Raw genomic sequence first — 57,671 nt, 5'->3', positions numbered from 1 at the left:
CAGCGTAGTCGGCGCGGATCAGGCTCGCAGGCCGTGGGATCAGCTCGCCCGGGCCGCCAGCGCCGCCCTGCCAACTGGAGACGCACGCCGACCAGGGCCGACGACTTTGCGAGGCCCATAGCCACCGGCTCCTGTCGACGGACTTCCTCTATCAACGGGCCCTTGCCGCCGCCGCACGTGGCGAGGAGACCACCACCCAAGCTCTCACCGACGAGATGATCCTGTGGGCAACCCCCCGCCGCGTCGGGTTCTTTCTGTCGTGCGCCTCGCACGCCAAAGCCCTTGCGGCACTGGGCCAGGGCCGGTTCGAGGACGCCTACCAGCACGCGTCCGCCATCAGCCGTGCGGAAGAACTCGCCCCCTACGTCCCCACCGCCCTGTTCGTCATCATGGACCTCGTCGAGGCCGCCGTCCGCACAAGACGGCGCGCGCAGGCGGCCACAGTAGGGCGGCGGACGAGGCCGGCGTCGCTGCGATCTCGCCCCGACTCGGCATGACCATGAAGGCATCCGCCGGGTTCGCCGCTACCGGCCATCACGGGGTCGGACTGTTCGAGGAGGCACTCGCCATCCCCGGCACCGGCCACTGGCCGTTCGAGCGGGCCCGGGTTCAACTCGCCTACGGCGAAGCCCTCCGACGGGCGAAATCCACCAAGAAGGCACGCACACACCTCGGTGCCGCGAGCTCGACACCTTCCAGCGACTCGGCGCCACCCCCTGGGCGATGCGGGCCGCCCACGAGCTGCGGGCCACAGGACTCTCCAAGGGGCACCTCGGGGCAACAGGGCCAGCGCTCCTGACGCCTCAGCAGCGCGAGATTGCCCAGCTCGCAGCGGCCGGCCTCACCAACAGACAGATCGGCGAACGTCTCTTCCTCTCCCCCCGCACTGTCTCCACCCACCTGCACCAGCTCTTCCCGAAGCTGGGCGTGACCTCCCGGGCCGCACTCCGCGACGCATTGGCGCAAGCACCACCTGGGTGAGCACCACGCGGACGCCTGGGCCCACCGCAAGGCCTGGCCTGGCAGCAGGCCCTGGCCGAACTCGGCGCGGCCGGCAAGCGCACCCGCGCCTACCGACCGCAGACCAATGGCAAGGTCGAGCGCTTCAACCGCACCCTGCTCGACGAATGGGCCTACCTGCGGCCCTACACCAGCAACGCCGAACGCACCCGCCGCACTGGCCAACTTCCTGCACAGCTACAACCAACACCGGTCCCACACCGCACTCGGAGGCCAGCCACCGATCAGCCGCGTGAACAACCCTGCAGGTGCAATACACCTAGCGCGTGTCTCTTTGGTGGGTTGGTCAGTTGATCGGATACGTCTGTCTGGTTAGTAATCATTGATGCGATATGGGACCAGATCGAGCCGTTGATGCCGGCCGATCCGGTCCGTGAACGACGGTGGGCCGACCACCGCCAGACGCTGGAAGCCATCGCCTGGAAGTACCGAACCTGCTCGCACTGGCGGGACTGGCCGGAGAACTGGGGTCCTTTCAGACCGCGCGTAAACGACTGATCAGGTGGGCCGTCGACGGCTCGTGGAACCGAGCGCCCGGCCCGATGTCGGCGCATGTGCCGGGGACTGGCGGTTGTGTCAGCTCAGCTCGACGCCAGGACGCACAGCTTCAGAGGAACCCGTGTTCCTGAACGTAGCTGAGCAGCGCGGCATCGTCTCCAAGCCTTAGAGGGGCCCTCGCGGTAACCCGCGCCAGTTCGTTGCGGGCAGCGAAGTCGCCAGGTCCCGCTCGCCTACGCGAACGAGGGCTCCTCGCCGACATGATGCCGATGGGGAGCCCTCTCACTCACAGCGGGGCTTCTCCGACCCTGAGCCCGACTGTCCGCAGCCGGGCTCCGGCGGACCAGACCGAGATCTCACCCCTCCCGTCGCGCCCGGCGGAGCCAGGACATGCGCTGCGCGCGAGGGGCCTTCTGCTCGATCGTCGGGGCATCTGCGGAGCGAGCTCGTCGACGCGTCCGCCTGCGAACGCGATTGGCTTCAAGGTGGCGGCCTGCACGGTGCAGCAGCCACGTGCAGAGGGCGATGAAGATCACTGCCGCTACCTCGCCCACGAAGTGCGGCACGGCCTCAAGCAGCAGCTCCTCAACCAGGGTTCGGGCGGGCAGTGCGGACTTGCTTGCCTCGATTGCAGCGATGAGGGAATTCACGGTGTCCTCCGGGTCGTGGGAGTGCAGCTCCCGAAATCGGTGGAGAGACCGTGCTCTTGCCGAACCGAGCACTCAACGACGGTTGGGCCGGTGAGAGCCAGGGCGGGACAGCTGGGGACGGAAGCCGCTAACGTCGCAGGCCCCAGGGCAAGGCATGGTTCGGGCTGCCGCAGCGTCCCAGGGACGCGCGGGGACAGGTCGAGCCGGAGACAGGAGGGCGTAGGCAGTGCCGTTGGAGGACACAGCAGGGATCGATCCCCAGCAGGCGTACGCCACGTTCATGCGGAAGCAGGCTGAACAGGCCGGCTTGGGAGCCAGGGATCTTGGAAGGCTTTTCCAGGAAGCCGCAGAGAAGGAGGCCGAGAGCGACGACATCGGCTCACGGACAGCTGACAACGCCCCAAAGAGCGGGGTCCGTGCCATGGCTCGCTCGCGCTCCCACATCGATCGACTATTGAAAGGCGAAGCCCTTCCCTCACCGCCCTGGGAGTTCACGCTCCAGTTCCTGCGCATCACCAGCCACCGAGCCGGCCTTACCGCCCGGGAGCATCAACGGCGATGCGACGAAGCCAAGCGTCTTCTCGAAGCAATGGCCTCAGCCAGAGCCACTGCACAACCCCGCGGTCGAGAGATCGCACAAGCCCGCCTCACGGAGACTTCAGAGCAGAGTGACCAGGTGGTCGTGGCGCTGCGGTTGGAAGTAGAGCTCGAACGGGTCCGGCACAGCGAAACCCGACTCCGCTACGCGCTGCGTGACACGCAGTTCCTCGTCACCACCCTGTGGCAGATCATCGGCGCTGTTCGGGACATCCTCACCGGAAATGACGAGGTTCGGGAGGCCCTTGTCCTCCAGCTGGACCCGGATCCGGGCACGTTGTCGCGGATCGAGCACGAGACCAGACAGGCACTGGCACACAGGGAGTACGCATTGGCGGAAGCTGATCGTGCCACTCAAAGACTGCGCACCTTGGAACGACTGTGGGACCAGGCGCGCTCCGAGAAGAACCGCCTGGGTCTGCAGAACGCCGTCGAAGAGCCGGTCGAGTCGACCTCCGGACACACTACGCCGGAACCCTTGCTGCCGACCGACCTGCTCGCGCAGCCCACCCTCAACGACATCGCCGAGGCTCTGGGCAAAGCTAACGCCCGGAACTCAGAGCAGGAAGACACCACGCAACAGCTGGGTGACTCGCTCACCGAATCACCCGACCTCGACCGCTACATCGACTCCACGAACGAGATCGACCTGCTTGTAGCCGCAACTGGCCTCTCGTGGGCACCCTCACGACTGTCCGCTCTTCAGGCACTGACCGAGCGCTTCCTCGGCGCTGATCGGACTGTAGAGGTCGCCGTCCACCTTGTTGATGATGCCGATGAGTCGGTCAGAGCAGCCGCCGTTGTGAGTCTCGCAGTGTGCGGGGCCTCTGATCTCGCCTTGCGCGATCTCGCCCTCGCGCTGATAGACGACTTTTCGGATCGCGTTCGAGAAGGGGTGGCAGTGAGCCTCTCTCGCGGCTGGCGGGGCGACGACACCAGCCGCGATGCCTTGCTCACGCTCGGGGCCAACGACAGCACATGGAGCGTCAAACACGCGGCCATGCTGGGGCTCGCCGAGGGCTGGCCGCAAGACAAGAAGACGCTACCGCTTTTTGAGAAAGAGTTCGAAGAGAGTCAAACCCTGACCGCCTTGCGAGGGCTCGAAAACTGGGTGCGTGACCCACGAGTGCGCGACATGCTGCTCGATCTCGTCTGCTCCCGTGTCGATCTTGACTATGACGATGGGGACGTCCATGAACGGGCGCTAACCGTTGTGGTCAAGGCCTGGGCGGGAGACCCTAAGACGCGCGACGCACTGGTTGCCTCCACGTTCGCTCAGAACTTCGGGATGGCCGACGCACTGGTCCGAGGCCTGGCTGCTGGGTGGCCGGGCGACGTCACGGCTCGTGACGCGGTCACCGCTGTTGCTCGCGAAGCACATGACCCAAGCCCCGCGTTTCATGCCCTCGCTGAGGGCTGGCCTGGGGATTCGCTGGCTCGAGACGCGATCATCGAAGTCGTCCAAACAGGCCGTCGCCGTCTATCTCCAGAGGCTTGTCTCGACGGAGGGCGCTGCCTTGCGGGCGGGTGGGCTGGTGACGAAATGGCTCGGGTCGCCGTGGAAGCGCTACTTCACAGCGCGGTACGCAAGGGTGATCGAGAGAGGTTCACGGAGATCCTGCGGCTTGGTTGGCCAGGCGCACGGTAAGCCAGTGCATGGGACGGCCGCACGCCCCAGATCACACAACATGGTGACGGCTCTCGTCACACACGCTGGCGCTGTCCGCGTTCAGGAAACGCGTCAACGGACGGGACCTCAGAGGGCTTTTCGCTCCAATGTGCAGTCCCTTCATGTCCTGGGTCGGGCTGGTTCCAGGTGCCGCACTATGTGGGGGTGGACTCGTGAGTGAGACGGCGGGTAATGAGGTTGATCATCGCGACGCAGATCAGCAGAGCCCGGAACGGGTCGCTCGAAGCACCCGTCGACCGCTGCCAACCCGCCTGCAAAAAAGTCGGTGTTGGCGGTGACGGCGAGGCATTCGGCTACGGCGTTTCCGTAACACCGTTCCGCGACGCCTGCCGCTGGCGGCAGGCCCGTGCCCGGCAGCGGTTCGAGCAGTACACGCCGACTTCGACCGCTCCACCCCCACTGTCCGCGACTGGCCGCACACCGGGCACTCCGCCTGCTCGCCCCGCCGCATCGCGATCACCCGCTGCCGGGTAAGCCGTCGCCTGCCGTGACCTGCACCGACCCGAACAGAACGCTGCTTCCGCCGCCATCGACACCGGCAGCGGATCACCGCACTCCCGGCAGTACCGCTGAGCCGTCCCGCGAGCCGCCACGAGCCGCCACGAGCCAGATCATCCAGTCGTACGCACCTCACGGCCAGAGTTCTCGCTGGCTCATCGGGAGAGAACATCGGGGAGAGTGCGATGTCCTGGAGGCCGACTTCCTCGTTCAGCTCGCGTACTCCGGTGGCGTGGGGTCGGCGTCCTGCGGGTTCGGCGCCGCCGCCAAGCGGTGCCCAGGTTCCGGGCACCGATGCCTTCCTTTTCATCGCGCAAGTGCGTGAGGACCTCGCCGGCCTCGTTCGTGATCAGCACCAGGGTTCCGTACGGGTCGTCCTCGGCGGAGTCGCTGCGAGCCGCTTTCCTCCCCAGTCAGGTCCTGGACTCTGTCAGCAGCGACGGGTCTGGTACGGCACGGGGGCAGGTACCGGTTCGGGCAGTGTCGGGCACCGCCTCAAGGCGACGAGGAAGGTAAGCACGATTCCGCCTGCCACAACGAAGAGCGTGGTGCGGATCCCGTCGGCGGTGGCGATTCGAAGCTGTTCACCGGAGAGGCCATCGAGGCCGTCAGTCGCTACCAGGACGAGGACGGCGAGGCCGACAGCTGCGCCCGCGCCTGAGCCGGTGGAGGCAATGCCGGAGGCGATGCCTTGTTCTCGGTCGGAGATTCCGGTGGCAGCGGCGATGAACATGGTGGTGAAGACCACCCCGTCGCCGATGCTGAGCGCCACGAGGCCGGGGATGAGTTCGACGTACGTGCCGTTCGGCGAGACCGCGAGGCCGAGTGCGACCGCACCGAGCACACCGACGGCGAGGGCTGCGGCCAACGTGCGCCTGAGACCGAACCGTGTCACGAGCTGGCCTGCGGTTGTCGAACCGGCCACCACCACTGCCGTGGGGATGAGGAAGCCGGCGCCGGTCTGCAAAGCGTCGTAACCCAGAATCTCCTGGAAGTAAACGGACAGGAAGTAGAGCACGGAGCCAAAGGTCGCCATGAACATGAACGCGATGACGACGCCGGTGATCAGGTTGGGATTGGAGAGCAGCCTGGGTGGCATGAGCGGGTCGGAGGTGCGCCGCTCGATGACGACGAAAGCTCCGATCAGCAGGAGGCCCGCCACTGCGCTCACCAGGATACCCGGCGAAAGCCAGCCCAATCCCGGGCCCTGCACGAGGACGAACACGATGAGTGTGACACCGAGAGTGACGCTGAGCGCACCGGGTAGGTCGAACTTGCGGCCCTTTTCGCGTTCACCGTCCCGGGGGATCAATACGAAGGCAAGCAGCAGCGCAGGGCCGGCCAGCGCGACGTTAACGAGGAAGACCGCTTCCCAGCCGAACACCTGCGTCAGAAGACCGCCGAGCAGCACACCGATGACAAGTCCTGCCGCGCCCGCCCCTCCCCAGATACCCAATGCGCGGTTGCGGGCGCGGCCTTCGACAAAGGTGGTGCTGATGAGTGCCAAGGTCGTGGGGAAGACGAGGGCTCCGCCGAGACCTTGGAATGCGCGGGCGGCGAGGAGCAGCCCGGGGCTGGTTGCGAGTCCCCCGGCGAGCGCTGCCCCGGCATAGAGTGCGAGGCCGGTGGCCAGGATGCGGCGTCGTCCGAGCAAGTCGGCAGCACGTCCGCCGAACAGTAGGAAGCCGGCCGAGGCTACTGCATAGGCACTGATGACTGACTGGAGCGTCTGCGCGGAATAGCCGAGGTCGCGTGCGATGTCGGGGAGTGCCACGACCACGATGTACTGGTCGAGCGAAACGATCAGCATGGCGAAGGACAAGAGCGCCAGCATCGCTGTCTCACGGTTGCAACCGAGCCTGCCGGGCGCAGAGGATGTCTCTATGGGTCGCACGGCAGCACTCCTGATGATCGGTCAAGTCTGTGCTCACGGCCTGCCGGGAAAGCCCGCGTCTCATTGGGGGCGGGCGGGCTTCACCGAGAAGGACGGGTGGTCAAGACCCTACACAGCCCGCCCTCACCAATCCCGTCAACGACCCACGATCGTCAGACGGCGCTCGCGCGCCCCAGTTTTCGAGGCCATCTCATTTGGCAAGTCTGCGGGTAGCAGGGCAGGGCGCAAGCGATGCTGGTGAAGGCAAGGGAGAAGTCGTCTGTGTACTCGTTTAGCGTCGGTGAAGGCGGAGGCAGCCAGCCAGGACGACAGCTCGGACAACTCATCCGGCACCTTGCGCCCCACGATCCCCACCGCGAACCGCTACCGAACCCGCCACGCGACCCCGTGGCAGCAGACGGAACTGCTGCCCGACTGTCCCACTGCACCACCTGTCGAAGCGTGCCGAAGTCGGTTTTTGAGCTGTTTGCGTTCCGGTGGCGACCGCTGGCGGCAGGGACGGATCGTCGCGTCATCCAGCCGGCACAGCTGCCGCCGTCGCTTGACGCGGCCGTGGTCAGGTCTTCCTTCACCTGGTGTCCGGCGCGGGCCTGATGATCGCAGCAGCGGAACGGCTCCGCCCTCGAAGAGGGGGAGCCGTTCCGCTGGGGTGGGGCTTTGTCGCTCAGGCGTGGCTGTGGTGGCGCTTGTTGCCGGTGACCAGACGGTAGACGACAAGGAGGATGACGGAGCCGGTGATGGCGGCGATCCAGGTAGAGAGGTCGAAGAAACCGTCGATGGAGTCGACGCCGAAGATGACCTTGCCGAGCCAGCCGCCGAGCAGGCCGCCCGCGATACCGATGAGCATGGTGATGATGACGCCGCCCGGGTCCTTGCCCGGCATCAGCGCCTTGGCGATGAGGCCCGCGAACAGCCCTATGAGAATCCAAGCCAGAATGCCCATGACGCGTCTCCTACCTCGATGGATAAAGCCGGTGTTAACGATCGTCTTCACCGCGCGGAGGTTTCCAAACGCCCCAGTCCCTTGATCATTTCGCTTGCGGACGGACCGCCTAGTGTGATGCGCCAGAAAGCCAGTCTTAAGTCTGCTGCTGGTTTTCGGTGCGGGGTGGGCTGGACGACGAGCCCGCTACGGGCGCCTCGGCTATTGCCCCGGAGGACGAAACGCCGGCGGCTCCGGCCGGCGGTGCCGCGGAAGACCCCGACACCGGTGGAGCCGAGACAGCGGAGCTCCCGGACCTCGCGGGCTCCGGCCGCGGGATCGGTGTCGACGGACACAATGGTCGACTTCAGCACGGTGAAGATGGAAGAGACCTGCCTGTAGCCAGCCTCTGAAGACAGGCCCCGCCACGTCTCCCCAGGTGGTGGGGCTTCCGCATGTTCCGTATCCGCCACCCGACCGCCTCTGTAACATCCGCTCCCTCAAACGTCCTTAGGGGGGGACCGTGCGCCACCGCACCGCCGCTCTCACCGCCACCCTGCTCCTCGCACTCACTGCCTGCTCGGAAGCGGACAACCCGCCGAGCAGCGCGTCCCCCGAAGCCAGGAGAGGAAGCCGCGACCGAGAAGCGGGCCGACGCGACACTGACCGCTGGCACGCATGCGCCAGCAGCCGAGCTGGAGAAGACCGTACGCGCCTACAGCGACGCCTACTTCAAGCCCGACCCCGAAGGCCGCCCACGCCATGCTGTCCGCCCGTTGCAAGATCGAGGTTGACCCCGTCGTATACGGGGACGGCACGTGGCGATACGACGCCTGCTGATGACCGACTTCCGATGGGCCGTCATCTAGACCGTCCTCGATCCAGTGCCGGATGCCGTAGATCCGGATGACTTCGTGCTGGTCGGCGCCAGGTTCGGGGCTGTCGGCCTCCCGCGGGCCGCCGGGGCGGGGCAGGTCGGTGGCCAGGTACCAGGTGGCGTGCACGGGCAGGGTGGTTGGGTCTGCGGTCGCCACAACCAGGCGGACGTTTCCGTCGGTGCCCCACCAGCCGAGGTGGGCGTCGGCGGCCCACCACGTCTCGGTGTGTCCGTCGCGGAAGGTTCGCTGGTGGTCCACTCCCGGGATGCTCGGGGTCCGTCCAGGTCAGGGCGCGAGCGGCGTCGGCGGGGGTGTAGGCGTCCCTGCCGTCGGCGCAGGAGCCGTGGCTCGGTCTGAGGGCCATGACAAATGGCAGCCCCGCCTCGCCGAGTTGTCTGCGCAAGCTGTCCTGGTCGCCGTAGGCGCAGTCGGCGGCCACGGCTCGGAAGGCTACCCCGGTGGCCTTGGCAGTGTGGGCGAGTTCTGCGGCGATCTGCAGTTTCGTTCGGAAGTCGGGATCGCTCCGGCCCTTGGGGAAGTGATGGGCGGGACTGTAGGGCACGGCGTGCAGCGGGTGCTAGAGGTTCTCATTCGCCCAGCAGGTGGTCACCGTCACGATGCCGTTGTCTGTCTTGCCCAGCCGGCCCAGCCACTGCCGCCCGATGTGCGCCGGCGCCTTCCCGTCCTTGCGGTCCCCGCATCGTCGATCACCAGCACCCCGCCCGCGTGCGGCGCGGTCTCGGGATCCGCCAGCAACAGTTCCACCCTACGGGCGTTGACCCGCTCGTGGTCCCACGTCGACTCTGACAGGAAGAACTGCAGCCGCTGCACCGAGGGGTGCTGGGCGCCGACCACCGGCTCCGTGCCGGCCAGGCAGGTCGAGGTCTTGTTCCGCTCCCGCGGCAGCAGCAGCCCCGCAAGGTACTCGCGGAACCCGCGGCGCTGTGCCAGTGTGGAGAGCAGGCCATCGAAGCGTGCGGCGTAGGCTTCCAGCGGTCACGGAGCGGGCGGTCACGGCAGACGACGGGTCATGACAAGCTCCTGCAACGAGGCGACGTTCCCCTGCTGCCGACCTACTACGGCCCTGAGCTGCCGTCAACAAAGCACCGCTAGAATGCAAAGACGGCGCTTCGCGACGGAGGCATCGCGCGGATCCACGCCACCCCGGTGAAGCTCTTGGCCTCGCTACGGATCTCCGCGCGCTCGAAGCCATCGGCGGACAGCCCTTCGTAGCCGGTGGCGACGAGATCCTGGTAGAGCGCGTCCGAGAAGGCGACCACCAGGTGCGTGGAGAGGGTATCGGCGAGCGCGCGGCGAACGGGACCGGAATCGAGTACGCGGAACAGCGCGACCACGGCTGAGCCCGCGTAACCGCTGTCCGCCTCGTGCACGATGCCCTGGTGCAGACTGGCCCGCATGCGGATGTCGCCGGGGACGGTGGGGCCCCGGTCCCGCCCCCCGTGGGATGCGCCGGCCGCGGCGGCTGCCGAAGCGTTGGCCTCGGCCAGCCCCGCGGCCAGTCCTGCCAGCAGCGCCGGGACGACTCTGGACTCGTCGATACCGGGCTCCAACACGAGCAGATAGCCGTCTCCCTGGGCCTGCCGGCCACAGCGCTGCCACTCGACCCCCGCCTGCTCGCAGGCCGCCCGCAGGGTGCGCAGCAGGACACGCTGCAGCCGGACCATGTCGGCGTTGTCGCGGGCGCTGTACTTCTCAATGTCGACCGCGAGGCAGAGCCGCCGCAGGCCCGGGGGCAGTGCCTCGCCGGGGGTGTCGCCGTCCACCGCAGCGCCGTCCTCGTATCCGGCAAGCGCCCAGGCCCCGGGGAAGGCTCCGTCGTGCGCCACCGGTGCGGCGGCCGGCCAGGTGTCGGCGAGCCTGAGGCGGAACGGTGTGTCGTAGGGGGTTTCCGCCTCCCTGCGCAGGAAGGTACCGCCGAGCACCGGCTGCACGGTCACCGTGGTCAGGCTCAGCCTGCCGGACACTTCGGCCGCGGTCACCGGCAGACGTACGACGGCCTGGGCCCATCGGCCGTCGGGGCGGAGCGCGCCACTGCGCCCCGGGGCGCGGTAGGTCCAGCGGAGCCGGTCCTGACCGAGTCCGAACGCGGCCACCTCCGTTCCGTCGGCGGCGGTTGTGCCGGGCGCCGGATGCAGTGCCAGGGCGTGCGTTCCTTCGTCGAGCCACACGGCGAGGGTCACGTGCTGGTAGCCACGTCCGTCCGGCAATTCCTCCAGGTCGAAGGGGAAGCAGAGCAGCAGGTCACGGTACTTGGCAGCGTCTGCGTCATCACCACTGCAGCCGGGCCGCCCGAGCAGGGCTGCCCCGGGCAGGGCGTAACCGAGGGGCCTTCCCAGGGAAGCACCGGCGATCCGGTCGCGCACGGGGTGTCCGCCCTTGGGGACCACACTGTCGAGGGCGATCAGATCCGTGGTGGCCAGTACGTCGTCGTGGGCGAGGTCGTGGTCGAATTCGTGCCCTGGCTCGTGCTCGTGCTCGCGGACCCCCATGTCCCGCCTCCCTTTCATGTCCTGTGCCCTGCCGGCACTTTCGTCGGCCTCACGGTCGGGTCTGTGCGGCCCGCTCAGTCGTCCGGCTCCGACAGCCGGGCGGCGTCTCGCAATCCGGTCGAGGACAGGACCGTCACGCGGCTGTAGCCGACCTCGATGACTCCTTGTTCGGCCAGCGCCCCGAGCACGTCGTGCACCCGGCGTTCCTTCGCGCCGACCAGCCCGGCGATCTCCGCCTGGGTGAGTCGCGGCCCGATCAGGACGTGGCCGCGCAACGGCTGTCCGTAGTCCTCGACCAGGTCGACGAGCACCCTGGCGACCCGGGTCGCCACAGGGCATCCGCTGAAGTCGCCTCGGCGGCGTACCGACCACCGGTTCTTGCGCACGAGCATCCGGCTGACCGCCAGCGCGGCAGTGGGATGTCGGTCGAGGCAGCCCAGGAAGTCCTGTTGCCCGATGCGCCGGGCAGTCACGCGGCCCGCGGCGGTGACCGTGGCCGATCGGGGTCTGTTGTCGAACGCCGCGAACTCCCCGACCAGATCCCCACCGATCCGTACGGCCAGAAGCGCGGTGTCGCCGTTCTCCGTGACCTCGGTGACCTTGGTGACACCGCCCAGCAGCAACAGGACGAATGTCTCGTGCAGCCCTTCGGCCAGCAGTGTCTCGCCGGCTCCGTACGAGCGGGGGGTCCCCAGCGAGAGCAGGGTCTTCGCGGCGTCCGACGAACCTGCCAGTTCCGCCAGGAAGGTGCCGTGCGGCCAGCGGTCCGCGGAGTCCGGCCCTTCCGTGTATCTCTCAGGCATCACAGCACCTCTCCAGCTTCTCCGGCAGTTGTGCATCCGCCATGTTGGTCGCTGAGCCACGGCAGACATGCCTTGTTCTGTAGTCCGGTTGAGGCCGGGTTCGTCTTCGGGATTTCGCACTGCTGCGGGGACGTGACCGCAACCGGCGCTGCATGATGGCGGCTGCACGGGGGCAGCACCGGGGAGCCAGGTGGCCGTCGGCAGCCACCGGGCTCCCCGGTCGCCCGTTGGCCCTCGGCTCGTTCATGGGCGGCAGTCGGTCCCGCCGCTGGCGGGCCGGCCGGCCATGACTGCGGCGTCCTGCCGACAGACTGTGGCGCCCGGTCGGGGTAGGTGCGGGTGGCTGTGCGGTACAGGTCGTAGGTCTCCGTCCAGCGCTGCCGCGCGGCCAAACCGTCCCCCTGGGTTCTGCGCACCAGCGAGGGCAGCGGTATCTTGCCGAGGTCCCCTTCGGTCGCGGCTGCGACAGCACCTCCGCGTGCACGGTCCATACCCGGTAGTGGAACTCCTGGCCCACGTCGAGCATTTGGTCCCGTGTGCCCTCCCAGACCTCCTGGGAGCAGCGCGCTCACGGTGGGACCGGCCGTGGGCAGGGACCGGTCACGAGCCTCGCGCGATGCCAGACCGCCGAGGTCCAACGCGCGGTCGCCGACGAGGACGTGGATGGTCTCCGGCCCCGGACCCTGCGGGGGGACGTCGGAAGGCCAGTAGATCGTGACGCAGGGAGTGGTGCGCGTGCTGGGGTGCTCGGCGCCGTGAGCCCGGCGGGCCAGGGTGTGGAACTCCTCGTCCCGCTCGGCACCGGACAGTTCGCGGACCTCGCGCTGGGCGCGGGCCAGCGCCGAGCCGACGGAGACTGCGGGGCCGTCGACGAGATACCGGTAGGTCCTGATGACGACCAGGCAGCCCGTCCTGTCGTCGACCGGCCACAGCGAGACCACGGCGTGACGGGCCCCGGTGATCAGGGCAGCTCGGGTCAGCCCCACGACGTCGCCGCCCGCGGTGGCGGCGCCCAGGCCGGTGTCGCAGGCGGACAGCACCAGCAGCTGCGGCCCATGAGCGGCCGAGAGGAGGTCGGCCAGGCCGAGGAAGTCATCTCCGGCGAGCGGCAATCGGCTGCGGTTTGGGGCGAGTTCGTCGACGATGCCATGGGTGGCGAAGTGCAGCACCTGGCAGCGTGGGGCGGCGTCCAGCACGTGGGCACGGGTGGCCTCGGGTCCGGTCAGCAGCCGGCGGTGGGGCAGCAGGCGTGCGAGCTCGGCAGTCTCGACCCCGGTTCCCGGCAGTTCCCGCAACCCGTGGCGGGGGTCGGCAGCGGGGTCACCCACAGGAGGACGTCCATCTCCGTCCAGGGCCTGTCCGGCGTCTGGTGACGGCGGCGGGTGAGCAGGAAGGCCGAGGGCAAGTACGACACAGCGTGGGTGGCGCCGAGGACGTCGCCGTTCCAGGGCAGGGCGTGAAAGGGCAGCAGCGAGAGCGTGGCCGGGGGAACCACGAGCACCCGCCGGTGGTCCCTGAGTTGGGTGGCGAAGGGCCGCAGCAGCAGTTCGGCCAGCTCCCGTCCGTCCTCTTCGCATCCACTCCCGACGCGCTTCGCGGCGCACCGGTCGTGGAAGCGGCGTGCGACCGCCACCATGGAGTGCGCCCACCGGGTACGGCGATCGCTGCGCAGCGTCTCCCGGGTCATCGCCCAGCCGACGAGGTCGTCGTCGAAGAGTGGGCGGCTCACCCTGTTCGGTCCTTCGCAGGACCCGCTCGAGGTGGTCCTGATGCTCCAGGTCGGTGAGGACGATCCCGGCGAGGCGGTGACGGGCCCACCGATAGACGTCTGCGGCGGGGTCGGTCACCGGTGCCGCCGCCTGCGCGACCGCCGTGTCCGCGTCCGTAGCGCCGTGCCCCTGCGACGTGCCTTCGTGCCCCTCGGACAGCCGTTGAGCGAGCAGTGTGGCTCGTTTGCTCCGGACGACGTCACCGCGCGTGCCCCAGAACTCGCTGCGCTCAAGCACGAGTTGCCTCAAGGCTCGCAGCCATGACGTGCTCCCGTCCGTCGCGGCCCAGGACACGACGTTCTCGGCGGCCTCCGATTCCTCGTCGGCCCCCGGATCCGACCGTGCCCCGGCCCGGGGGCCGACCTGGATGACATCGAGCGCCTGGTGGACGCGGAGCAGTGCGGCACATGCCCCGTCACCGGACGCGATGGCCAGTTCCCTTGCCCGCACAACGGTTTCCCGGCATTCGTCCAGGCTGCCGCGGAGGCGCTGGACGTGGGCGAGGCGCAGGAGCGCTGCGGCCCGGCCACGCTGCGAATTCGCGGCCAGGTAGGCCATGTCGGCCTGCTCGTAGCGCTTCTCGGCCCGGGACAGCGCTCGCGGGTTTGACGGGGCAGCAAGGACGGCGCAATTCTCCGCCGTTCCCGGCGGGCCCAGTTCCCAGTCGCCGGCGAGCAGCGCGGCGAGTCCGGCGGTCGCGTGGCTCCGGGAGACGAACCGCAGTCCGTGCCGCAGCAGCGGTTGGGCCGCCTGCCGGTCGCCAGCGCGGACGCGGAGGTCCGCTGCGAGCAGCAGGTGACAGGCTGCGGCCTCCTCGTGCTTGGTGGCGGCGATCTCTTCGTACAGGCTGTCGAAGCACGTGAGCGACTCCCTGATGCCCGCCGAGAGGTCCGCATCCGGCCAGTTGGCGTGCACACCGTAACGGGCCGTTCGTTCCCGGGCCGCGGCCGCCCTCATGGCGTGTCCGAGCGTCACACGGGAGGAGAGGAGGGCCGGAATGACTCGTGCGGCGAGGTGTGCGCAGAGCCGCAGCCGCGGGTCGGTGCCCGGCACGACGGCGGCGTCGAGTCCCGGAGCGGCCTCGAACTGCTCCTCCGTGGCTTCGGGCCACAGCGGAACCGGCGAGCTGCCCGGCTGCCAGTTGACGTCCATCGCGACGGCGGCGGACCGCAATGCCCGGTGGAGGAACGACGAGTGACTCCCCTCCGCGACGGTGGCATCCGGCTGCCGATCCGCCAGAAGGGCCAGTGCCCTCTTGGGTTCTCCGGCGGCGAGTGCTGCCGCCGGTGCGAGCCACAGCGACGGCGACACCGTGTGCCTCAGGTCCGGCTCCTTCGGCCGTCCTGCGTCGGGATCGGTTCCCCGCAGCTCGATCAGCAGGAGTCCCGTCAATAGTGCGACGGCATCCCGGTTCGAGCCGTCCTCCGCACCATTGCCCCGCATGGCTTTGGCCATGACTTTCCCCTTCCCCAGCGTTCCCTCTCGGAGGAAACTCCAGGTTGCCGACCGTAGCCGCCATTCGGCGGATCGGGCCATGTCTGTGGATATCTCCGACCGCGCCTGCCGAATTTCGATCAATAGATTGGTCAAATAACGGCAGTTTCAGAACTGATTCCATGGCCGAACAAATGCGGTCCTGTCACTACTCGTCCCCCCCGTTACCTGCAGACTCTTCCGTCCCACCCGGCACCGACCGTCGCACGGTTGCCCACCACACTGGATATCGCGCGCCCCCTCCATCAATTCCGCAATACGACTGGTTGTCCCCCACCGATCGATGGCATATTTCAGAGCCGTGCCAGTGCCGGGGGGAGCAGCATGGGATGGCTGGATAAATGGGGTATGCAATGGGCGGGGCGCGCTCAAGGCCGCTTGTCACTGTCGGCCGACAGGAGCGTCGCGCCGAGCCCTACGTATCAGGAACCTGAGCGCCTCGCCGCCGAGTTGCGCGACCTGGTCGGCAACCCCCGCTGCGCGGTGCACGCACGGGCCCTGCGCCAGCTCGCGGACGCGGTGGAGAGCGGTCGCGAGGACGAACTGCGTGTGTGGGCGGGCGGCGGGCTGATCGCCGCATACTGCGGACCTGACACGCTCACCGCCGCGCCCTCCGCCGCGACCGGCCGGGGTCGCCGGCTCGTGTCCGCGCTGCCCTCGGTGCTCGTCTTCGCTCCCCTTCTGTTCACCTGGGCCGGGCTGGGAGCAGCGGCCTACGCCTACCAGCAGATGCGGGACGCCGAAAGGAACGACCCCGGTGGCACCGGCCCGTCCGGGTCGTTCCTGAGCCTGTGGCAGCAGGGCTTCGACGGGCATCTCTGGCCGGTTCTGCACTTCGACATGATGGTCGTGTACACCGTGGTCGCCCTGCTGGGGCTCATGGGCACCACCGTTCTGAGCCGGCTCAGGGACACGGCGGAGGAGAGCGAGCGGCGGCAGATCCTGCCCCGCCTCTCGGGGGCCCTGGCCCAGGTGGAGGCTCTGGCGGCCCGCGCCGCCCACGCCTCCCCGGCCCGCTTCGCCACCGAACTCCAGGGGGCGGCCACGGGCCTGAGGGATCTTCTGTTCGAGGCGGCCCGCGTCCAGGAACGCGCACATGATCTGTTGAGCGAGGCCGGTACGGCCACGGAGCAGCATCTCGCCGCGGCCAAGGCCCTGGAGTCGGCCGTCGCCGCACTGCAGGCCGGCACCACGGACCTCCGGGCGTCCGTGGGCTCGGCCACTCAGGCAGCCGGCGAGGTCGCGGCGGGCACCCGCCTGCTCACCGAAGAGCTGGCCAGGTCGGGCTCCGCGATGGCGGAAGGCGTGGACAAGGCAGGCCGACTCGCCGCCGAACGGCTGGGGGCTGCGGGGGAGATGACAGCCGAACGGATCGACCGGGCCGCGCACGATGCACGGGAGCGCGACAAGGCGGCGGGGGACCGTACCGCGGAGTGGATGCGCCAGGCCGTACAGGAAGTGACCGGCTCCCTCACCGCGGTGCGCGCTTCGACGGCGGAGGCCACGCAGGTCCTGGCCTCAACCCTGGACGGTCTCGACCGTACGCTGGCGAGACTGCCGGCCGCTCTCGAAGGGGCGGCGGCCGAGGGCGCCGACCGGATCGGCACCGCCTACGACCTCGCGGTCGCGGCTATGGCCGTCTCCCTGCGCGACGAGGTGCGCACCGTGACGGCCGAGCTGGGCGCCCGTATCACGGACCTGCGCGAAGCGGCCCTCCTCCATCGGGACGGTCAGACGGAGACGCACACGCGGTTGCTGGACACCCTGGAGCAGTTGCACGGCGCACTGCGGTCCCTGGCGAAGGCGCTCCCCCAGCATCCGCCGACGCCGCCCGCGACCTCCGCCCCATCAGCGACGCCCGGGCTCTCCGCGCCATCGGCGACACCCGCAGCCTCCGCGGGGCCCGCCCCCTCCGCGACGCCCACAGCCTCCGCGCCATGGGCGACGCGGCCCCGGCCTTCCGCGCCGCCGAGCCGACCCCACCGCTCCGACAACGCCGGGACGCCCCGGCCTGTCGCCGAGGAGGGGCTGTGAAGAGGCGCCAGATGTCAGGAGCGCAGCTGGCAGGATGGCTCTTCGCCGATCTGCTGCTGGTCATGGTGGTCGTTGTGCTGGGCGGCGAGGCGATGGGCGATGGTGCCGCTCCGCTCTGCCCCGACGACACGAACTGCCTCACCGGCACACCGACGCCGTCCACGCCCCCGTCGCCCGAGCCATTCACCCCGGCGCCGATCAGTCCCGCACCGCCGACCGGCGGGCTGGACCCGACCACCCGATCGATCACGGTGCGCACCGACCCTGAAGCACTCATCGGCGGGTCCGACCGGGCCGCCGCCAGCATTCGGGATCAAATCGCCCGGCAGACGAAAAAGTTCGCGGGTGAGCGGGCGGCCTTCGTCATGGTCTTCGGCAACGCCGGCCGGCTCGCGGGCGGCGCGGTCGACACCAGGACCAGTACGGCCTACGCCGAAGCCGTAGCCAAGCAGTTGCCCTCCGCGGCGCCGCGGTTCTTCCCGCCGTACAACAAAGAGATCATCCGCGGCTACCACAACACCGACCCCCGTGTCCCGTCCGGCACTGCCGAGATCGAGTTGTTCTTCCTGTTCCACTGACCCGCCGACCCGCCGCATCAACGACCCGCTGAGTCACCGGTCAACCGGATCACCGGTCCACCAACGGCCGCCTGCCTCCAGACGCACCGCCTCACCGACAGACCACCGTCCTCACCGCACTCACCGCGGAGTCGCCGTGCTCAACACATCCGCCTCAGCCGCCACAAGCCCCACAGTGGCCTCGCCCACCGCTCTCGCCGATCTGAGGCGGTACGCCAAGGACGCCCAGGCCATGCTGGAGGAACAGGAGATACCCGACACTCCCGAGTGCCACGCAGCCCAGGCACGGGTCGGGGAGAGCGCCCAGGAACTGCTCGACCGGGTCGACTCGCCGGTCACCATCGGTGTCGTCGGGGAGTACAGCGTCGGCAAGTCCCTGCTCCTGGGCACACTCCTCGGCTGTCCCGATCTGTTGCCGGTCGAGGAACGCCCCACCACCGGCAACATAACTGTGCTCTCCCTGGCCGCGGGCGAGCCCGGCAGTTCCACCCGGGCGGCGGAAACCACCGAGATCCGCTACCTGAACGAAACCCAGCTCAGCCGCTGTGTCGCAGACATCCTGTCCACCCTGATCACCAAACTCGACCGCAGACATCCTGAGCTGGGGGCCGGTGCCGGGCTGTCGGGTTACGACCCTGTGACCGATCCGCGCGGCTGGGCGCCCTTCGACAGCTGGTACGCCTGCCTGTGGCCCGCGCCTGACGGCGGCGCTCCCCGCGCCGTACCTCCCGAGCTCATCGACGACGCCCACCGGGACACCGTGGTCGAACTGTGCCGGATCCGGGACGCCTTCCTCAGCCAGCGCGGCAGTTACAGCGTGCTGGGGCACCGGGCCTACGTCGACCGGAAGATCGTCAACGAGGCGCTGAAACTCCCGGCGGCCAAGGTCACGCCCAAGGCCCCGCCGAAATTCAGCCTCCAGCCTTTCAACAGTGAAAACATCGAAACCGACAAGGACGCTCTCAGCCGGAGCTTCCCGCTGATCGAGCGCGTGGTGCAGAAGGTCACCGTCTCCCCGGACCACTGGGCGCTCGGTGGTCTGCTGGCCGATCATCCCGTGCAGCTCCTCGACTTCCCCGGCATCGGGGCGGCGGGCTCGTACGGAAGGGACAAGTCCCTGAGCCGGCACGCCCTGGTCGACGTGCACACGATTCTGCTGGTCGTGCTCTCCTCCCGCCCCGAGTCCAAGGGAGCCTCCGAGTTCTGGGACATGCTTCTGGAGGACGGTCGCACCCCGGAGGCCCTCGGTCAGGCCGCTCTGGTTGCCGCCAATGTCTTCGACCGGACGCACCTTCCGTCCCTCGCGGCCGTCCCGGGCCCGGCGCTTGCCGTACCCGAACTGCTGCGGCACGCCGACGAACTCAACGGAATCCATGTCTACGGGAGCAAGTTCGTCCGGGATCGCCAGGACGGCATCGTAGTGACCTCGGCGGTTCCCGCGATCCGCGCCTACGAGCTGTCGTACACCCATCTCTCCGGCGAGACCCGAGAGCGCGTCCGCACCGCCATGGACAAGCTTCCTCCGGCCGGTGAACGGCGCTGGGAGCCCATCGCGTCGCGCCTGGAGGCCACAGACCCCGGCAACCCATGGTCGCCGCGGTTGCGCGCCTACGACGAGGACGGCGGCGTCGGCCGTCTTCGCCACCTGATCGAGGAGCACGTACGCAGGAACGGCGTGGCGCAGAAGCTGGAACGCGCCGAACGCTCACGGCGGAAGCTGGACGCGGCCCTGCTCACACTCCAGCGCCAGGTGCACCGCTCCGCGGCCGGCGCGCACGCTGCCTACCGCGAGATCTCTGAGAACTTCGCCGAGCTGCGCTACCTGCTGGACAAGCGGATACGGCCGGCCCTGCACGCACTGCGCAGCCCCCATGGGCTCGATATAAACGATCAGGCAGGGTACTGCGAGACGGAAAGGTCGACGGATCCGGCCCGGCCACCGGGGCTGGCGGCGACTGCGGCCGCCGTGCACCAGGCCGTGTTCCAGTGGACGGAGTGGCACCATCTCCTGGAACGGGCCGATCGGGACCAGCAGCATCTGGTGACCAAGAGCGCGGCGCCAGCCGCCGATTCGGACGCTACGTGGACCCCGTACCCCGGGTTCGAGGACGAGGCCGGTCCGGATTCCGGGAACGGCATCTACGGGGACGATCCGGCCGAGGACTCCTCCAATGCCTTCATCGAGCACTTCCAGCACACGGTCCAGGAATGGAGCCGGAACGGCAACGACCGGCTGCGTGAGTGGTGCCAGGACTGGGCCGCGCACTGGCAGCAGGAGTTCGCACCGTTGCGCGAGTGGTTCGGCGACCCAGCTACAAGTGCGCTGCTGATCGAGCTGTACACCCGGCGCCGCGGCGGAACGGCCAAGGCCCGACGTCAGCTGGGCGACCTGTGGACCTGTCTCAACCCCGGCAAAGCCACCGCCAAGATCATTCCGACGCTCGGCCACCATGAGTGGGGCAAGGGAGAGCTGGAGCGGCGCTTCCCCACCCGTCCGCACCATGCTCTGCCCTGGCACCATCTGATGCGCGACCTCGAGGAGCACATCGAGGAGCGGGAACGGCATCCCCTGCGGGTGGTGGAACTACGCCAGCACACGGCGGTCGCCGCGGCGCGGACCGTCACGGATCTGCTGGACGAGCTGCTCGGTGTGGTCACCGGCAAGCTCATTCCGCTGTACGACCAGGCGTCGGCAGCCCTTCTCAACGACATCGACATCGTGCCGCCCCGTCAGGACCCACCGGGTGACGGCTTCTCCGGCAGCCCGTCCGGCGCCTCACCGGACGGCGAGGACAGCGAGGGCGAGTCCCGCGAGCACGTCGAGCAGCCGATCGACTATCTCATCAGGACCTGGAGCGTCGACTGACCATGAGCAGCGCACTGGAAATCACCTTCCGCGTCCCCGGTCCCGCCGGGTCCGACCCCGGCGCCTCGGCCCACCCCGGTGTCGTCGCGCTCGGCCGTCGGCACTTCCGTGTCTACGCCGACGCGAACGGCTTCCCCCTCCCCGAAGTGCTGGTGGAGCGCGAGCCCGGAAGCGCCGGATACGTCACCGTCCATCTGCCGCCACGAGTCGAGGTCCGCGTCCAACCGGGCGTGCTCATCCCCGCGCAGCTGGCCCATGCCCTCGAGACCGTCTGGGTTCCGCAGAACTACACCGCGGCCAGTGTCGACGGGCTCCGCATACTCTCGGTGGACTCCCGACTGCCGGCGAGTGTGGTGTACGGCGATCCGCGCATTACTGACGCCTTCGGCTCCGGACACCCCACGGAGCTGCGCGTCGATGTCCACTGGTCCCTTGAGTACACGGGTTCGGCGGGCACCGACACCGCGCCTGGCAGTATCACCCTGGAGTTCGCCCCGCTCGGCGAGCAGCCGCCGACTTCGGCCGGCCCCGCGGACTGGTCCGGCTCCGGCCTTGCGTCCGAGGAGGACAACGAGTTCCTGAGGCTGCGCCCGCAGCAGTCGACCGGGGAGAACCTCCAGCAGTTCGTCGCTATCGACCTGGGTTCCACCGCGTCCACGGCAACGCTGTGGGACCTCGGCGCGATCACCCAGCGGCTGGTGGATCCCGACCAGACGGCGGCCTTGGCGAAGCTGCTGAGCGACCTGCTGAGCCCTCCCCCCGACTCCCCGCCCGAGTGGCGGAAGGCCGTCGAGTCCATCATGGCCGGAGATCTCGTGCTGGGCCGCCGCGGCGGGCTGCGGATCAGCGGTCGGCAGGCCCTGTCCCGGCTGGACGACTCCGACGTCGTCGACGCCCTGACGGTGAAAGTGGAGCAAAACCTTCAGCACGACGGCCGGCCCGCACTGCGGGACTGGCTGGTGCCCCGCCTCTTCGAGGGCTATGCGCGCGTCATGAACACTCCCGCGCTCGACCGGCAGAAACTGCGGCCCGTGGACTATCCGGATGTCAACGGCAAGCGGACGAGGGCGCCGGCCAGCGCACTGATCGAGCGGGCGCCAAAAGGCGAGGAAGGCCTTCCTCCCGGGCATCTGCCCGGCCCGCCGGGGCCGGACGGGCGAGTCGTCCCCCGTCCGGAGGACCGGCGATTCGAACTGCCCAGTGAATCCCAGGAGGCGAGCCCCGCCCCCGTCACCACCATCACCGGCATCAAGCGCGCCGTGCTCCAGCAGCGGCCGCCCGCCGTGAACGGCACGGACATGAGCACCGTCCACCTCGCTCAGCACCTGTATCTGCGGCTGGTGAAACGGGCCGAGGAACTGATGCACCGCCAGGTCGGACAAGAGCGGCCCACTGTACGCACGGCCGTCATCACCTATCCCACGACCATCCTGCCGGAGGTCAAACAGCGCCTGGAGAAGCTCGTCCGCTCCGGCCTCGGCATTCCACAGGTGGTCATGGACTACGACGAGGGCCTGGCCGCCTGCCTCTTCTTCGTCATGCGTGAGCTCTCGGACAACCAGAACCTCGGCCTGGAGGCCTTGCGTTCGCGGTCCCGGCACGTCAGTGACGACCCGCCGACCTGGCACCGCATTCTGCTGGCCATCGACGTCGGCGGCTGTACGACGGACATCGCGCTGCTGCGGCTCGCCATGGTGGACGAAACACCGCCCCTGACGGAGGAGCAGGAGTTCGTCTCCGGCCGCGACTACCGGGTCGAACCGCAGCTCCTCGGCTCGACCGGACACGGACAGCTGGGCGGCGATCTGCTGACCCTGCAGGTCTTCTACTGGATCAAGGCGTGTCTGGTGGACCAGTTGCGGCCGAGTGCCGCCTCGCCTGCCACAGGTTTCGGGGCAGCACGTGAGTACGAGGAACGCAGCCTGTCCACCAGGGTCGCCGAGCAGGCGTCCGAGATGCTCAAGACCATCGTCGCCCCGGACGTCCGGCAGACCCTCGACGAATGCCTTCCGACCTGCTGGGAGGGCATCCAGGACGAGGCGGAGCGCGCCAGCCGCCGGTACCGCTTCGATCTGCTCTGGAAGCAGGCCGAGTCGAAGAAACGCAAGCTGGGCGGTGGTGGAGATGAGAGCGAAGTGTCCGGGTTCCCGGCCGCCACGATCAAGCAGGACGATGTGCAGCAGATCCTCGACGCCGGCTCGCACCTGCTCGGCCCCGCCAAGGAAGTCGCTCTAGACCCGGCCGACTTCCGCACCCTGATGGAGCCAGTGCTCAGGCGGGCCGCGGAGATGGGCGCGGATCTCGTCCGTACAGTCTTCACCCGGATCCACGAGGACAACGCCAAGCGGATCGCCAAGGGCTTGCAGCCGCATCCGGTGCCCGTCCTCGACCAGGTGGTGCTCTCCGGGCGCAGCAGTGCCCTGGAGCAGGTGAGTGAGACCGTGGTGGGCGTCCTAACCCAGGCCGACGCCGGCTCCCAGGTGCGGCTGGGCTGGAATCCGACCGCACTGTCCGTCGAGAAGGGCTCCATTGCCAAACAGGCGACCTCGATCGGTGCCGCCTGGGCCCACTCCATCCAGGCGCTCGCGGGCCAAATGGCGATGCGGAACGAGCTGTCCGCCACGGATCCGGTGATCCGGCTGAGCGAGCTCGACATCCGGACGCGAGGCCTCTTCTCCAGCCTGCCCGGCGATTTCGGCGCAGTGGCGGCCGGCGAGGCCAGGGTGCTGACGGTGCTCCGGGCAGGGACGCCGTTCGCCGAGCTCGATGCCCGGGGCCGCCGAGGTGTCCGTACGGGCTGGAAGCCGCTGACGGAAGTGGTGATGCTGCACCGGGCCACGTCCTCGAGGGACCACATCCAGTGGGGCAGTTTCAACCTCGTGCTGTCCGCCCATGCTGAGTCGCTGCCGCAGCCACTCGACGACGTGTGGCGGAGGAAGGACGGCACCGGCGTCAATTACCAGCTGGAGATGGACCAGGAGCTCTTCCCGTACATCCTGCTGTGCCGGGGCATGCCTCATCTGCTGGTGAACGGCCAGCCGCTGGAGCTTGACGGTTCCCGGCAGGGCCTGGTCTTCGACGCCGGGCTCAACACCTTCTCACTGCCGGGCAGTATCTGCGTGTCGCTGAACGAGCCGCACGCGGGCAAGCCGAAACTGATGGAGGTGTTCCCGGCACCGCAGCCCGACGAGCTGTACCTGGGTGAGCTCTTCCACGACACCACCGATTCCGAGCAACAGCCGGTGCCGGGCCGTGCGGCTGTTCTCGACGCGCCGCCGGTCAACGGCCATTACCACTTCTACCTGGTACGCGACGGAGGGGGTGAGCCGGAGAACCTCGGCCGGCTCCCCGCCCCCGGACTCGCCGACCACTGGGCGACCCTGGACGCCCACGGAACACTGCGCGTCCATCGCGGATCCGTTCCCTATCTGCCCGCCGAAACACTTCGCGAGGTCGAACAGCGTCCCGGCCGGGTGCTGCGCCGGCCGATGAGCAGCGGCCTCACGGAGTCCAACGAGTACTGGGACCCCTCGACCGGGAGGCACTGATGCAGGACAACACCGTCACGCCTGCCGACCCGCCCCCCGAGCTGTCGGCAGCCGTCGTGCGCTGGAACGAATTCGCGAAGGCCGTGGCTCACGTCCTGGACTCGGGGCCCTCGGAGTGCCGGAACACCTTGCTGGAGGCTCTCAAGGCCTGCTACCAGGATCTGAACAAGGTGGCTCGTCACCTTCCTCCGTACAAAGAGGACGCGACAGAGGTCGTCACCTGGGTCGAGGAGGCAAAGGCGGCGCTCAGTCACGCAATTCTCGAAGGCGAAACCGCCCTTGAGCTCGCACCGGCCGGGCTGGTGGAATCGGCGCCCGCCACCGTGACGGAACCTGAACCGGTCCCGGCCACCCAGCCCGCTCCGGCCGCAGCGCCCGAGCCGAATCGGAACACGGAGACGGACGCCGCACGGGCCACGGGAGCGGAAACCGCTCCAGCCGTCGAGAACGAACCCGCACCCGCACCCGATCCGGCCCCCACTCCCCTGGATCAATTGATGGTCCGGATGGACGAGTTGTGTTCGGGACTCATCCGGACGCACAGCAGGTATCTCGGCGCATGGCGCCCCGCCCGGACCAAGATCCGCGCCGGGGCAGCGGACCCGCAGGAGGCCGCAGCGGTCTGGACGGCGCTGCACATGGCGCTGCTGCGACTGCCCGATCAGGACCGTCGTAGCTGGCGGGACCGCGCGGCAAAAGCCGCACAGGAGTGCCTCGGTGCGATGCCGGCCTGCGAGGACTTGGCCGTGATCGTGCCCGCGTTGCACGGCGCTGAGGACCGGGGCGGGCCGGACGGCATCGCCCGGAAGGTCGCCGTTCCACTGGATCTCGGCGACGCCGAGGCCCTGATGCAGGCCACGGCAGACGCGCCCCCCGACGTCCTCGAGGCGGTCGGTATCGTCGACGTCGGGGACCTCGATGCCGATGACCCCCGGCTCTTCTGGGCCGCGAGGGCGGGGCAGGCGCTGCTGCTGACCAAGCTCGACCCCGACCTGCACGCCATCATCTACCCCCGCACCAGCCGCGTCCCCCTGACGGATGCGCGCAATCAGAACGTCTACCGGACCACGCTTCTCACCAACCTGACGGGCGCCGCCCGGGCTCACCGCGACGAGCAGACGTGGGACACACGGCTCGGCTCCGCCCGGAAACTCGACGGCGTACTGGGCGGGTTGCTGCACGGGCCGACGGCTGCCCCCGGCAGTTGGTGGTGGGAGTGGCGCCGGAATGTGTCGCTCATTCTGGATCCGCTGGCCCGTGAGGTGGGCCACGAGGTCGTCTTCGACCAGGTGTCGGAGTGGCGGAAGACCGATCTCGAAAGCTACACCGAGCCCGACTGCAATCTGGCCGGCGCCGCAGGGTCGAACGAGCGGCTGGTGCAATGGGTGTTTCTGACACCGTTGCGCCGGATCGGCGTGGCCGGGCCACAGACGGCCTTCCCGGGCAGGGTAATCCGGCGCCCCGACCCGGCGGCCGCGCCATGACAGCGATGAACGCGGCTGGGGGCGGTACCGGGAATGGCCCCTGGTGGGTACGGGCGAGCGCCGTGCTCGGCGCGTCCGGCGTGGGCCGTGCCTGCGGGCTCTCTCCGCAGCTCGCCGCCGATGTCGCAATGCTCGGCACGGGCGGCGAGGGGCGGCGGGTTCCGCTGCGGGTCGTGGTGGCCCGCACGGGCGAGGGCCCCGGCCCGGTCCCGCTGCTGACCGGGCTGCGCATCGCCGATCCGCCGTTCGTCACGGACCTGCTGCCGGTCGCCGTCGTCCATGGCGGCGTCGACCGGCCGGAGCTGAGGCTGTCGCCCTGCCAGGCGGCGGCGCTCGACCGGCTCGCCCGACTACTGACGGATCGTCGTCAGGCACAGCTGCCGCAGGAGGTGCTCAGTGCCGCGCCGCGTACGGCGGCCTGGCTCCGTGTCCGCGCGCCCGAGGTCGCGAGAGGTTCCTTCTTCAGTACCGGCTGCGCGGGCACCGACGAGGTCGCTCGTACCCTGCGCCGCTGCCAGGACCTCACCGCCGCCGCTCCTGCCTCGTCGGCGCTGGACGCGGCGGTGGCCTCGGTACTGTCCGCGCCCGCGGTGATCCGCGCACACTTCCGCGCCTCTCCCCTGCCCTGGGCCGCGCCCACTTCCGGAGCAAGTAATGTGAAGCGCCCACCCCTTCGCGAGTCGGCAGCCGACGCCGTCGCCCGCGCTCCGGCCGACAGGGACCACCTGTACCCCGAGGTCGTCGACCTTCCCGTCGTACCTCCGGACAGGACCGGCACGGAGAGCGGGCGCGCACTGCGCAGGGAAGCCTTGGAGCTCCTCCACGCCGCGCATCTCGTCCTCGCTGTCGTACCGGCGGCCGAGCTCGGCGGAGACGTTGCGCCTTCTCCGGCGATCGCTGCGCTCGGTGGGCTGCTGGAACGGGTACGGGGGGCAACGCATCCGCCCGCCGTGGTGCTCGTCGCGACGGTGGCCGCACCGCTCGGGGCGACCGCCATGGCCGATCTGGGCAGCTGGCTGCGCAGCCATGGACGGCGTACCGTCGGACCGGCGGCAGACGGGGTCCCGGTGTTCCCCCTGGCCCTGTCACAGGCGGGCCGCGCGGTGTGGCTGCTCGACAGTGCGGCACGGCGGCCCGAGTACGCCGTGCGCCAGGCGGAAGCGGACTGTGCGGCCTCCGGGCTGGCAGCACTGTGCGACCTCGTACTTCGTCCGCTGATCGACCAGGCACCCATGAAGGTCCCCGAGCTGACCGTGCAGCGCCTTCGGGCCGCGTGCCGGGACACCCGGCTCGCCGGCCACGATCTGATGGCCCGCCACGAATGGGCCGCTGCCACGACGCCGCGTTCCGCCACCGGGGAACCGCCCCGAGACACTGAAGTGCCCTCACACCACGAACTCTTCGGGGAAGGCGACGCACGCCGGCTGTGGGACCGTCTCGAAGCTCTCACCGCATCCGCGCTCGCGGAGCGCGCCGTACGACAGCTGGCCACAAAGGGAGTTCAGCCACGTGGACATTGAACCGCTCGCTCTGGTCGCGCTGCTCGTCGTGCTGCTGGCGTCCCTCGCTGTGTGCGCAGTGCTGGGCGTCGCGGTCCGCCGCGGCTCGCACCGTGCCCTCACAGCGGCATCGCCGCCGCCGAGGGAGCTGATCGCGGCGGAGGTGGACCGGACTCGCAGGGAGTACGAGGTCCAGCTCACCAGAGTCTGTGGAGAGCGGGACCAAATACTTTCGGACAGCCGGTTCCTGCACACGCGGCTCACCCAGCTCGAGGCCGGGGTGGAGGCCCGCGTCGCGGCGCAGGTGGACGCGCGGCTGGACGCCGCCCTTGAGGCGAAGGTGGAGGCCGGGATCGAGGCAAGGGTGGCCGCCGTGCTGGAGGCGAGGGTCGAGGCGGGTGTGGCGGCCAGTCTCGCCGAGGCGCTGGCGGCGGCCGCGGCGCGGTTCGGCGGCCGTAACGCCGAAGACGCCCCAGAACCGCCCGGCGAGCCGTCGCTCTCTCCCGCGGTACCGCATCAACTGCCCCTGGGACGCGACTCGGCGGCCGACACCACCGTCGACGGGGCCGATCTGGGCCCGATGGTCGTACGGGCGGCATCGGTCCGTGGCGACCGGCAGCGCGAGGACGGTGAGCACCGCCGGGACGCGGTCTTGCTCTGGCTGGTGGAGGAAATCCCTTCGCCGACCCTGCTCAGCGCGGTGGCCGCCGGCGCACCGCGTGGCCTGTGGTCGCAGTCGGCCGCGCAGCGCGCCTGCCGGAGCCTCGCCGCACAGCTCGGCCGCTACGGCGAGCGCCTCGGAAGCGAGCTCTACACGGCTCCGCTTCCGGGTGCGGATCCGGATGCGGATCGGACGTGGGCGTCGACGCCGACCTCGTACGGCACGAGCCGCGAGGGGGGCGACGACGGCACACTGGGCGAACTGCTGCGTCTCGCCCTCCAGGGCGTGGGCCGATCCGTGGGCCTGGTGGCGCGCAACGAGGCGGGTGGTGCAGGCGTCGGCTCCCATGGCACCGGCAAGGAGGCCGATGCCGCGGTCGAGGTCGCGCTCACCGGACTGCTTTCCCAGCTGGGTGATCATCAGCGGCGTCAGCACGTGGCTTTCGGCGTCGGCGACGGTTCCGTCCTGCGGCTCAGGGACGGTACCTGGCAGGTGGTCTTCACCGGCGCTCGGGAGGCGCGGCTTCCGGCCGCCGCGCCCGAGCTCCGCTGGGCGCGTTTCGATACCCGTCCGGACGACCTCGTGGCCGTGTGCAGCGCGCCCGTGGTGGAACTGCTTCTCCGCGCAGATCTCGGCGGCTGGTTCGCACAGCGATGGGCGGGCCGGGGTCCATATCTGACTGACTTCTTCTCCGACGTGAACGTCCGCGTGAGGTCGACGGGAGGTGACCGGTCGGTGGTCTGTCTGTGGGACTTCGGCGAGGCCCGCCGCGTCCCGGACGATACCTGAGCCCTGGCTCGCCGGTGGTCTCCCGCGGCACACGCACCGAGGCGGTCCAACCGGCGGGCTGTGACGCCGCGGTCGTCTCTGGCGCCGACCAGGAACGTCAGAGTTGGCTGACCAAGGCTGCCCACAGCTGACTGGACCTGGGAATGTAGGTCGTCACCCACGGGGCTGTCGGAAGCCACGACGCCCTGCCCGCCGCAGCAAGCGCGGGACGGGACCTACATGGCCCGGGACACAGGCTGGTGGTCGTCGTCCGCCGCTCGACGAACGCCATGTGCTGTGCTCAGTAGCCCTGCTGAACGCGTCTCAGTACCCCTGGCCACCCAGGTGGCAGGGCTCGCTCATGATGCGGCGGCGCTCCTCGCCTTTGCCCGGCTCTACGGATCATGAATCACGATTCTCTTATATATCGTCCCAACCAGGGCTATATTTTGAAGGCCGCATTTCACTTCGTGCTGTCACGGTTCGGGGGATTCACAGGTGATGCCGTTGCCAGGCAGGCTGCCCCTGCCGTGGGAAAGCGGGACTGCGGACTTCGATGTGCCGTCCTTGCTGGGCCTTCTTGAATCGATGGCGGGCGACGACCCCTCGGCCCGGGACTTGGCCCGGACTCTCAAGTACGCCTCCGCACGGGTGCAGAGCTTCGGGCCAGCTGTGGAGGAGGACGCGCCGTCGTATCTCCGGTACGCGCAGGCCGCCTTGGAGATCGCCGTCGAATGGAAGATGCCGATGGTCGAGCGCTGGATCGTGGCTTGGCTCACGGCTTCACGCCTGCCGTACCTCCGGATGCGTTGGTCTTCGCGCTCACGCGATGGCAGGGCCCGGCTGGACGGACGTGCCTCCGGCGCGGTGCACGCGATGGCAAGCAGTAACACTGGAATCTGCTTAGGAACCGGATCCGGGTACGTGGAGACATGGGCTCCGGACAGGGGCACCACACGCGTCGGCGATCTCCCCCCAGCGGTGTGGACTGTGGCGGCCAACGGGGGCTGGATCTTCGCAGCCGGCCCGAACGCACGTTTCCTGGGCCGCGGCCCGACCAGCAGCGCGCCCTGGCCGAGACTTCCCCATACAGCGGGTATCTCCGCCGCCGCGGTCACCGACGACGGCTATGTAGTCTCCGGGGACGAGCATGGCGTAGTCCAAGTGTGCGCGCCGGGCAGCCAGTGGAGCGAGCTGCCGACGCGCAGACAATCCAAGGTGATCGCCGTCGCCATCGACGAAGGACGGATCAGCGCGGCCTGGCGGGACGGCCAGGTGACCGTTCTGGGCCGCGTCCTCGAAGACGGACGAGTGCGTGCCGATCACCATCTCGGCGGGACGGTTGTCTGCGCCGCCTGGGCGGCCGACGGCCAACTTGCCTTTGCTCTCGACAGCGACTCATCGGTACGTGTTCTCCATGAGGGGACGGTGCGGACGGTTTGGCGGCACCAAGGTGTTCGCATGCTGGCTTGGTCACCCGGCGGCCGGCTCGCCAGTGCTGGTGCGGATCAGAAGATCCGCACCGCGCTGCCGGAACCGGGCGCGGAACCAGATGAGTTAGGCGTTGAGAGCCGGATCACGGCCATGACCTTCGTGAGCGACGGTTCCCTCGTGACCGCCCACGGCCAGGAGCTGATGCAATGGGATCTGGCCCGGTCCGGCAGCGACGATCCCACCTTCGAGGCCGACGACGAGATCACTGCCGTTGGCCTGGCTCCGGATGACCGTGGTCGCTCTGCCGTGGGCACCCGGCTCGGCCTACTGCGGGAGTACGACGGCAGGGGGACTGCGATGCAGTCGGCCCCTCCACGCGTAACAGGTGCGGTCCACCAGCTGGTCCGGCACCGTCGGGGCTGGCTGGTCGCCAGCCAGGGCGGAGCCTACTGGTGGAGCGCGGAAACCGGGGATCCTCGCCGTCTGTCCAACCGGCTGTCTCTGGCGGTGGCGACATGGAGGGGCTGTCCTGTGTACGGGCACTACACCAAGGTCATGTACCAAAAGGACGTTCTTGGCAACAGGCCCGCCGCACTGCTGGAGTTCGAGGTGCCTGTCCGGGACATCGCAGTCGGTGCGGACGGCTCCCTGGCAGCTCTGGACCGCAACGGGACGCTCCAGGTGATCTGCCACGACGGTCGGCGTTGGCAGCGGGAGAGAGTGGGGGACCGGCTGCTGGCCTGCCTGCCGGATGGGCCACTCGTCCTGTCCACAGCGGATGCCGTCGTTTCTGTGCTGTCGCGTCGCGGCAATCGGCACTATGCGCGGCTCCGCCCCGGTGCGCTGTCGGTTGCCGCAGGCGACAGCGGCGAGTTGGTAGCGGCGTATCCTGACGGCGGGGTGGTGCTATTCGGCCGCGCCAGCACTGGAGCACCCGCAAATTCCCCCGTTATCGCTGAGACCCCGGGCCATTTCACCGTGGTCGCCGCTGCGTCGGGTCGGACAGTCGCCGCAGGCCGCGGACGGATGGCTGGGTATGACCGGGGCGGCACTGAGGCGTGCGAACCTACGACGGCCGGAACAGTGAACCTGCGGGTCGTTCAGGATGGGGTCGGCTGCCGGATCCGGTTCCCGGGCGGAGGGAGCACGGTGCTTCCGGACACCGAGCTCGCCAGGTTTCAGGAATGTGCCAACAGTGATCACGTGGGTGGGCTTTCGGAGGCCGTTCATCTCGGCGGACGGCTGGGCGACCAACTGTGGTTCGCCGGGCTCGACTGGGAGCTCGACAGGGCTCGCGGAACGGATCCCGGCCAGCCCGTCCGGCTCAGCTGGCTGATCGAAGACAGTCACCTCGTCAACCATCCCTGGGAGCTCCTCCATCCTGCCGCGGCTCCGCTGTGTTGGTTCGACACCCCTCCCGTCACCATGGTCCGTGTGGCCGCAGCAAGCACCAGCCACATAGCCGGTGTTGCCTCCAGGCCCCGTGCCAGCCGACCACGGATGCTGGTGGTACGGACAAAAGACGTTCTGTTGATCGGGGTGGACGAAGCCTACGACCGGATGCGCCGCCGGACCCGGCGCAGCAATGTTCGGCTGGTCAGCAGCATGCCGGAAATCGTGAGCACGGTAGAGGACCTCGACCGTTCCCTCCAGGCTGCGGACGTCCTGCACCTGTGGGCGCACTCCGGGCCTGGCGGGGTGGTCCTCCCTTCCGGAGGCCATGTCCCCGTGCCCGACATGGCACGGCGGATCTCCGGTACCGGGGCGCGCCTAGTCGTTCTGGTGGGGTGCACGTCCGCAGCCCTCGGCCGGGAGCTTGTGCAATACGGCGTGGAGGCGGTGGTCGGGATGCGTACCGCCGTGTACAACCACACCATTCAGTCACTGGTCGAGGAGCTGACCGCACAGGTTCTGGCCGGAGTCCCGGTGGACCTTGCTTTCGTCGAAGCGCTGCGGCACTACGTTCTCACCGGGCAGCCTGGCGCCCCCGCTGTACCACTGTTGCATCTGCGCGCCGGCTCGACAGGCGCGCTCTTCCAGTGGGCCGACACTCCTTAGGTACCCCTTAGATATCCCCACCGCACGGAGGTGCCCATGCCGGACAGGCTGGTGTTCCATGAATCCTTCGACTCCACCCGAGCCACTGCCGCATACCCCGACGACCACCCCAATCTGGCACAGGCTCAGGCCGAGGCTGTGGTGAGCCTGCTGCTGGGCCGGTCCTTGTCCGTCAATCACACCTACGCCTTCGACTCCCGGGGCATGCTCGATCTGGCCGATGTCGTCCTGGAAACCTGGGAACAGACCAAGCAGGAGGCGGCGAAGCAGAACGCGGCGCAGCTGGCCAGGGCACGTCCGTTCGTTCTGCACCGGTTCCGCCAGCCCACGTTCTTCGCGGCCTGCTCTGACCAACTCCGCCGGTCCGACCCGCAGGCCAGGAATTATTTCAAGCTCTCGGCGTGGGAGCCCATCGACCATCTGGTTCCGGTCCGGCACGCCTTGGCCGACGTACTGGAGCAGCGCGCCGGTGGCGGTACGGCGCGGTCCGTGCCGGCGGAGATCCGGGAGAATCCCCAGCTGGCTCGCTACTTCGACATGCTCCTCAGATTGAACAAGTACTTCGAGGAGTTCGCAGAGTACGACCGCAGCCGGGAGGCCTGTGCCCCGCAGACTTCCCTTCGAAGCTATGTCGAGCACCTGATCGATATGCCTCTGGGGAGAGTCGTTGAACTGGCGGCCGGGCACGATTGTCCTGAAGAAACCGCCCTGCGCTTGCAGACAGCGGTGCGGAAGAAGGCAGAGGAGAGCGCGGGCTCTGATCGTGAGAAGGGCCCTGATGCGGTGAACCGAGGCTGGGTGCACAGCGGGGCGGACCTGGCCGGACAGGACCCACTGCTCGGCGACCAACTGCGGGAGCTGGTCGACACCCTGTACAACGCCGTGATGGCGGAATCGGCGTTTGCGCGGTTCGAGTACATGTCGTCAGTTCCGCGCGTGGACGGCCGGGACGAACTGAAGCACGTCAACGCCTTCTCGATGGCGCTCATCCAGGACACCCGGCTGGCCAAGGGCGAGCACGCGGGAGGGAATCAGCGTTCCCTTCGTATGGCAGGGATGTTCGCTGCGGCTGAGGCGGTGCCCAACCTGTCGGTCGCTCCCCTACGCAAGGTCTTCGAGGCGTACTGGGCACTGGTGGCCGACGATGAGCGTCGGCTCGCATGGCAGGATTCCTGTACAGAGCTCAACCGGCTGGTACGCCTCAACAAGCCGGTCGACCAGGAGTTGCGGGATGCCTGGGAGTCCCATCTGGCCCAGTTGCAGGCGTCCCTGCCGCACGTGGTTACGGTCGAGCGCGGCCGGTTGGCGATCCCCGTGGGATCGGGCCCCGATGGACACGTGCAGACCATGGCCCTTGGCAAGCTGTCCGAAGAGGATCTGGACCGCTCATTCGCGGCAGGCGAGTACCTGGGCGACCTGGCTCGCTCGCTCGGCTCCGCGGGAAGGCAGGGCGGGTGACGGACAGCCTGGAGCTGCTCCTCGCAGCGGACCGGCCGGAACCATCGGTGCTGGGCTGGCTTGCCGCCCACTGCTCCGTCACCGATCTGCCAGTGGTCGCCCAGGTGGCGGCGTCGGCCGGAGAGATGGCACCCCACACCGGATGGCCGGTGATCAGCGAGGCCGTACACGAGGTGTCCGCCGCCCGGCGGGCAGGCAGAGAGAATTGGTTTTTCGGCCTGCCCGAAGCCCCTGTATCGCTGGCGACCGGGCTGCACCGGCTGGGGGCGCCGCCTGGCGCCCCGCTATACGACCTGACCGATCAGGAAATCGCGTATCTGCTTCCCTTTCTGCCCGAACCCGATTCCGCCGACGCGCGGTGGCGATCGGTCATGGCCGTCGAGGAGGCGGCGCGCGCCGAGGCCGGCTGGTACGCGACCGCCCTGGCGGCCAGGGTGGTGCCCTACCTGGACGACGGGAGCCGGTCGCAGATCGCCGCGCTTGCCGGACGGCTAGATACCCGCTGGGGGACTCGGCTGGCCGAACTCGCACAGGTGCGTACTCCCTGGCCGTCGGTGGCGGCGGAGCTGGAGGCATCGCACCCGAGCTTCCCGCGGGCGAGCGACATCGCCGCAGCCCTCGACGACTCGGCTGTAGCGGAGGTCTGCCAAAGGACGATCGCACGCCTCCTCGAGCGCTACCAAACGCCGCCGGAAGCAGACTGGCTGCCCGCTTTACCGCTCCAGCCCGAGAATGTGGACACCACGCAACCCGAGGCAGATCAACCCAGTAGAGACGCCGAACGGCCGGGCGTGCTCGGTGACAACGCCCCCAGCCGCCGGAGCCGCTATGCCAGTACGGGGGTGTCGCAGGTCGCACGGCCGGAGACTCCCCTGGCCCCCGAGCGGTGCCTTGAGCCCGACACCCCGCACCTGTTCTGGTTCGAGGTCGCCGAAAGGGTCGTCAACAGGAGCATCGAACTGAACCCAGAGCCGGTGGAACTGCCCACCGGAATCCTGACGGTGGCACTGTTCAGTTTTCCCGGCCACATCGAGATTCTCGACGGGCAGGACACCGGCCAGCTTGAACTAAAGCCGGACGGACGGATCGAAGTTCTCAGCAGGCCCGCCAGCAGCCCTATCGCCGGCACACGCCTGTTCTTCCCGATCCGCACACCCGCACGACCCGGCAGGTACCGGTTGCGCTGCCATCTCTACTACCGCCAGACGCTGCTCCAATCCCGGCTTGTCGAGATACAGGTCGAGCCGGGCGCCCCAATCCGGGCTCACGCGCTCACGGCACAGATCGACTACACGTCCGGGATTGCGCCCGATCCCCGCGATCTCGCGGACGTCCGGCCTCTGACCTTGTCGGTCTTCGTCAACGACAATGGTGACGGCACGCACGGCTTCCGCTTCCTGGGAGAGGGGGGAGTCAAGACACAGGCCGTTCTCGATGAACGCCAGGTCGAGAACATCATCGAGGAGACACGGGGTGCGTTGCGCAAGGCCTCATGGGGATGCACCGACCCGGAGAGTTCCGGCCCCCCCTTCCGGTACGAAGGCAATGCGCCATCGGACTACGAGCAGGACCTGATCGACCTGGCGTGCAAGGGATACCGGCTGTGGACGGCGATCGGCGGGGAGTTCGCCGAAACTGCTTTTGCCGGGGCGGAAGCCACGTCTCCGATCTTGCAACTGGCGGCCCGGTTGCGACGACCTGGCGTGATCGAGGTCGCCAGCAAGGACCATGCGGGGATAGTCGTCCCGGCAGCGCTGATCTACGACCACCCCCTCGACTGGGGTAACAGCAGGGGAGTGCGCCTGTGTGAAGAGTCCAAGTACGCACTCCAGGCAGGCAGCGACCTGGCAGACAGTCCGTGTTTCCAGGGCGACTGCCCCTCGTACGACGATGACTCGGTCGTGTGCCCCAGCGGCTTCTGGGGCTACCGTCACGAGATCGGACTTCCGCAGTCGACGGCACCAGTCTTCGAGGAAACGCCCTTGGCTCCCCCGCGCGGCGGCCACTGCATCCAGTACACCGACCGACCTCAATGTGTCGTCGGAATCTCCGAGGATCTCGCGGGTGCACACACGGAACACGTCCGGTCCCTATACCGCGGAACAATCCTCGCCCGCCGGGAAGAGCTGTTGACCCGGCTGCGTGGGAGCAGCATCCCGCAGCTGCTGTACTTCTTCTGCCACGGCGAGGTGATCAACGGTAATCCCATGCTCCGCGTCGGCGACAGGTCCACCGCGCCGATCTCCTGGGATCACATCGCCGACGGCCGGATGCACTGGCCGGACAGCCGGCCGCTGGTCTTCCTGAACGGGTGCCGCACCGCCGCCGTCGAGCCTCACCACGCGATGACGTTCGTGAAAGCCTTCGTCCACCGTGCCCGCGCTTCAGGACTGATCGGCACCGAGATCATCACCTACGAGTCACTAGCCTCCGAGTTCGCCGACTGCGTGCTCCACCACTTCATGGAGAACCACTCGTCGATCGCCTACGCCATGCGCGCGGCCAGGCTGGCCCTGCTGTCCCAGCAGAATCCGCTGGGCCTGATCTACGTGGCATACGCCCCGCCTCACCTGCGGATGAGACAGGCGTGACCCCTGCCGCATGGTCCACCTCAGTGCACTGGTGTGGTCCCTCCGCCCCCCATGGCGCGGCTGGCACGGCTGCCGTCTGAGGAAATCTGCCCCGGCTTCAACGCCGGGCGCCTCCCATCCAGGAACCACTCCATGGTCCACTCCTTGCTCCGCAGCACGAGCACCACCAGCACCAGGAAATAGCCGAAGAACCCGATCGCCAGACCGATTCCGTACGCCGCGAACAATGGCGTCTCCTCCGGGAAGAGGGTCAGGATGGTGCCTCCACCCAGTGCTCCCACAATCACCAGCACATCGGCGAGAGCGACCGTGGTCCGATGCCGGTTCACGAAATAGGTAAACCAACCGATAACCACGCCGAAGGACATCGATCCAACTTCTACGTATGTCACCTATCCCCCTCGAATGTGCCCGCCGATACCATGACCGAGCGCACGAGAAAACGGAAGAGCATGTGCAGACCGGCGCCGGAGGCCAGGCCGACAGCAGCCGGTACCACTCCGGCCGGTCCAGCAGCGATGAAGACGGTTCCAGCTCCCGCTCCGACTACAGCCGCCTGCGCCAGCCACAGCATCAGCCCGGATCCGCGTCTGGTCACCAACGTCCACCCGACAACCATGCCGAAGCTGATCGCCCCGCCCACCAACACCCGCTTCTCCTCCCGGCCCCCACCTAAAGCGTACTCAGCCTACCGTCGTGACCGCTGCCAACTACTGTGATCCGGAAGGTGAGTTGAAAGAGCAGCGACGCCGAGACCAACTGGCCGCCTACCAGGATCTAGTGGCCAAACAAGCCCCACCTCTTCACCAATCCACCGGACTCCACCTACGAACTTCTGTTCGACGAGGTGGATCAGTAAAAGACCCTGATCAGCGATGTCGCCGATATCCAGAGCAAGAACTGCCAGAAGGAAACTCGGACATCGGGATTGTGGACAGACCCCCACAGCGCTCGTGGAACCAGCCCTGCAGAAAAAGGCCTTGCACGAGCATCTGACGCTTGTGCAAGGGATGTTGCCCGAAACGGTCATCGAGGGTCCCGCTGGACGACGATTAAGATCATGCTGGCCCACCGCGACCGTTCCGACCGAAGGGACCCGATATGCGGCCCGACAAGATCTCCCGCGCGGCTGAGCCCGCATTCATGCATGCCCCGTGGCTGTCGGTGTACCTGGACGACGTGGAGTTCGCCGGCCACACGTTCAAGTACCTGCGACTGGTGGAGTCCGACGGCACCCCCGGGACAGTGGTGCTGCCCCTGTGGGGCGAATCGGTGGGGATGGTACGGCAGTACCGGGTCGCGCTGGACGCGGATGTGTGGGAACTCCCCCGGGGATTCGGCGAGTGCCCGGACGACCCGGTCAAGGACGCCGTGCGGGAGCTGCGCGAGGAGACGGGGCTGGCGGCGGACGAATGGACGGACCTGGGCACCGTGATGCCCAACAGCGGGCTGACGGTCGGCTCGGTGCGGCTGTGGCTAGCGACAGTCACCAGTGAGCGGGATCTGGCCGCTCTCGACGATGAGATCGACCAGTTCGAGTGGTGGCCGGTGTCCCGACTCCGGGCGGCGATCGCGGCGGACGAGATCCGCGACGGCTTCACCATGGCGGCATTCCTCCGCGCCGAACTGCGCGGCCTGCTGCCCGGCGGGGACCGGTAGCGATGGGCGGGCCCGCCTCCGCGCCCAGCACACATACGGAACCGTGATACCGACCGGCAGCAAACTGTCCTGGCTATTGCGGCGACAGGGATACGCCCGCCCGGCACACGAGCTGCAGCCACCACGCCCATGACCGCTATCGGGCAGCGCTGCATTCACCTGGCCGCCGCGCCGGATGCGCCCGCCCGGGCCCGACAGATAACCACCGGCTTTCTGACGGAAGCCGAACGAATCCGCGGTCAGTCGGCCAGCCCGGGCGGCCACCGACGCGGTGCTGATCGTGGCCAGTGAACTGGTGACCAACGCCGTCCGTCACGCACCGGGACCGTGCACGCTGTTCCCGGTCCTGCACGACAAGGGTGTGCTGGTCGAGGTCAGTGACATCAGCACCGCCCCTACGCGACCGCGCGCCCCGGACATCACGGGCAGGCACGGAGGGTGGGGGTGGGCGCTGATCGCCCTGCCGGCCGACGAGGTCCGCATTCTACCGCGCGAAGGCGGCGGGAAGACGGTGCGTACCCGCCTGCCCTGGCGACCTGGCGCGGCAGTCAGAAAGACCGGTTCATCGGATGGCGCAGGTGATCGTGCCAGGTGGCAACCAGGCTCCGCCACCGCTTGCGGGTCGGCTGTTCTCCATCGAAAAACCGTGCTGGTGATGGGCTGTTGAGGAAGATCGGGCTGAGCAGCTAGGCAATTCGCTGCCCCCGGTGTCCCATCTGCAGCGCCGTCGCGATGCCCATCGGTGAGATCCGGTGCCATTGCTAACGTCGGCCTTCTGGTGGCAGTCGGTTTGGGCATGGTGCCGGTCCCGCACCAATGGTTGCGCAAAGCCTGTGCTTCGGAGAGGCCCGCGGCACCAACTCAGGCCGTGCAGGAGGAGTGCTGGTTCATGTCGCCTTCGGACGGAGTGAACGCGTTCCACGTGGTGGGAAACGCCTGGACTACGCTCCCCATCTGGGACCGGAAATCCGCCTCCCACCGGCCTCGTACGTACTCCTGCAGGGCACGGAACACTTTCTTGCACGAGTCATCGGGCGTCCCCTTGGGCAGCGCGATTGCGTAGAGGCCGGCCTCCTGCCCATCCGTCGCCGTCGGCGGCACCTCGACGTCGTCGTACTTCTGGGTGTAGCCGTAGAGGGCCGCTTGATTGTCGATGACCGCGTCCACCGCGTGGGCGCGGAGGGCCGCGACGCACCGACTGGTGTCGGGCCGGGTCACGATCAGCGCGTTGTTGTCCGTGAGCAGGCTTCCCTGCTCAGTGGAGTTCGGGTTGGCGCGTCGGTCCGACTGCCTATCGCCTCGCCGCGGCGACGGATGATCCGGAGCTTCACGAGCATCTGACGCGGGCCCTGGGCGGATGGCCACAGGACATCTAACTACGAGAGTCCCCGCTATGCCTCGTCGAACCTGTCGCAGTTCGGCAGCACCTCGCACGGGTTCGCCGGAGCATGTGCGCTTTGCCGAACGACTCGTTGGAGGCGATGGCGACGCTGTTCTTCTCCTCGCGTTCGGGTGGACCCCTCCCAGGCGTGCCCATGCGCGGGCTTTCTGAGCGGGGAGGGGGGCCGACGTCGGCGAAGGCTCGGGCGATACCTCCACGTCGGATCGGTCATCTCAGCGGTCGACGAGCATGCGAAGGAGTTCCCGGCCTGCCCGCCAGTCGCCGAGGCCGCTGCCGGAGTTGATGTGGCCGTGGCTTCCGATGAGATGCCCTTGCGCCTGCCACTCGTGCGCGAATGAGGCGGACGTCGTCGAGTCGCAGTACGGGTCGTCGTTGCTGGCCACCATCAGGCTCCGGCACGGCAAGGGGCGAGCGGACAGGCCCAGGAACGTTGATGCGGCCTGACGTGGGAACGCCGGTCCTCGGGGATTGGGCGGCGCGACCAGGAACGCCGCAACCCCATCGGGTCGCGCCCGGTCCAACCACTGTGCAGCGGCCCAGCAGCCAAGGCTGTGAGCCACCAACGCCACCTGGCTGTCACGCCGGGAAGCGATGTCGTAGGCAACCTGGACTGCGGCAACCCAGTCCGGCAGGTGCGGCATGCTCCACGAGGCCGGTGCAATCCGTACCGCTGAGGCTCCCCACTGGCTCTCCCACAAGCTCTGCCAGTGCCTCTCGTCCGAACCGTGGATCCCGGGGATGATGACGTACGCGACCATCGCCCACCGCCCTTCCAATCATGTCCCTCACACTTCGTGGGGTCACCCTGGGGTGATTCTCGATGAATCAACCGCAGCGACCAGGCTCAGCAAGTGATGACAAAGAAAGTGGGGGTGACAACGATGGAATCAATCGACGAGATCGACCGTGCCATCTTGGAACTGCTCCAGACCGACGGCCGGCTTACCGGAGCCGAGGTCGGACGCCGAGTCGGGCTGTCCCAGCCAGCAGCCAGCGCCCGCATCCAACGCCTGGAGAAGAACAGGATCATCACCGGCTACCGCGCCGTCGTCGCCCCAACCGCAGTCGGCTTGAATATCCATGCCATCATCCGGCTTCGCACCACCCACACGCATTTGTCCCAAGCACTCACCCTCGCCGCCCAGACCCCCGAGGTCGTCTCGACCCTCCGCGTGACCGGCGAGGACTGCCTGCAGTTCGACGTGCACTGTTCTCACGCCGAACGCCTTGAGCAAGTCGTGGACACCCTTGCCCGCTACGGACCGGTCACCACGTCCCTCGTCCTGCGCAGCTACCCGCCCAAGTCGCTGCCAACGGCACCGTCAACAACGTCATGACCCGCAACATCTAGGCCGGGGTGCCGATCAGGATGCCGGTAGTGGTGATGTCATGCCGTTCGTCGGCGCCCTTGCGGACATCGCGGTGCTCGCCCGTACGTGTTCTGCCAACACGGCCGGTGGGGACGTATCTGTGTCCTTACCAACGGACACGACGCCGACTTCCCTCACTGGGGCAGCACTCCCGACGGCCCCTCGCCTGGATCAGCAACGCACGCGACGTCTAGGCGGTGTCCGGTGGGTCAGTCGCCCTTCGTGTGGAGCGGAGTGATTCGCACCTCGCGATGGGCGTTGCGACTCACGCCCTGGGACGGTTTCCCTCGGCCTGTCGGGCCGTTGCTTGCGTTCAGGTGTGCGACGATCATGAAGAGCACCTGCTCCTGGTCGGCGGTGATCCTGAGATCCAGGGTTCGACGGTAGGTCGATACGGGGTGCGGCGCCCCGGGGGATAACCTGCACCGCCCGTGATCGTTTACGACACATGAGCCTCTTCAGGAAGTCACAACTGGCGGCCAGCGCCGCCCTCGCAGCAATCCTCATCGGAGGCGTTGCTGCGCCCGCCCATGCTGACCCCGACCCCTTCCAGACTAAAGACGCCCAATTCGAGGTTAAATACGGCGTCGGTTTGAACGACGGGTCCAGCGTCTTCTGGAACACCGGTGACCAGAGCACCAACGGGCAGAACGGAATGAACCAAGCGAGCTTCAACGACGACAACGTGGGCGGCATCGGCGGCATCGGCGGCTTTGGCGGCTTCCTTCCGTACGCGGCCATTCCGTTCGGGGGAGGCGGAGGACACGGCAAGCTGCCCAAGAGCATCAAGAACGGTGCCCTCAACGGCGACCTCGAAGTGATCGATGGACTGGTCCGTACGAGCAGGCCACCCCAGCCGGAGTCGTTGTGATCAACGAGCCCATCCAGCAGCAGTTCGCCCCTCAGGAGGTCCCTCAGGAGGCCGCTCAGCCGGGCTTTGAGCAGGGCAATTCCGACGTCTCTAATTAGCCCTTCAGGGGCAGCAATCGACGAGAAAGAGGAACTCCCGACACGGCCTTAACCGCGCATTCTCCGTGCCTGGCCCGTACAGCGTGGTGCGGGAACAAGGAGCGGGCTGCGTCGATGGTTCGGATGAACTGGGCGGCATAGGCGTCGAGCAGCGGCTTCACCCGCTGGTAGGAAGGTCGTTGCGGCCGGTCCCAGCGCTGATCAGTTTGCCTGCGTGGATGATCGAGCTGAGCATTGCGTGAGCGTCTTGGAGTTGTTCGATGGAGCGGTTCAGGCGCTCGCGTTCGTGCTTGAGGTCCTGGGCCATTTCCTCGCAGGTCGGCGCCAGGATGGCTCCCTCGTCAGCCATGCAGGGCAGCACCTCTCGGATCAGGTCGGTGTTCAGCCCGGCCGCGAGCAGGATCCGGACCCGGCGCACGGCGGCCACATCGGGCTCGTCGAACTCGCGGTAGCCGCTGGCCCGCCGCTGCGGTCGCAGCAACCCTTGCTGCTCGTAGTACCGCAGGCTCCTGGCGCTGACGCCGGTCCGCCTTGCCAGCTCGCCGATGAACATGTGACTCCCGTCACAGACATTTGACTCTGACATTGACGTCAAAGTTTAGCTTGGCCGTTATGACAACGAACCACAGCACGCAGCAACGCTCAACCATCGATCGGAAGTCCCTGGCAGGCGAAAAGGCTGTCGTCACCGGCGGCACCATCGGCATAGGCCGGGCCATCGTCCAAGCCCTGACCGACCGCGGCGCCCAAGTGATGTACACCGGGCGCAGCGACCAGCGACTCGCCGAGGCCCAGGCGGCGCTCGACACCCCGCTGGCCCACCCGGTGCGCTCCGATGCCACTGACACCCATGCCATCGCCGCCCTCCGCGATCAGGTCGCCGACCGCCTCGGCGGCATCGACTACCTGTTCATCAATCAGGGCATCGCCGAGTTCCAGACGCTCGAAGAGGTCACGGAAGAATCGTGGGACCGCATCTTCGACGTGAACGCCAAGGGTGCCTTCTTCACCGTCCAGCGACTGGCGCCGCTGATGTCCGAGGGTGGTTCGATCGTGTTCACCACCGTCTCGAACGACCAGATCTTCCCCGGTCTCAGCGCCTACTCCGGGGCGAAGGAGGCCGTCGCCGCCTTCGCGAAGGTGCTCGCCGCCGAACTGCTCCCCCGCAAGATCCGCGTCAACGCGATCGCCCCCGGCTTCATCCTCACCCCCACCATGGGCGTCGCCGATCTGACCGACGAACAGCACGCCGAGTTCATCGAACAGGGCAACGCCTCCACGCCGATGGGCCGAGGAGGCACCGTGGAAGAGGTCGCGGCCGCCGCGCTCTACCTGGCTGCCGAAGCCACCTTCACCACCGGCCTTGAACTGCCCGTGGACGGCGGGTTTGGCCAAGGCCTCGGCGCATGACCTTCTTCGCCCGGTAGGCGGCGTTCTCCTGCGGCTGACTGAGTTGGTCGCAGGAGAACATGCATGCTGTGAGCGAGTGATCTCTGCCCGCCAACTGAAACGCTCAGCCGGCCAGCTGAAGCGCTGACCCGCCAGCTGAAGCGCTCGGCCGCATGACGCTGTGACTGCCGGAGCTGGGCGTTCGGCACGTCTCGTAGGGTCGGTTGCTGCGACGGCTTCTTCGGAACACTGCCCAGCCGGTCACGGATCTCTCGGAAAGGCTGCCACCTGAGTACACGCGTCGGCGGTGTCGGTCACCGAGAGGCGAGCGCTTCCGTTTCCGCGCCTTGTGCGGGATTCTGACAGATGAGCCGCGACCGGTCTCACGGGGCGTGGCCAGGGGCGGAGAGGGGTGCGCCGTATGGAGGCGCTGGAGCTGGGAGATTCGCGGCAGACGGGTCCCTGTCGGATGGCGGGGCGCGGGGACCGAGTGTGGTGAAGGCCGGTGTGGAGATGCAGCAGTGGCAATTCTCCCCCGGCCGCAGGGCTGTTTCGGCTCCAGCCGTGGCGGACGGCGGCGTGTACGTCAGTAGCGAATCCGAGGTATACGCCGTAGACGCGGTCACGGGGCAGCAGCGATGGAGGTTCTCCACCGGCCAGGCGCGGATTGAGACCACCCCACCGGCGGTGGCCGGTGGGGTGGTGTACTTCTGCAGCAATCACGCGGCCGGCCACGTGTACGCGATGGACGCGCTCACAGGGCGGCAACTATGGAAAGTCAGTACCGGTGCCCCCATGTCCTCATCGTCTCCGGCGGTGGTCGAGGGGGTGGTGTACGTAGGAAACCGGCGGGGTCTGTGTGCCCTTGACGCCGCCACCGGGGAGCTGCGGTGGGAGTTTTCCCCGTGCGCGGTGTTCGCGTGCCCCGCGGTGGCCGCCGGCGTGCTGTACGTGCACGCCGGCGAACAGGGCGGCGGTGGCGGCCTGTATGCCGTGGACGCCGCCAACGGGGAGCAGCGGTGGAGGTTCTCCACCGGAGGTGAGTGGAACGAGGAGTCAGCGCCAGCGGTAGCCGGCGGGACCGTCTATGTCGGCAGCGGAAGCAGCCTGTATGCGGTGGATGCCCACAGCGGGCAGCAGAGGTGGGCGTTTCTCACCGGCCACTATGTGACCGCATCCCCGGTGGTCGTGAACGGCCTGGTCTACTGCGGAAGTTGGGACGAACACCTGTATGCGATGGATGCCGCCACTGGAGAGGTGCGCTGGAAATTTTCCACCGCTGGGGCGGTGGCATCCTCCGCAGCCGTGGTCGATGGGCTGGTCTACGTCGGCAGCTGGGACTTCAACCTGTATGCGGTGGACGCAGCCACCGGCGAACTGCATTGGAAGTTTCCCACCACTGACTGGGTGAATTCTCCAGCGGTCATGGACGGACTGGCCTACATCGGCACCCGGGACGGCCACCTCTACGCCCTGCAGTCCCTGGTCCCTCCGCCACAGAACGCCATGACCTGAGCGCGTCGGTTGACGAGGCCCGGCAAGTCAAGCGCTGCGCGTTCTGCGCCTCCCGCTCCGCCTGGGCCACGCCGAACGGTGCAGATGAGTGCCGAGGTGAAGGCGCTCCTCGGGCCTGTCACGACCGGCCCCTTCCTCGTTCTGGCGGGCGTGAGCGGTCGGCCAGCCGCCCGGCCCGCGCGATCTGCCTCGGCGGCCGGGGCCAGGTCCGGCACGCTGACGGCGAAGGCGGTCACCTGAACTCGGGGTGACCGCCTTCGCCGTCGATCCCTGACGCGCGCCCGGCTTGACGTCCACCAGCTCGGACGACCCGGGAAGTAGAACCGGGCCTCCGCCGGGCGCCAACCGGGACCGGTCTACCGTCGTGCACGAACTCGCCGCCGGCACCCGCGACGGCGTCCTGTTCACCGACGACATCCGCTGCCCAGTGCACGTCGACGACCTGGCCGCCGCCCTTCTCGACCTGGCGGCGTGCGACGCGCCCGGTATCCACCATCTCGCAGGGCCTGACGCTCTGAGCCGTCACGAGCTCGGCATCCTCATGGCCAGGCGTGACGGTCTCGACACCTCCCGGCTGCCCACGGGCCTGCGGGCCCGCAGCACACTTCCTGGCGCTCTCGACGTGCGCCTCGACAGCCGAGCGACTCCGCCTCCGGTCAGCGTTCGGCCACGCTGCCGGTCGCCTAACTGATTCACGTACCTCCGGCCACTGACTACGCGGTGGCCACTTGGAACGTCGGCGGAGGAGGCGGTGGGCATGCAGGCGGTTCATCAACTGCGGGTGCTCTCCGGCGGCCAGGGCGGTGGCCCTCCCGGCTCCCAGCGCGGCGGACGAGCGGCGGCGCTGCCCGCCGGGCCCGTGATGCGCGGACCGGTGCGGGATGCGGCTGGGGCGGACCGCGTGAGGCGTCGCCTGCTGGTTCGCCGGACGGAGGGCCCGGAAAGCACGGCGGAATGATGGGGGACCTCTACGTCACCGTGCACGTCGACCGCTGGGGCCGCGCTATACCTGTCGGCGCGCGTCCCTGTGAGGACCTGGCGCGGCCTGGTGCCCGAGAGACCGTTGGAGGTGACAGGTTCGGCCGGTAGCTCAGGTCGTTTGGCTGTAGGTCGAAGAAGAGAACCTTCACCTCGGTCAATGGCTGACCGTTTCTCTTCTCTGCGGCTGCCTTGACAGTGCTGCGCGGTCGCAGATGGGTCTCGCGGGTTTGAGCTGCATCGGGCTGGACGACACCCTGGTCACCGAGGATGGTCTGACAGCCGTTGCTTAAAGCCGGTCAGAGTCAGCGTCCAGTGGAACGACCCGGGGTTCGCTGCCTCCGTCGCCATGCGCACGGTGATTTTGTCGACCGGATCGAGCATGCGGCGGGCAGCTGCGTGCAGCGCCTGGTCGTACGGCCGGTCATCGTCGGCTGCCTCGTCCTCCCGCAGATCCAGGATCCGGCGCAGCTGGGCAGATTCACGTAGCAGGGGCATCATCAGGTGCTCTTGAGCGGCCTCACTCGCTGCCGCGTCTTTCGGGCCGTTCACGTGCCCCGCTCTCTCAAGGCTCGCAGATGTCGGCCTGTTGCCGCGAGCCGTCGCCATGGGCTCTCCGCCCCAGCTGGCCTCGGAAGGCGGGTCGCTTCCAACCGCGCTCAACTGGAAGAAACGACCTTCGGAGGATCGCATGCCTGCACCCAATCTTCTGGGCCGCGCGGTCTCGCTGATGCTTGACATCGGGCCGCCCGAGTTCCCATCCAGGCTGTGCGTAGAGATCGTATCTACTGACAGAAGCCTGACCGTCGTCGAGCAGGAAGCTTTGCACGAGGGCACAGCCTCGGGATGGCTGGGCCCACGGCGTCGTGATGAGCTTTTGACCAGCAACCCTCAGCCCTCCGACGGCCACGTGATCGGGTTCCGGAACACCGAGCCTCGCGATGCAATGGCCGCCTTCTGCAGGCTGAGCGTCGGCTCTCGGCCTGAGCGGGAGTGGCCTGGCTTCCTGCTTGACCTGCTGATGTCCCCCGAAGCGCGCGTCCCCGTGATCTCCCAGGGAAAGCCCGTGAGCGACTGGGTGACGCTGGAGCCGGCGCTGCGCACGGCCACAGCGATAGCGGTCTCGTCCACCCCAGCAGGCACCAGCGGGCGACCCGTGTGGACACTCGTTGCCTGCCAGCCCAAAGAGCTCTTCCTGGTGCGGGCCGTCGAACCCGACGAGACGACGTCGCTCGCGACGGGGAGCGGGACGGAGATCCGGAAAGCTTTGGGGCTCTGACTCGGCGACCGGCTACTCAGCCTTCCCTGGGGCTCTGGACTGTGCGATCCCCAATAGAATAGAACACGTGTCCGATGAGCCGTCGCGGGTGGAGCTGCTCCGCAGCTTCAGCAGACCAGGCGCTGGCTCCACGAGGAAGAGCAGCGTCAGGCCGAGGTCGCTGCTCGCCGGCCTCCTCCGCCACCTCCGGATTGGGTGATCCAGCTTGGCATCGGTGAGGGGCGCCCGCCCGTAGCGGTACACGTCGGCGGCTGCGAGCTCGCAGGAGGGCGCCCTCGCGCGATCGACCGCACGCAGGCCCTGCGCGCGCTCGCTGACGGCGTTGCCCCTTGTCCGGTGTGCAAGCCCGACCGGGATCTCGGCTACCTCGGCTGAACCTCGCTGACCGCGCGCGGCCTTTTGCCGGTGGTCTCTTCAGTCCGGGTGGGGCAGGCGCAGGGTTGTGCCTGGAACGCGTCGCGGGAGAGGGCGGAGCCCGACCGGCGTCGATGTTCCATGGGTTCGGGGCCCACAGGGCGCGATATCGTTGAGGCCCTGATGTTCGCCCCCTTCATGATCTGACAGGAGCGCTGCGCGTGCCCGAGGACCCCATCGCTCACAGCGAGCTCGCCGCTCTGACCCGGCGTTTCGAAGAGGTCGCGGAGAAGAACGACCGCGAGTTCGGGATCATCAAGTCCGACCTCACGGCGGTGCGTCTGCAGGTGGGCAATCTTGATCAGAAGGTGGACCGGCTTGACGGCCGCCTCGAAGTACTCGGCCAGCAGATGGACCGCGATCAGGCGCAGATCGTCGAGCTCCTCACACAGCTGGTCGGAAAGAGTCCGGACGCCAGCTGACCGCGCGCTTTGACCAAGCGGAAACACGAAGGGCCCGAACCCCGGCCGGTTCGGGCCCTTCGTGTTTGCGCCTCCTGCATGCGAGCAGCGTCCGATGGCGAGAGAGGTCACTGGGGCCGCGGTCGCCTCCGACTCCACACACGTGCGCGCCTACGACCAGAACCTGTTCACCGAGTGGCACTCGCGCTACGGCGGCCGCGGGGTGCTCATCTACTGGCACGTGGAGAAGAAGTCCCTGGCCATCCACTCCCAGCTGATCAACTGCACCGCCTCCGAGGTCGCCGCGATGATCGAGGGCGCCATGCGGCACGGCACCACCATGGACGTGGAGGCCAACTACACGGACTCGCACGGCCAGTCAGAAATCGGGTTCGGCATCACGAGACTGCTGAACTTCGACCTGCTGCCGCGCATCAAGAGGATCAACAAGGTCAAGCTGTACCGGCCAGTGGCCGGCGAACCGGACGCCTATCCGCAGCTGACCCCGGCGCTGACCCGCCTGATCCGCTGGGAACTCATCGCCCAGCAGTACGACCAGATGATCAAATACGCGACCGCGATCCGAACCAGAACCGCGTCCACCGAGGCGATTCTGCGGCGCTTCACCCGCAACGCCTCCCACCCCACCTACGCGGCGATGCTGGAGGTCGGGCGCGCGCAGAAGACCATCTTCGTGGCCCGGTACCTGCGGCTTCGGGACCTCCAGCGGGAGATCGAGGAGGGCCTGAACGTGATGGAGTCCTCCAACGGCGCGAACTCCGTGATCGCCTACGGAAAGGGCGGGGAGATCGCCTCGAATCGGCGCGAAGAGCAGGAGATGTTCGTTCTGTGTCTGCGCATCCTCCAGTCCGCCCTGGTCTACGTGAACACCCTCATGCTCCAGGACATCCTCGGCGAACCAGAGTGGGCCGACCTCCTCACACCGGCCGACCGTCGCGGCCTGACCTCACTGTTCTGGTCCCACGTACGCCCCTACGGCGAGGTCAACCTCGACATGGATGCCCGCCTCGACCTCGCTGGGTCAAACTTCCAGGCCCCCGAGTTCCGACGGACGCCGCCGACCAGCAGTCATCTGAGCGTGCGTGAAGCGTGGGCGTGGTCAGAAGGAGTGGTGGGAGGGAGAAGACCAGATGGTCCACCTCCCTCACGTAAAACGTCATGTCGCTACATCAGCACTGCCTTGTGAGGCGTCTTCCTTGGAATGCGGCTTCAGGACGTCCCGCCCACGCGTTCGGTCCATCTCGCGCCATTCCGGCCGCAGCCCAGCCAGATTCGTGGTGAGGAAGTACGCGGCGCCGCAGGCGAGCAGCACCGGCACGAGTCCGACAGCGGTCACCGCCGCCCCGGCGATCAGCCCGCCGAGAGGGATACCGGCCCAGGCCAGCGAGTCGCCGAGCGCGTTGACCCGGCCCAGCATCCGGCGCGGCACCCGCTCGACGAGGACGGCCCCCAGCACTGGGTTGACGAAGCCGCCGCCGAACCCACTGACCGCGAAGATGGCCAGTACCACCCCCAACGGGGCATCGAAGGCAAGGATCAGGAACCTCGGTGCCCCGGCCAGCAGGAACCCGGTGAGAACCACCACCCGCCGCCCCAGCCGGTGCGCAACCATCGCGGCGATCAGGCTCCCGCCGACCGCCGCGGCCCCCATTACGCTGCCCATCAGGCCGATCGCGGCCGGCCCGTTGCCGGACTCCCTGGCCCAGACGGGTACGAGCAGCGAGGCGAACGCCGCGTCCAGCAGGTTGGTGATGCCGACCATGACGATGACGGTGAGCAGCAACGGCTCGTGGCGCAGGAAGGTGAAGCCCTCACCGAACCGCCGCCAGTAGCCCGGTCCCGTTCCCCCGGCCTGCGAGGGGGCTTCCTCGGCCGTGTGCCCCATGCCGCGAGGCAACGCGAGTTTGATGATCACCGATCCGAGGGCGAAGCAGCCCGCGTTAATGGCGAGCCCCGTCAGGGGACCGAGCAGCGCCACCAGGGATCCGCCGACCGCCAGGCCGACGGTGGAGGCTAGCCGCTCGGTCACGCCGGCCAGGCCGGTGGCCCGCTCCAGTGGCACCCGGCCGCGCTCGGCCGCCTCCGGGACCATGACCTCTTTGGCCAGGTCGCCGGGTCCCCGGGCCGCGCCGATCAGCGCGACCAGGGCCAGCAGGAGCGGAAAGGACAGCAGGTCCAGGGTGTGGAACAGGGGAACAGCGGCGGCGGCGGTTGCGCTGGCCAGATCGGTGGTCCAGGAAACGGACCGCGGGCCGATCCGGTCCACCATCGGTCCGGTGAACGCCTTGACCACCACGTAGGGAGTCATCTCGCAGAAGGCGACCAGTCCGGTCTGGGTGGCGCTGCCGGTTGTGACGAGGACGAACCAGGGCAGTGCCACGAGGGAGATCCGAGTGCCGGTCAGCGACACGGTTACGGCCGCCAGCACCCCGACCAGCGGCCGTAAGGACCTCTTGCCGGGTATGCCGCCGGCCTCCGAGGCGTCGTCGGTCATGACGTCGGGCTTCCTTCCGCGTCCTGAGGGCCAGAAGGGAGCGAAGCTGCGGCAGGCGCATTCAGTTCGGGCAGGATGTGCGTGATCACGGCGACCCGTTCGGCTCCCTCGGGGGCACTTGCCGCCGTCTCCGGCGTGTCTCGCCGGTAGCGCACGATGACTTCCTTCAACTCCTCGTACAGGGTGGCGGTTTCCTCGGGCGTGAGCCGCAGGGACCAGTCGCTCATGTCGAAGGTGTTCCGCCATGCGCGGGGCATCGTCTGAAGCCCGTTCAGGGTCTGCTGCGTGCGCAGGGTGTAGATGGCGGCGACGGACTGCTGGTAGGCCAGTGCGGCCTCGGGCTCCTGCTCGGCCAGCTCCGGATCGTTGAACCAGATCGTCCGGTGCACCGAACGCCACCAGCGCTCTCGCGCGTTGCCGCGTTCGGTGTCCTCCTCGACGAAACCGGCCGCGCCGAGCTGCCGGAGGTGGTAACTGGCCGTACCGGAATTCACGCCCAGCCGCTCCGCGAGCCGGGTGGCCGTTGACGGGCCATACTTCCGCAGCAGCCCGACCAACTGCACGCGCACCGGATGAGCCAGGGCACGCAGCCCCTTGGCATCCAGGACAACCGAGTCCTCTTCAACGTTCGGGCCATCCGGCCTCTCCACTGCATCAGCCATGCGACACACGGTAGACCGCAAAGAGTTCTTCGCAAAGAGTTCTTCGCGAAGAACTCTTTGCGGTGCAATGAGCGGGCGATGCCGCCGCTCATCTATCGACCGATTGATGAGCAAGATCGATAAGCGGCTGCACGCGGCCCGATCGGCGCCGGATCATGCCCATAAACGGTGTCAGAAAGTCGATGTGCGCAAGAACTTGAGGGGACCTTTTTCTGTACGATCTGACGGGTGCAGCGACCCCAGGGCGACGACACCGCCGATCTCCTCGCCCCCGTTCCGGCCGCACGGACCGGCGACCTCGTGGGATACGCCCGATAGCCGGGCGTGAGACGTGTCCGGTCGATCCATGTCGACTGCGCGCCTGACGGTTTGCCGCCCACGTCGGCGGGAGTGCGCGAGGCCGTGTCTCACGTAATCGACCTCTAGGACTGGGATCCTTCGAGGATCGCGGTCAGTTCTACGATTGGGTAATCCGGTCGCGCAGCCAGGACTCGACGCCGCTGAGCGCCGTCCTGGCCATTGCCGTGGGGTGGCCCGTGAAGCCGTGGGGTGAGTGGGGGTAGACCCGGAGCTCGACGTCATTGCTGGCCGCTGACAACCGACCTGCCAGCGCCAGGTTGTCTTCCAGCAACACGTCTGCGCTTCCGACGATCAGCAGCGTTGGGGGAAGCTCGCGAAGAACGCCGTAGATGGGAGAGATGTCAGGAACAGTGCGGTCTTCCACATGGCCGACGTATGCCTGGATGAAGTATTCGTCCGTGATGCGGCGACCGGCCGGGGTTCGTGCGCTCAAGTCGTAGGTGCCGAATTGGAGTGCAGCGCCGGTGAACTGGCCAACGGCACCTTTGTCTCTCAGCCGGAGCAGGGTCGCCAGGGCGAGTGTGGCTCCTGCGGAGCTCCCGCCGATCGCAAGTCGGGACGTTCCGAAGCGGGCATCGGCTTCTTCGGCGAGCCAGAGCGCCGCTGCTTCACAGTCGTCGGGTGCCGCGGGCCAGGGGTGCTCAGGGGCCAGCCGGTAGTCGACGCTGACAACGGCGAGGTGCAGGGCGTCTGCGAGCTCGCGGTTGCGTTTGTCTCCTCGCGCTGCGGAGTCCATGTAGAAGCCGCCGCCGTGTATGTCCAGGTAGACGCCCCGCAGCGGACCGTCGATAGGAGTGAAGATCCTGACAGGGACGCGCGCTTCCGCGGCTTCGATCGTCTCTTCGATGGCAGGCGGATCGGCGGCAGGAGGAGCAGACCTCTTCGATCGGGCCTCCTTCAGCTCCTCCAATGAGCTGGGGCCACGGCCTGCCGCCCTCGACTTGTAGAAGTCACGAGCTTCATCGACCTGCTCCGCGGGCACGTCAGCGAACAGTGCGTCCAGCGCGAATCGCACGCGCCCTCCTCATCACTCGGGTCTCAACTCCACGCTATCGAGGAAGTGTGCGGACTGACGCTGCCGGGGTGGCGTCAAGCTGTCGTCGAAGGGTGGTGATGTCGTCGTGCTGGGCTGCGAGGCGGGACAGGGCTGTGGCCTGGAACTCCTTCAGAGCGTCTAGTTCAGAGTTCTTCCTGCTCAGGCGCTCGCGCAGGGTGGCAACCTCGGCTTTGAGACGTTCGATCTGAGCCAGGCGTGAGTCGGGCTGCTGTCCGGCTTCCTGGGCGGCGATCCGCTGACGGTCGAACTCGGTGTGGGTAGGTGCGGTAGAGCGTGGCCCGCGGTACTCCTGCGAGGGTGCACAAGCTCTTGACGTCGCACTTCAGCCCGTCGGGAATGGGGCCAGTGAGGAGTTGCCGCATCGCGTTCCGAATCCTGGCCTCGGGTTCCGCTTGGGGGCTGTGCATCATGAGCGCGGCTCCTCGTCAGGGTGGCTGGCAACGTCGATATCGGCGACGATGCGGGTGGCACGGTCGAATGCGGCCTGGGCTCGGGCCCGTTCAGGTTTGGAGAGTCTGGGGTTGCCGAGCAAGACGACCTGGGTGTTGTCGGCGTGGTCGGCCCAGATCTGCCGGTGCTGAGGGTGGTGGGTGGCTTGTGGGCAGCGGGCCGAGCCTCTGCGGCGCGGCCTGCCTCCTGTCTCCGCCCCGGCTGGCCGCGCCCGGCAGCGAGCTGCGTGCTTGGGGAGAGGTGAGGGAGTCATCCGCAGGTGAAAGACATGCCTCCGGCGGGGGCGCTCAGACTCCGGGATGGACGGGGCGCCGTTGGCGAGTGCCGGCCGGATCCGTGGTGAGCGTCGTGGGCTCCCATCCCGACCACCTTCGGCCCAGGCAGAGCCGAGCGGTCGCGGCCCAGGGCGTCAAGGTCGTTCGTACAGTGGCGCGCTCCACCTTGACGCCCTGAACCACGACCGCTCCACGGTGTGTGGGTCGAAGGCGGACGGGATGGGAGCTGGGGTGAGTGGTGGGTAGAGCTTGTCAGTTCACCGGCGCGGCCCGGATGCGCTCAATAGCACGCAGGACCTCGGCTCGATTCTTCGCGCTCTTGATCCAGGCTGGCAGCCGGGCAATGAGCGTCATCTTTGGCACCTCCGCGTCCCAAGGAGCTCGTTCACGCAACGACGCTTGTACGAACTGTTTTATAAGGTCAAGGTGTTCGGAGTTGTAGGCCCGCAGCCAGCCGTGGCGCGTCTCAGCCTGCAACCACAGCGGCAGACCGAAGTATGGATCTACAGCCTCCCCCCTGCCTCGGAAGAGGCGAAGACCGGCAGCCGCATGACGCGTCAAACCACACACACGGCAGACGAGCCGACGCTGCGTGCATTGCGTGCACGTTGAAGGAGCCACGTCCTCAGTCGCAGGTGCGGCCGGAAGCACGTGCGCAATGCCGGTGCACTTCGGACAGCGCACGAGCACGTGATCAACGAAGTGGTACTTCGTGTGCTGGGGATCCCGGAACCGCTGCGGCGAGAGCATGACGCCAGTATGCGATTTCCCTGCCTGGTCGTGTGTCGTGAGGGAGCGCCGTGCCCCCCGTGCCCGCTAAGCCGTATGCGACATCCCGTGAGTTCCCCTGAGCCTCACTGAGTCCCTGCCCCCTGTGGCCAGGAGGTTCTACCTCTTTGAGGGAACTTGTCGTCGGCTGACGTAACTTCGGGATTCCTGAAGCGTCCTCACCGTGCCCGACCGGTGTGCAGTCGGGTTGAAGGTGACGAGGCTCGGGTTGGCCCTAGCGGTGGTACGGAGCTGCGCAAGCATCGGGCACGATGTCTGCACTGCCACCGCACCGATGTGGGCTCGGCTCCGGACTGCCGAGCCTGGCCCGCGAGTTGGGCAGGGCTCTGGGCGCGACCGGGCTCTTCACTGCCCACCTGCTCACGGCGCTGTGCGGCCCGCGTCCCCGACGACCGTGGCCGCCGCCGAGCGGCAGATCATCGCATCCGGCGCGGCCCCTTCCGGGCTCCGGGGCGCCGTGATCAGCGACTTCACCGAGGGCTTTGGACATCGCGATGCTAGCTGCTGGCCGGCGTGGGCGTCGTGGGCGGCGTGCTGGTGCTCGTGTGGTATCCGCGGGACGTGCGCGGTGGGTGAGCGAGCATGCGTCCGAAAACCGGCGTTTGCGCCGGGTGGGATCTGCCGAGGTATGCGCCATGGCTGAGGACAAAGCGGCTCGGGCCGCCGACGTGGCACGTACGTACTACAACGCCGGTGATGTCGACGGCTTCTACGCGCACGCATGGGGTGGGGAGGACATCCACTTCGGGATGTACTCCGATGCGCGCGAAGCGGTCGGCGTGGCATCCCGGCGAACGGTCGAGCGACTGGCGGCGAAGGCGGGTGACGCGCTCGGCTCCGACAGCACGGTGCTGGACATGGGGTCCGGGTACGGAGGTGCGGCCCGCCGACTGGCCGGACAGTTCGGCTGCCACGTCGTGGCCCTCAACATCAGCGAGGTGCAGAACCGTCGGCACCGCGAACTCAACTCCGAGCGCGGCCTCGACGGCCTTATCGAGGTAGTGACCGGTTCTTTCCATGACATTTCTGCAGATGACGGGTCATTCGATGTCGTCTGGTCTCAAGACGCCCTGTGCCACAGCGGCGACCGGCCCAGCGCGCTGCGGGAGGCGATACGCGTTCTCAAGCCCGGCGGCCACTTGGTCTTCACCGACATCATGGCCGCCGAGGACGCCCCCGCAGAGGAGTTACGCCCGCTCACAGAGCGCCTGACCATCACGGAATTCGCCACGCCCGGCTTCTACGACGAGCAACTCCGGGCGCTTGGCCTGTCCGACGTGGACTTCGAGGATCTCAGCGATCACATGCTGACCCACTATGAGCGCCTCATCGAGGAGGTCCGGTCACCGGCACCGGGACTCGCGAACGCCGTCAGTGCCGCGTATCTGGACCGCTTGGGAACGAGCTTGCCCCAGGTGGCGGCCGCCTGCCGCAAGGGATACCTCAGGTGGGGCATTTTCCACGGCTGGCGCACGTGACCTGCCTCTTGGGTGACCAGCCTCCTTCGGGCCGCACTGTGCGACATCCCTCAGGTTTCCTTGAGTGTCGATAAGGCAGACCTCCTTGGTCGGCTCAGGTTGCCGACGTCATACGGCCGCCACCGCGCCGTCGACGGCCGCACCGCTCCGTTCTCACGGTGGACCCCATCCTCTGGACGCCTACTTGCAGACTCCCGAGTCCGCTGGTTCACCCCCAACCCGAGGGGCCAACCCTCACCGAAACGGCACTGCACCCGTGGGTTCCCGCTGAGGACCCTTCAGTTCACGTGAACCCACGGGTCTCGGGAACAGCGGGGAACAACGGTCGCGCGCAGGGTACTGAGACGGCAACAGCCCCCGACCGATCTAGCTGGTCAGGGGCCGTTCACGTGCGGTGGGTGTGGGATTTGAACCCACGGTGACATCGCTGCCACGACGGATTTCAAGGTCGTCGCCATCAGGGCGTAGGGCTGGCGGTGTTCAAGCGCCCACGGGACCCTGGTTCTGGGACCACAGGGTGAGCTTGATGTGGTGTGTGCGGCTGTCTCCACGAGTGTGCGATGCCTCGGCAGCCGCATCGGCACCGCTCAGCCACGGCAACACCTGCACCTTGAACCCCGCCCGGCCGGCTGCCTTCGACTCCCGTATCACAGCGATGGTCAACTCAATCTCCACCGAACCGATCGTTAGACCGAAGCCGCCACCCTCCTCGCCGGTGCGCTGCTGCGCTGCTACGAGATCGCGGCTCACCTCTCGAAGGACCTCGTCAAGGCCGAATCCGTTTGCTGCTTCGTTCCCCATGCCTAGGGCCTGTCCAATGGGTCAGGTGACCTGCCAGCCGGTCGGTCGTTCCTCTCGGTATGGGGCGGGGCGATCTATCTGATGACGAATGGACTCGGCTGGAACCCCACCTGCCGAAGAGCACAGGCCGAGGAGGACGGTGGCAGTGCCACCGCCAGGTCATCAACGGGATTCTGTTCAGGCAGAGGACCGGGGTTCCGTGGCAGGATCTTCCGTCCCGTTTCGGGAAGTGGAAGACGGTGCATGACCGTCATCGCCGGTGGTCAGCGGACGGCACGTGGGAGAGGATTCTGCGTGCTGTCCAGGCCGATGCCGACGCTGGGGGCCGGATCAACTGGAGCATGGTCAGCGTCGATTCCACGAGCTGTCGCGCTCATCAGCACGCGGCCGGTGCCCTCACTCGCGCCCCGAAGATGCCGAGCAGAGGCAGCCGACCGGTGCGCCACCGCTCTGATGAGGCCCTGGGCCGCTCGCGAGGCGGACTTACCTGCAAGATCCACCTTGCCGGTGAGGGCGGGCGCCGCCCGCTCGGGTTTGTCATCACGCCCGGCCAGTGGGGGGGACGCACCGCAGATGATTCCCGTACTGGAAGAAATCCGAGTGTCCCGGCCGGACCGTGGACGCCCACGCACCCGGCCCGACCATCTCGGGGGCGACAAAGCGTACTCGTCCCGCCGCAACCGGCGTCATCTGCGAAGGCGGCAGATCAAGCACACGATCGCCGAGCCGAGAGGCCAGCGGGCCAATCGCCAGCGCCGCGGCAGTAAGGGCGGCCGACCCACAGGCTTCGACAGAACGGTCTACCGGCGCCGCAATGAAGTCGAGCGGACCATCAACCGGCTCAAGACTTTCCGAGCCATCGCCACGCGCTATGACAAGAGGGCGTACGTCTTCCACGGGACTGTCACCGTCGCCGCGATCAGGCTATAGCTCGGACCCTGAACTGCAAACATCGGACACCATTAGGCATTCTGACAGCCGTAGCGCGCCCTGTACCAGGCCACCTGCTCGGCACTCATCGATGATGAGACGGCATACACATCACCGATACGTGCACCGCCACGCCGGCGTTCCCCCCTCTCAGGAGACCGGCACACCATGACGGACACCTGGGAGGCAGGTTGCCAGTGCAGGGTGTGGGCCGGAGCGTTGGAATCCGGGACGTCCTCCATGTGTACGCCGCGCTTGGCCAGCAGCCGCTCCAGTTTGTCGAAGTGAAGGTGACGGTCGAAGCGGCCGTACCGCGCACGAATCACCCTGTTGACAGTGCTGCCGCCCCAAGAAAGCCGATGCACCTGCAGGGTGAAGTGGTGGCCCACCCACGGATGGTCCCGTGATTCCCGGCCCCAGAAGAACTCGACCATTCCGTAGTCGCGCCACATGCTCTGGTCGTCAAGGGAGTTCTCGGCAAAGCCGGAGCCCAGGATTGCGGTGACCTGGTCAGGACTGTCCGTCGGCCTGGCACCAAGGACCGTTCCGGACGCGATCACGTCCATGTAGAACGCGAGGGAATGCGGTGTCAACTGGTCTTCCCTTGAGGAGCTGAGGAGGCCGACAGAGGCCGTCTCAGCATAGGTGACCAGTACGCCATGAAGATCCATCGGACAGGCCCTAGTGATCTGAGTCAGAGATTCGTCGGCAGTAGGCGGCGACTTTGTCGAGGATCTCGTCGGCGGTCTTCGTCCAGACGAAGGGCCTGGGGTGCT

General features: G+C 67.9%; 40 protein-coding genes and 7 pseudogenes. 29 read left to right on the top strand and 18 right to left on the bottom strand.

The window, feature by feature from the left end:
• Positions 1-215: 215 nt before the first annotated feature.
• The 4 genes and pseudogenes from ACWIHY_RS23365 to ACWIHY_RS23350 all read left to right on the top strand — a co-directional run.
• Positions 216-497: a hypothetical protein gene (locus ACWIHY_RS23365; RefSeq protein WP_454377604.1), complete on the top strand. Its 282-nt coding sequence runs from the start codon at positions 216-218 to the stop codon at positions 495-497.
• Between the two features lie 226 nt (positions 498-723).
• Entirely contained in the window at positions 724-981 is a 258-nt protein-coding gene (locus ACWIHY_RS23360; protein ID WP_454377603.1) for a helix-turn-helix domain-containing protein, read from the top strand.
• A 69-nt stretch (positions 982-1,050) separates the two neighbouring features.
• Positions 1,051-1,336, top strand: a pseudogene (locus tag ACWIHY_RS23355) (integrase core domain-containing protein); the annotation flags it as partial.
• A gap of 38 nt (positions 1,337-1,374) precedes the next feature.
• Positions 1,375-1,550: pseudogene (locus ACWIHY_RS23350) on the top strand (transposase); the annotation flags it as partial.
• A gap of 324 nt (positions 1,551-1,874) precedes the next feature.
• On the opposite strand, the gene ACWIHY_RS23345 reads toward ACWIHY_RS23350, so the two are convergent.
• Positions 1,875-2,168: a hypothetical protein gene (locus ACWIHY_RS23345; protein ID WP_454377602.1), complete on the bottom strand. Its 294-nt coding sequence runs from the start codon at positions 2,166-2,168 to the stop codon at positions 1,875-1,877.
• Between the two features lie 232 nt (positions 2,169-2,400).
• Here ACWIHY_RS23345 and ACWIHY_RS23340 point away from each other — a divergent pair, with 232 nt between their 5' ends.
• Positions 2,401-4,413: a HEAT repeat domain-containing protein gene (locus ACWIHY_RS23340; RefSeq protein ID WP_454377601.1), complete on the top strand. Its 2,013-nt coding sequence runs from the start codon at positions 2,401-2,403 to the stop codon at positions 4,411-4,413.
• 238 nt (positions 4,414-4,651) lie between these two features.
• Here the strand turns inward: ACWIHY_RS23340 and ACWIHY_RS23335 are convergent, their stop codons facing one another.
• From ACWIHY_RS23335 to ACWIHY_RS23305, 7 genes and pseudogenes are all read right to left on the bottom strand, one after another.
• Positions 4,652-5,263: a hypothetical protein gene (locus ACWIHY_RS23335; protein WP_454377600.1), complete on the bottom strand. Its 612-nt coding sequence runs from the start codon at positions 5,261-5,263 to the stop codon at positions 4,652-4,654.
• Between the two features lie 120 nt (positions 5,264-5,383).
• Complete coding sequence (locus ACWIHY_RS23330) at positions 5,384-6,787, bottom strand: MFS transporter (RefSeq protein ID WP_454377599.1); 1,404 nt, start codon at positions 6,785-6,787, stop codon at positions 5,384-5,386.
• A 724-nt stretch (positions 6,788-7,511) separates the two neighbouring features.
• Positions 7,512-7,790 carry a GlsB/YeaQ/YmgE family stress response membrane protein gene (locus ACWIHY_RS23325; protein WP_454377598.1) on the bottom strand — a complete coding sequence of 93 codons (279 nt, stop codon included), beginning with the start codon at positions 7,788-7,790 and terminating at the stop codon, positions 7,512-7,514.
• 821 nt (positions 7,791-8,611) lie between these two features.
• Positions 8,612-9,640, bottom strand: a pseudogene (locus tag ACWIHY_RS23320) (IS701 family transposase); the annotation flags it as partial.
• 116 nt (positions 9,641-9,756) lie between these two features.
• A complete protein-coding gene (locus tag ACWIHY_RS23315; RefSeq protein ID WP_454377597.1) occupies positions 9,757-11,157 on the bottom strand; it encodes a hypothetical protein in 1,401 nt (466 codons plus the stop codon).
• 74 nt (positions 11,158-11,231) lie between these two features.
• A complete protein-coding gene (locus tag ACWIHY_RS23310) occupies positions 11,232-11,960 on the bottom strand; it encodes a Crp/Fnr family transcriptional regulator (protein WP_454377596.1) in 729 nt (242 codons plus the stop codon).
• Positions 11,960-13,596: pseudogene (locus tag ACWIHY_RS23305) on the bottom strand (CHAT domain-containing protein). Before ACWIHY_RS23305 ends, ACWIHY_RS23310 begins: the two are co-directional and overlap by 1 nt.
• A gap of 517 nt (positions 13,597-14,113) precedes the next feature.
• On the opposite strand from ACWIHY_RS23305, the gene ACWIHY_RS23300 reads away from it, so the two are divergent.
• The 11 genes from ACWIHY_RS23300 to ACWIHY_RS23250 all read left to right on the top strand — a co-directional run bounded on the left by ACWIHY_RS23300 (position 14,114) and on the right by ACWIHY_RS23250 (position 36,202).
• A complete protein-coding gene (locus tag ACWIHY_RS23300) occupies positions 14,114-14,338 on the top strand; it encodes a hypothetical protein (RefSeq protein WP_454377595.1) in 225 nt (74 codons plus the stop codon).
• 1,263 nt (positions 14,339-15,601) lie between these two features.
• Complete coding sequence (locus ACWIHY_RS23295; RefSeq protein WP_454377594.1) at positions 15,602-17,257, top strand: hypothetical protein; 1,656 nt, start codon at positions 15,602-15,604, stop codon at positions 17,255-17,257.
• Between the two features lie 11 nt (positions 17,258-17,268).
• Positions 17,269-17,835, top strand: coding sequence for a hypothetical protein (locus ACWIHY_RS23290; protein WP_454377593.1), 567 nt, complete (start codon positions 17,269-17,271; stop codon positions 17,833-17,835).
• A 136-nt stretch (positions 17,836-17,971) separates the two neighbouring features.
• Positions 17,972-20,701: a hypothetical protein gene (locus ACWIHY_RS23285; protein ID WP_454377592.1), complete on the top strand. Its 2,730-nt coding sequence runs from the start codon at positions 17,972-17,974 to the stop codon at positions 20,699-20,701.
• A gap of 2 nt (positions 20,702-20,703) precedes the next feature.
• The gene (locus ACWIHY_RS23280; protein WP_454377591.1) at positions 20,704-24,249 is read left to right on the top strand and encodes a hypothetical protein; all 3,546 of its coding nucleotides are present in this window, start codon (positions 20,704-20,706) and stop codon (positions 24,247-24,249) included.
• Positions 24,249-25,733 carry a hypothetical protein gene (locus tag ACWIHY_RS23275; protein WP_454377590.1) on the top strand — a complete coding sequence of 495 codons (1,485 nt, stop codon included), beginning with the start codon at positions 24,249-24,251 and terminating at the stop codon, positions 25,731-25,733. Before ACWIHY_RS23280 ends, ACWIHY_RS23275 begins: the two co-directional genes overlap by 1 nt.
• Positions 25,734-25,738: 5 nt before the next feature.
• Complete coding sequence (locus tag ACWIHY_RS23270; RefSeq protein ID WP_454377589.1) at positions 25,739-27,253, top strand: hypothetical protein; 1,515 nt, start codon at positions 25,739-25,741, stop codon at positions 27,251-27,253.
• Complete coding sequence (locus ACWIHY_RS23265; protein WP_454377588.1) at positions 27,243-28,682, top strand: hypothetical protein; 1,440 nt, start codon at positions 27,243-27,245, stop codon at positions 28,680-28,682. Before ACWIHY_RS23270 ends, ACWIHY_RS23265 begins: the two co-directional genes overlap by 11 nt.
• A gap of 480 nt (positions 28,683-29,162) precedes the next feature.
• Entirely contained in the window at positions 29,163-32,153 is a 2,991-nt protein-coding gene (locus tag ACWIHY_RS23260; RefSeq protein ID WP_454377684.1) for a CHAT domain-containing protein, read from the top strand.
• A 204-nt stretch (positions 32,154-32,357) separates the two neighbouring features.
• Entirely contained in the window at positions 32,358-33,611 is a 1,254-nt protein-coding gene (locus ACWIHY_RS23255; protein WP_454377587.1) for a hypothetical protein, read from the top strand.
• Positions 33,608-36,202 carry a hypothetical protein gene (locus ACWIHY_RS23250; RefSeq protein WP_454377586.1) on the top strand — a complete coding sequence of 865 codons (2,595 nt, stop codon included), beginning with the start codon at positions 33,608-33,610 and terminating at the stop codon, positions 36,200-36,202. The genes ACWIHY_RS23255 and ACWIHY_RS23250 overlap by 4 nt, the downstream gene beginning before the upstream one ends.
• A gap of 20 nt (positions 36,203-36,222) precedes the next feature.
• Here ACWIHY_RS23250 and ACWIHY_RS23245 read toward each other — a convergent pair whose 3' ends face one another.
• Complete coding sequence (locus ACWIHY_RS23245) at positions 36,223-36,570, bottom strand: hypothetical protein (protein WP_454377585.1); 348 nt, start codon at positions 36,568-36,570, stop codon at positions 36,223-36,225.
• Positions 36,571-37,303: 733 nt separating this feature from the next.
• Here ACWIHY_RS23245 and ACWIHY_RS23240 point away from each other — a divergent pair.
• Together ACWIHY_RS23240 and ACWIHY_RS23235 are read left to right on the top strand one after the other, a co-directional pair.
• Positions 37,304-37,861, top strand: a complete 558-nt coding sequence (locus ACWIHY_RS23240; protein ID WP_454377584.1) for an NUDIX hydrolase — start codon at positions 37,304-37,306, stop codon at positions 37,859-37,861.
• Between the two features lie 265 nt (positions 37,862-38,126).
• Positions 38,127-38,528, top strand: a pseudogene (locus tag ACWIHY_RS23235) (ATP-binding protein); the annotation flags it as partial.
• A gap of 194 nt (positions 38,529-38,722) precedes the next feature.
• On the opposite strand, the gene ACWIHY_RS23230 reads toward ACWIHY_RS23235, so the two are convergent.
• Complete coding sequence (locus ACWIHY_RS23230) at positions 38,723-39,079, bottom strand: hypothetical protein (protein WP_454377583.1); 357 nt, start codon at positions 39,077-39,079, stop codon at positions 38,723-38,725.
• Between the two features lie 396 nt (positions 39,080-39,475).
• A complete protein-coding gene (locus ACWIHY_RS23225) occupies positions 39,476-40,021 on the bottom strand; it encodes an RBBP9/YdeN family alpha/beta hydrolase (RefSeq protein ID WP_454377582.1) in 546 nt (181 codons plus the stop codon).
• A gap of 123 nt (positions 40,022-40,144) precedes the next feature.
• On the opposite strand from ACWIHY_RS23225, the gene ACWIHY_RS23220 reads away from it, so the two are divergent.
• Together ACWIHY_RS23220 and ACWIHY_RS23215 are read left to right on the top strand one after the other, a co-directional pair.
• On the top strand, positions 40,145-40,600 hold the full coding sequence (locus ACWIHY_RS23220; protein ID WP_454377581.1) for an Lrp/AsnC family transcriptional regulator: 456 nt from the start codon (positions 40,145-40,147) through the stop codon (positions 40,598-40,600).
• Between the two features lie 481 nt (positions 40,601-41,081).
• Positions 41,082-41,504, top strand: coding sequence for a hypothetical protein (locus tag ACWIHY_RS23215; protein ID WP_454377580.1), 423 nt, complete (start codon positions 41,082-41,084; stop codon positions 41,502-41,504).
• Between the two features lie 255 nt (positions 41,505-41,759).
• Here the strand turns inward: ACWIHY_RS23215 and ACWIHY_RS23210 are convergent, their stop codons facing one another.
• Positions 41,760-42,155, bottom strand: coding sequence for a MerR family transcriptional regulator (locus ACWIHY_RS23210; RefSeq protein WP_454377579.1), 396 nt, complete (start codon positions 42,153-42,155; stop codon positions 41,760-41,762).
• A gap of 59 nt (positions 42,156-42,214) precedes the next feature.
• Here ACWIHY_RS23210 and ACWIHY_RS23205 point away from each other — a divergent pair, with 59 nt between their 5' ends.
• The 3 genes and pseudogenes from ACWIHY_RS23205 to ACWIHY_RS23195 form a co-directional block, all read left to right on the top strand.
• On the top strand, positions 42,215-43,012 hold the full coding sequence (locus tag ACWIHY_RS23205) for an SDR family NAD(P)-dependent oxidoreductase (protein ID WP_454377683.1): 798 nt from the start codon (positions 42,215-42,217) through the stop codon (positions 43,010-43,012).
• A gap of 492 nt (positions 43,013-43,504) precedes the next feature.
• Positions 43,505-44,506 (top strand): outer membrane protein assembly factor BamB family protein, encoded by a 1,002-nt coding sequence (locus ACWIHY_RS23200; RefSeq protein WP_454377682.1) that lies wholly within the window; start codon positions 43,505-43,507, stop codon positions 44,504-44,506.
• Between the two features lie 361 nt (positions 44,507-44,867).
• Positions 44,868-45,197 (top strand): annotated as a pseudogene (locus ACWIHY_RS23195) (dTDP-4-dehydrorhamnose reductase); the annotation flags it as partial.
• A 548-nt stretch (positions 45,198-45,745) separates the two neighbouring features.
• Here ACWIHY_RS23195 and ACWIHY_RS23190 read toward each other — a convergent pair.
• Positions 45,746-46,036 (bottom strand): hypothetical protein, encoded by a 291-nt coding sequence (locus ACWIHY_RS23190; RefSeq protein ID WP_454377578.1) that lies wholly within the window; start codon positions 46,034-46,036, stop codon positions 45,746-45,748.
• 139 nt (positions 46,037-46,175) lie between these two features.
• Between ACWIHY_RS23190 and ACWIHY_RS23185 the strand changes: the two genes are divergently transcribed.
• The 4 genes and pseudogenes from ACWIHY_RS23185 to ACWIHY_RS23170 form a co-directional block, all read left to right on the top strand.
• Complete coding sequence (locus ACWIHY_RS23185) at positions 46,176-46,763, top strand: hypothetical protein (RefSeq protein WP_454377577.1); 588 nt, start codon at positions 46,176-46,178, stop codon at positions 46,761-46,763.
• A 195-nt stretch (positions 46,764-46,958) separates the two neighbouring features.
• Positions 46,959-47,138, top strand: coding sequence for a DUF6233 domain-containing protein (locus ACWIHY_RS23180; RefSeq protein WP_454377576.1), 180 nt, complete (start codon positions 46,959-46,961; stop codon positions 47,136-47,138).
• 200 nt (positions 47,139-47,338) lie between these two features.
• Entirely contained in the window at positions 47,339-47,599 is a 261-nt protein-coding gene (locus ACWIHY_RS23175) for a hypothetical protein (protein ID WP_454377575.1), read from the top strand.
• A 118-nt stretch (positions 47,600-47,717) separates the two neighbouring features.
• Positions 47,718-48,614: pseudogene (locus ACWIHY_RS23170) on the top strand (Tn3 family transposase); the annotation flags it as partial.
• 141 nt (positions 48,615-48,755) lie between these two features.
• Here ACWIHY_RS23170 and ACWIHY_RS23165 read toward each other — a convergent pair.
• The 3 genes from ACWIHY_RS23165 to ACWIHY_RS23155 all read right to left on the bottom strand — a co-directional run bounded on the left by ACWIHY_RS23165 (position 48,756) and on the right by ACWIHY_RS23155 (position 52,130).
• On the bottom strand, positions 48,756-50,093 hold the full coding sequence (locus ACWIHY_RS23165) for an MFS transporter (RefSeq protein WP_454377574.1): 1,338 nt from the start codon (positions 50,091-50,093) through the stop codon (positions 48,756-48,758).
• Positions 50,090-50,755 carry an ArsR/SmtB family transcription factor gene (locus ACWIHY_RS23160; RefSeq protein ID WP_454377681.1) on the bottom strand — a complete coding sequence of 222 codons (666 nt, stop codon included), beginning with the start codon at positions 50,753-50,755 and terminating at the stop codon, positions 50,090-50,092. The genes ACWIHY_RS23165 and ACWIHY_RS23160 overlap by 4 nt, the downstream gene beginning before the upstream one ends.
• Positions 50,756-51,212: 457 nt before the next feature.
• Positions 51,213-52,130 (bottom strand): alpha/beta hydrolase, encoded by a 918-nt coding sequence (locus ACWIHY_RS23155; RefSeq protein ID WP_454377573.1) that lies wholly within the window; start codon positions 52,128-52,130, stop codon positions 51,213-51,215.
• 2,191 nt (positions 52,131-54,321) lie between these two features.
• Here ACWIHY_RS23155 and ACWIHY_RS23150 point away from each other — a divergent pair.
• Positions 54,322-55,164: an SAM-dependent methyltransferase gene (locus ACWIHY_RS23150; RefSeq protein WP_454377572.1), complete on the top strand. Its 843-nt coding sequence runs from the start codon at positions 54,322-54,324 to the stop codon at positions 55,162-55,164.
• A 480-nt stretch (positions 55,165-55,644) separates the two neighbouring features.
• Here ACWIHY_RS23150 and ACWIHY_RS23145 read toward each other — a convergent pair whose 3' ends face one another.
• Complete coding sequence (locus tag ACWIHY_RS23145) at positions 55,645-55,965, bottom strand: trypco2 family protein (RefSeq protein WP_454377571.1); 321 nt, start codon at positions 55,963-55,965, stop codon at positions 55,645-55,647.
• 59 nt (positions 55,966-56,024) lie between these two features.
• Here ACWIHY_RS23145 and ACWIHY_RS23140 point away from each other — a divergent pair.
• A protein-coding gene (locus tag ACWIHY_RS23140; RefSeq protein ID WP_454377570.1) for an IS5 family transposase occupies positions 56,025-56,895 on the top strand; the annotation gives its coding sequence in 2 pieces (ribosomal slippage) (positions 56,025-56,522 and positions 56,524-56,895; 870 coding nt in all).
• A 32-nt stretch (positions 56,896-56,927) separates the two neighbouring features.
• Here the strand turns inward: ACWIHY_RS23140 and ACWIHY_RS23135 are convergent.
• Positions 56,928-57,566 carry a hypothetical protein gene (locus tag ACWIHY_RS23135; protein ID WP_454377569.1) on the bottom strand — a complete coding sequence of 213 codons (639 nt, stop codon included), beginning with the start codon at positions 57,564-57,566 and terminating at the stop codon, positions 56,928-56,930.
• Positions 57,567-57,671: the final 105 nt, after the last annotated feature.

The sequence above is a fragment of the Streptomyces sp. NPDC055287 genome, assembly GCF_053646035.1.
Note: the sequence above shows the minus strand (reverse complement) of the source record. Positions and strands in the feature narration are given on the sequence as shown.

Bases quoted from the DNA above. Each gene is read 5' to 3' on its own strand.
- ACWIHY_RS23270 (WP_454377589.1), top strand. From the start codon at position 25,739: ATGAACGCGGCTGGGGGCGGTACCGGGAATGGCCCCTGGTGGGTACGG.
- ACWIHY_RS23255 (WP_454377587.1), top strand. From the start codon at position 32,358: ATGCTCGATCTGGCCGATGTCGTCCTGGAAACCTGGGAACAGACCAAG.
- ACWIHY_RS23275 (WP_454377590.1), top strand. From the start codon at position 24,249: ATGCAGGACAACACCGTCACGCCTGCCGACCCGCCCCCCGAGCTGTCG.
- ACWIHY_RS23315 (WP_454377597.1), bottom strand. From the start codon at position 11,157: ATGGGGGTCCGCGAGCACGAGCACGAGCCAGGGCACGAATTCGACCAC.
- ACWIHY_RS23200 (WP_454377682.1), top strand. From the start codon at position 43,505: ATGCAGCAGTGGCAATTCTCCCCCGGCCGCAGGGCTGTTTCGGCTCCA.
- ACWIHY_RS23290 (WP_454377593.1), top strand. From the start codon at position 17,269: ATGTCAGGAGCGCAGCTGGCAGGATGGCTCTTCGCCGATCTGCTGCTG.
- ACWIHY_RS23240 (WP_454377584.1), top strand. From the start codon at position 37,304: ATGCGGCCCGACAAGATCTCCCGCGCGGCTGAGCCCGCATTCATGCAT.
- ACWIHY_RS23325 (WP_454377598.1), bottom strand. From the start codon at position 7,790: ATGGGCATTCTGGCTTGGATTCTCATAGGGCTGTTCGCGGGCCTCATC.
- ACWIHY_RS23360 (WP_454377603.1), top strand. From the start codon at position 724: ATGCGGGCCGCCCACGAGCTGCGGGCCACAGGACTCTCCAAGGGGCAC.
- ACWIHY_RS23150 (WP_454377572.1), top strand. From the start codon at position 54,322: ATGGCTGAGGACAAAGCGGCTCGGGCCGCCGACGTGGCACGTACGTAC.
- ACWIHY_RS23220 (WP_454377581.1), top strand. From the start codon at position 40,145: ATGGAATCAATCGACGAGATCGACCGTGCCATCTTGGAACTGCTCCAG.
- ACWIHY_RS23165 (WP_454377574.1), bottom strand. From the start codon at position 50,093: ATGACCGACGACGCCTCGGAGGCCGGCGGCATACCCGGCAAGAGGTCC.
- ACWIHY_RS23365 (WP_454377604.1), top strand. From the start codon at position 216: ATGATCCTGTGGGCAACCCCCCGCCGCGTCGGGTTCTTTCTGTCGTGC.
- ACWIHY_RS23135 (WP_454377569.1), bottom strand. From the start codon at position 57,566: ATGGATCTTCATGGCGTACTGGTCACCTATGCTGAGACGGCCTCTGTC.
- ACWIHY_RS23245 (WP_454377585.1), bottom strand. From the start codon at position 36,570: ATGTCCTTCGGCGTGGTTATCGGTTGGTTTACCTATTTCGTGAACCGG.
- ACWIHY_RS23310 (WP_454377596.1), bottom strand. From the start codon at position 11,960: ATGCCTGAGAGATACACGGAAGGGCCGGACTCCGCGGACCGCTGGCCG.
- ACWIHY_RS23145 (WP_454377571.1), bottom strand. From the start codon at position 55,965: ATGGGGAACGAAGCAGCAAACGGATTCGGCCTTGACGAGGTCCTTCGA.
- ACWIHY_RS23205 (WP_454377683.1), top strand. From the start codon at position 42,215: ATGACAACGAACCACAGCACGCAGCAACGCTCAACCATCGATCGGAAG.
- ACWIHY_RS23160 (WP_454377681.1), bottom strand. From the start codon at position 50,755: ATGGCTGATGCAGTGGAGAGGCCGGATGGCCCGAACGTTGAAGAGGAC.
- ACWIHY_RS23280 (WP_454377591.1), top strand. From the start codon at position 20,704: ATGAGCAGCGCACTGGAAATCACCTTCCGCGTCCCCGGTCCCGCCGGG.
- ACWIHY_RS23225 (WP_454377582.1), bottom strand. From the start codon at position 40,021: ATGGTCGCGTACGTCATCATCCCCGGGATCCACGGTTCGGACGAGAGG.
- ACWIHY_RS23335 (WP_454377600.1), bottom strand. From the start codon at position 5,263: ATGAAAAGGAAGGCATCGGTGCCCGGAACCTGGGCACCGCTTGGCGGC.
- ACWIHY_RS23330 (WP_454377599.1), bottom strand. From the start codon at position 6,787: ATGCTGGCGCTCTTGTCCTTCGCCATGCTGATCGTTTCGCTCGACCAG.
- ACWIHY_RS23210 (WP_454377579.1), bottom strand. From the start codon at position 42,155: ATGTTCATCGGCGAGCTGGCAAGGCGGACCGGCGTCAGCGCCAGGAGC.
- ACWIHY_RS23215 (WP_454377580.1), top strand. From the start codon at position 41,082: ATGAGCCTCTTCAGGAAGTCACAACTGGCGGCCAGCGCCGCCCTCGCA.
- ACWIHY_RS23185 (WP_454377577.1), top strand. From the start codon at position 46,176: ATGCCTGCACCCAATCTTCTGGGCCGCGCGGTCTCGCTGATGCTTGAC.
- ACWIHY_RS23260 (WP_454377684.1), top strand. From the start codon at position 29,163: ATGCCGTTGCCAGGCAGGCTGCCCCTGCCGTGGGAAAGCGGGACTGCG.